Source organism: Sphingomonas sp. Leaf230 (assembly GCF_001421745.1).
GTDB lineage: Bacteria > Pseudomonadota > Alphaproteobacteria > Sphingomonadales > Sphingomonadaceae > Sphingomonas.
On sequence record NZ_LMKW01000009.1, the window covers coordinates 1 to 57,047 of the forward strand.

56 protein-coding genes and 1 pseudogene (1 of these 57 running past the window's edge) are annotated in these 57,047 nt (G+C 61.8%); 26 read left to right on the forward strand and 31 right to left on the reverse strand.

Features of this window, described 5'->3' with window-relative positions:
• Positions 1-87: 87 nt before the first annotated feature.
• The 8 genes and pseudogenes from ASE82_RS09065 to ASE82_RS09095 form a co-directional block, all read right to left on the reverse strand.
• The gene (locus ASE82_RS09065; protein WP_199860757.1) at positions 88-609 is read right to left on the reverse strand and encodes an aminotransferase class I/II-fold pyridoxal phosphate-dependent enzyme; all 522 of its coding nucleotides are present in this window, start codon (positions 607-609) and stop codon (positions 88-90) included.
• 30 nt (positions 610-639) lie between these two features.
• Positions 640-762, reverse strand: a complete 123-nt coding sequence (locus ASE82_RS18870; RefSeq protein ID WP_081874069.1) for a DUF2474 domain-containing protein — start codon at positions 760-762, stop codon at positions 640-642.
• The gene (gene cydB, locus ASE82_RS09070) at positions 762-1,769 is read right to left on the reverse strand and encodes a cytochrome d ubiquinol oxidase subunit II (RefSeq protein ID WP_031439186.1); all 1,008 of its coding nucleotides are present in this window, start codon (positions 1,767-1,769) and stop codon (positions 762-764) included. The genes ASE82_RS18870 and cydB overlap by 1 nt, the downstream gene beginning before the upstream one ends.
• 6 nt (positions 1,770-1,775) lie before the next feature.
• A complete protein-coding gene (locus ASE82_RS09075; RefSeq protein ID WP_031439185.1) occupies positions 1,776-3,167 on the reverse strand; it encodes a cytochrome ubiquinol oxidase subunit I in 1,392 nt (463 codons plus the stop codon).
• Between the two features lie 107 nt (positions 3,168-3,274).
• Positions 3,275-4,669: an aminotransferase-like domain-containing protein gene (locus ASE82_RS09080; RefSeq protein ID WP_235524638.1), complete on the reverse strand. Its 1,395-nt coding sequence runs from the start codon at positions 4,667-4,669 to the stop codon at positions 3,275-3,277.
• Positions 4,670-4,726: 57 nt separating this feature from the next.
• A complete protein-coding gene (locus tag ASE82_RS09085) occupies positions 4,727-5,035 on the reverse strand; it encodes a hypothetical protein (RefSeq protein WP_042466347.1) in 309 nt (102 codons plus the stop codon).
• A gap of 42 nt (positions 5,036-5,077) precedes the next feature.
• Positions 5,078-5,476 (reverse strand): DUF983 domain-containing protein, encoded by a 399-nt coding sequence (locus ASE82_RS09090; protein WP_042466346.1) that lies wholly within the window; start codon positions 5,474-5,476, stop codon positions 5,078-5,080.
• Positions 5,477-5,926: 450 nt separating this feature from the next.
• Positions 5,927-6,804, reverse strand: a pseudogene (locus ASE82_RS09095) (LysR substrate-binding domain-containing protein).
• A 110-nt stretch (positions 6,805-6,914) separates the two neighbouring features.
• On the opposite strand from ASE82_RS09095, the gene ASE82_RS09100 reads away from it, so the two are divergent.
• From ASE82_RS09100 to ASE82_RS09115, 4 genes are all read left to right on the forward strand, one after another.
• Positions 6,915-8,006: a YeiH family protein gene (locus ASE82_RS09100; protein ID WP_235524639.1), complete on the forward strand. Its 1,092-nt coding sequence runs from the start codon at positions 6,915-6,917 to the stop codon at positions 8,004-8,006.
• 59 nt (positions 8,007-8,065) lie between these two features.
• A complete protein-coding gene (locus ASE82_RS09105) occupies positions 8,066-9,136 on the forward strand; it encodes a sulfite oxidase (protein ID WP_037535043.1) in 1,071 nt (356 codons plus the stop codon).
• Positions 9,133-9,645: an MgtC/SapB family protein gene (locus tag ASE82_RS09110; protein ID WP_152555463.1), complete on the forward strand. Its 513-nt coding sequence runs from the start codon at positions 9,133-9,135 to the stop codon at positions 9,643-9,645. The genes ASE82_RS09105 and ASE82_RS09110 overlap by 4 nt, the downstream gene beginning before the upstream one ends.
• A gap of 114 nt (positions 9,646-9,759) precedes the next feature.
• The gene (locus tag ASE82_RS09115; protein ID WP_056061908.1) at positions 9,760-10,719 is read left to right on the forward strand and encodes an IS481 family transposase; all 960 of its coding nucleotides are present in this window, start codon (positions 9,760-9,762) and stop codon (positions 10,717-10,719) included.
• Here the strand turns inward: ASE82_RS09115 and ASE82_RS09120 are convergent.
• From ASE82_RS09120 to ASE82_RS09145, 6 genes are all read right to left on the reverse strand, one after another.
• A complete protein-coding gene (locus ASE82_RS09120) occupies positions 10,716-11,192 on the reverse strand; it encodes a hypothetical protein (protein WP_037535047.1) in 477 nt (158 codons plus the stop codon). The two genes, ASE82_RS09115 and ASE82_RS09120, sit on opposite strands and share 4 nt — an antisense overlap.
• 13 nt (positions 11,193-11,205) lie before the next feature.
• Positions 11,206-12,450, reverse strand: coding sequence for a molybdopterin-dependent oxidoreductase (locus ASE82_RS09125; RefSeq protein ID WP_200910705.1), 1,245 nt, complete (start codon positions 12,448-12,450; stop codon positions 11,206-11,208).
• A gap of 107 nt (positions 12,451-12,557) precedes the next feature.
• On the reverse strand, positions 12,558-13,709 hold the full coding sequence (locus ASE82_RS09130; RefSeq protein WP_056061918.1) for a TDT family transporter: 1,152 nt from the start codon (positions 13,707-13,709) through the stop codon (positions 12,558-12,560).
• Positions 13,706-14,578 carry a LysR family transcriptional regulator gene (locus tag ASE82_RS09135; protein WP_056061921.1) on the reverse strand — a complete coding sequence of 291 codons (873 nt, stop codon included), beginning with the start codon at positions 14,576-14,578 and terminating at the stop codon, positions 13,706-13,708. Before ASE82_RS09135 ends, ASE82_RS09130 begins: the two co-directional genes overlap by 4 nt.
• 88 nt (positions 14,579-14,666) lie before the next feature.
• Positions 14,667-15,716 (reverse strand): malate dehydrogenase, encoded by a 1,050-nt coding sequence (locus ASE82_RS09140; RefSeq protein ID WP_235524640.1) that lies wholly within the window; start codon positions 15,714-15,716, stop codon positions 14,667-14,669.
• Positions 15,697-16,866 (reverse strand): YncE family protein, encoded by a 1,170-nt coding sequence (locus tag ASE82_RS09145; protein WP_051583499.1) that lies wholly within the window; start codon positions 16,864-16,866, stop codon positions 15,697-15,699. The genes ASE82_RS09140 and ASE82_RS09145 overlap by 20 nt, the downstream gene beginning before the upstream one ends.
• 244 nt (positions 16,867-17,110) lie before the next feature.
• On the opposite strand from ASE82_RS09145, the gene ASE82_RS09150 reads away from it, so the two are divergent.
• From ASE82_RS09150 to ASE82_RS09160, 3 genes are read left to right on the forward strand one after another with little or no spacing between them, the layout of a single operon-like run.
• The gene (locus tag ASE82_RS09150) at positions 17,111-17,590 is read left to right on the forward strand and encodes a hypothetical protein (protein WP_056061927.1); all 480 of its coding nucleotides are present in this window, start codon (positions 17,111-17,113) and stop codon (positions 17,588-17,590) included.
• A 23-nt stretch (positions 17,591-17,613) separates the two neighbouring features.
• The gene (copM, locus tag ASE82_RS09155; protein ID WP_235524641.1) at positions 17,614-17,994 is read left to right on the forward strand and encodes a CopM family metallochaperone; all 381 of its coding nucleotides are present in this window, start codon (positions 17,614-17,616) and stop codon (positions 17,992-17,994) included.
• Positions 17,991-19,409: a YncE family protein gene (locus ASE82_RS09160; protein ID WP_056061932.1), complete on the forward strand. Its 1,419-nt coding sequence runs from the start codon at positions 17,991-17,993 to the stop codon at positions 19,407-19,409. Before copM ends, ASE82_RS09160 begins: the two co-directional genes overlap by 4 nt.
• Positions 19,410-19,977: 568 nt before the next feature.
• On the opposite strand, the gene ASE82_RS19700 is transcribed toward ASE82_RS09160, so the two are convergent.
• From ASE82_RS19700 to ASE82_RS09195, 7 genes are all read right to left on the reverse strand, one after another.
• Positions 19,978-20,799 carry a transposase gene (locus ASE82_RS19700; protein ID WP_056061936.1) on the reverse strand — a complete coding sequence of 274 codons (822 nt, stop codon included), beginning with the start codon at positions 20,797-20,799 and terminating at the stop codon, positions 19,978-19,980.
• A complete protein-coding gene (locus tag ASE82_RS09170) occupies positions 20,799-22,547 on the reverse strand; it encodes an SIR2 family protein (protein WP_156348833.1) in 1,749 nt (582 codons plus the stop codon). Before ASE82_RS09170 ends, ASE82_RS19700 begins: the two co-directional genes overlap by 1 nt.
• 340 nt (positions 22,548-22,887) lie before the next feature.
• Complete coding sequence (locus tag ASE82_RS09175; RefSeq protein ID WP_056061941.1) at positions 22,888-23,778, reverse strand: DUF4238 domain-containing protein; 891 nt, start codon at positions 23,776-23,778, stop codon at positions 22,888-22,890.
• A gap of 265 nt (positions 23,779-24,043) precedes the next feature.
• A complete protein-coding gene (locus ASE82_RS09180) occupies positions 24,044-25,402 on the reverse strand; it encodes a PIN domain-containing protein (protein ID WP_056061944.1) in 1,359 nt (452 codons plus the stop codon).
• Between the two features lie 48 nt (positions 25,403-25,450).
• On the reverse strand, positions 25,451-27,634 hold the full coding sequence (locus ASE82_RS09185) for a TonB-dependent receptor (RefSeq protein ID WP_235524642.1): 2,184 nt from the start codon (positions 27,632-27,634) through the stop codon (positions 25,451-25,453).
• Positions 27,635-27,677: 43 nt separating this feature from the next.
• Positions 27,678-27,833: a hypothetical protein gene (locus ASE82_RS09190; RefSeq protein WP_235524643.1), complete on the reverse strand. Its 156-nt coding sequence runs from the start codon at positions 27,831-27,833 to the stop codon at positions 27,678-27,680.
• A gap of 32 nt (positions 27,834-27,865) precedes the next feature.
• A complete protein-coding gene (locus ASE82_RS09195; RefSeq protein ID WP_056061954.1) occupies positions 27,866-29,032 on the reverse strand; it encodes a PepSY-associated TM helix domain-containing protein in 1,167 nt (388 codons plus the stop codon).
• Positions 29,033-29,366: 334 nt separating this feature from the next.
• On the opposite strand from ASE82_RS09195, the gene ASE82_RS09200 reads away from it, so the two are divergent.
• The 4 genes from ASE82_RS09200 to ASE82_RS09215 all read left to right on the forward strand — a co-directional run bounded on the left by ASE82_RS09200 (position 29,367) and on the right by ASE82_RS09215 (position 36,027).
• Positions 29,367-29,561 carry a hypothetical protein gene (locus ASE82_RS09200; protein ID WP_056061957.1) on the forward strand — a complete coding sequence of 65 codons (195 nt, stop codon included), beginning with the start codon at positions 29,367-29,369 and terminating at the stop codon, positions 29,559-29,561.
• Positions 29,562-29,981: 420 nt separating this feature from the next.
• Positions 29,982-32,516 (forward strand): tellurite resistance TerB family protein, encoded by a 2,535-nt coding sequence (locus ASE82_RS09205; RefSeq protein ID WP_162236725.1) that lies wholly within the window; start codon positions 29,982-29,984, stop codon positions 32,514-32,516.
• Complete coding sequence (locus tag ASE82_RS09210; protein WP_056061962.1) at positions 32,513-33,811, forward strand: ATP-binding protein; 1,299 nt, start codon at positions 32,513-32,515, stop codon at positions 33,809-33,811. Before ASE82_RS09205 ends, ASE82_RS09210 begins: the two co-directional genes overlap by 4 nt.
• A gap of 77 nt (positions 33,812-33,888) precedes the next feature.
• Entirely contained in the window at positions 33,889-36,027 is a 2,139-nt protein-coding gene (locus ASE82_RS09215; protein ID WP_235524644.1) for a DEAD/DEAH box helicase, read from the forward strand.
• A gap of 83 nt (positions 36,028-36,110) precedes the next feature.
• Here ASE82_RS09215 and ASE82_RS09220 read toward each other — a convergent pair whose 3' ends face one another.
• Entirely contained in the window at positions 36,111-36,428 is a 318-nt protein-coding gene (locus ASE82_RS09220) for a hypothetical protein (RefSeq protein WP_156348834.1), read from the reverse strand.
• Positions 36,429-36,481: 53 nt separating this feature from the next.
• On the opposite strand from ASE82_RS09220, the gene ASE82_RS09225 reads away from it, so the two are divergent.
• The 5 genes from ASE82_RS09225 (at position 36,482) to ASE82_RS09240 (ending at position 38,252) form a co-directional block, all read left to right on the forward strand.
• The gene (locus ASE82_RS09225) at positions 36,482-36,814 is read left to right on the forward strand and encodes a hypothetical protein (RefSeq protein ID WP_056061971.1); all 333 of its coding nucleotides are present in this window, start codon (positions 36,482-36,484) and stop codon (positions 36,812-36,814) included.
• 112 nt (positions 36,815-36,926) lie between these two features.
• Positions 36,927-37,583 carry an SOS response-associated peptidase family protein gene (locus tag ASE82_RS09230; RefSeq protein WP_056061974.1) on the forward strand — a complete coding sequence of 219 codons (657 nt, stop codon included), beginning with the start codon at positions 36,927-36,929 and terminating at the stop codon, positions 37,581-37,583.
• Between the two features lie 10 nt (positions 37,584-37,593).
• A complete protein-coding gene (locus ASE82_RS19400) occupies positions 37,594-37,770 on the forward strand; it encodes a hypothetical protein (RefSeq protein WP_156348835.1) in 177 nt (58 codons plus the stop codon).
• A gap of 69 nt (positions 37,771-37,839) precedes the next feature.
• The gene (locus ASE82_RS09235) at positions 37,840-38,031 is read left to right on the forward strand and encodes a hypothetical protein (protein WP_056061977.1); all 192 of its coding nucleotides are present in this window, start codon (positions 37,840-37,842) and stop codon (positions 38,029-38,031) included.
• Positions 38,031-38,252, forward strand: coding sequence for a hypothetical protein (locus ASE82_RS09240; protein ID WP_056061980.1), 222 nt, complete (start codon positions 38,031-38,033; stop codon positions 38,250-38,252). Before ASE82_RS09235 ends, ASE82_RS09240 begins: the two co-directional genes overlap by 1 nt.
• A gap of 1 nt (position 38,253) precedes the next feature.
• Here the strand turns inward: ASE82_RS09240 and ASE82_RS09245 are convergent, their stop codons facing one another.
• The 3 genes from ASE82_RS09245 to ASE82_RS09255 are packed head-to-tail and all read right to left on the reverse strand — an operon-like array spanning position 38,254 to position 40,202.
• Positions 38,254-39,522: a Y-family DNA polymerase gene (locus ASE82_RS09245; protein ID WP_056061983.1), complete on the reverse strand. Its 1,269-nt coding sequence runs from the start codon at positions 39,520-39,522 to the stop codon at positions 38,254-38,256.
• Positions 39,519-39,995: a translesion error-prone DNA polymerase V autoproteolytic subunit gene (locus tag ASE82_RS20375; protein ID WP_082441410.1), complete on the reverse strand. Its 477-nt coding sequence runs from the start codon at positions 39,993-39,995 to the stop codon at positions 39,519-39,521. The genes ASE82_RS09245 and ASE82_RS20375 overlap by 4 nt, the downstream gene beginning before the upstream one ends.
• A gap of 3 nt (positions 39,996-39,998) precedes the next feature.
• The gene (locus ASE82_RS09255) at positions 39,999-40,202 is read right to left on the reverse strand and encodes a hypothetical protein (protein ID WP_056061985.1); all 204 of its coding nucleotides are present in this window, start codon (positions 40,200-40,202) and stop codon (positions 39,999-40,001) included.
• Between the two features lie 135 nt (positions 40,203-40,337).
• Between ASE82_RS09255 and ASE82_RS09260 the strand changes: the two genes are divergently transcribed.
• The 9 genes from ASE82_RS09260 (at position 40,338) to ASE82_RS09300 (ending at position 49,641) form a co-directional block, all read left to right on the forward strand.
• Positions 40,338-40,574 carry a hypothetical protein gene (locus ASE82_RS09260; protein WP_056061988.1) on the forward strand — a complete coding sequence of 79 codons (237 nt, stop codon included), beginning with the start codon at positions 40,338-40,340 and terminating at the stop codon, positions 40,572-40,574.
• Positions 40,574-40,756 (forward strand): hypothetical protein, encoded by a 183-nt coding sequence (locus ASE82_RS09265; protein WP_056061991.1) that lies wholly within the window; start codon positions 40,574-40,576, stop codon positions 40,754-40,756. Before ASE82_RS09260 ends, ASE82_RS09265 begins: the two co-directional genes overlap by 1 nt.
• 1,003 nt (positions 40,757-41,759) lie before the next feature.
• Entirely contained in the window at positions 41,760-43,202 is a 1,443-nt protein-coding gene (locus ASE82_RS09270; RefSeq protein ID WP_056061994.1) for an SIR2 family protein, read from the forward strand.
• A gap of 179 nt (positions 43,203-43,381) precedes the next feature.
• Positions 43,382-43,858: a TIR domain-containing protein gene (locus ASE82_RS09275; RefSeq protein WP_056061997.1), complete on the forward strand. Its 477-nt coding sequence runs from the start codon at positions 43,382-43,384 to the stop codon at positions 43,856-43,858.
• A 224-nt stretch (positions 43,859-44,082) separates the two neighbouring features.
• Positions 44,083-45,516 carry a hypothetical protein gene (locus tag ASE82_RS09280; protein WP_056062000.1) on the forward strand — a complete coding sequence of 478 codons (1,434 nt, stop codon included), beginning with the start codon at positions 44,083-44,085 and terminating at the stop codon, positions 45,514-45,516.
• Entirely contained in the window at positions 45,506-46,342 is an 837-nt protein-coding gene (locus tag ASE82_RS09285; RefSeq protein WP_056062003.1) for a hypothetical protein, read from the forward strand. The genes ASE82_RS09280 and ASE82_RS09285 overlap by 11 nt, the downstream gene beginning before the upstream one ends.
• Positions 46,343-46,346: 4 nt before the next feature.
• A complete protein-coding gene (locus ASE82_RS09290) occupies positions 46,347-47,624 on the forward strand; it encodes a hypothetical protein (RefSeq protein WP_056062006.1) in 1,278 nt (425 codons plus the stop codon).
• Entirely contained in the window at positions 47,624-48,562 is a 939-nt protein-coding gene (locus ASE82_RS09295; RefSeq protein WP_056062009.1) for a hypothetical protein, read from the forward strand. Before ASE82_RS09290 ends, ASE82_RS09295 begins: the two co-directional genes overlap by 1 nt.
• Before the next feature lie 635 nt (positions 48,563-49,197).
• Positions 49,198-49,641 carry a thermonuclease family protein gene (locus ASE82_RS09300; protein WP_335337808.1) on the forward strand — a complete coding sequence of 148 codons (444 nt, stop codon included), beginning with the start codon at positions 49,198-49,200 and terminating at the stop codon, positions 49,639-49,641.
• 200 nt (positions 49,642-49,841) lie between these two features.
• Here ASE82_RS09300 and ASE82_RS09305 read toward each other — a convergent pair whose 3' ends face one another.
• Complete coding sequence (locus ASE82_RS09305) at positions 49,842-51,122, reverse strand: PDDEXK-like family protein (RefSeq protein ID WP_162236729.1); 1,281 nt, start codon at positions 51,120-51,122, stop codon at positions 49,842-49,844.
• 89 nt (positions 51,123-51,211) lie between these two features.
• Between ASE82_RS09305 and ASE82_RS19705 the strand changes: the two genes are divergently transcribed.
• Complete coding sequence (locus ASE82_RS19705; protein WP_056062019.1) at positions 51,212-51,505, forward strand: cupin domain-containing protein; 294 nt, start codon at positions 51,212-51,214, stop codon at positions 51,503-51,505.
• 235 nt (positions 51,506-51,740) lie between these two features.
• Here ASE82_RS19705 and ASE82_RS09315 read toward each other — a convergent pair whose 3' ends face one another.
• The 5 genes from ASE82_RS09315 to ASE82_RS09335 all read right to left on the reverse strand — a co-directional run.
• Positions 51,741-52,307 carry an SLOG domain-containing protein gene (locus ASE82_RS09315; RefSeq protein WP_056062023.1) on the reverse strand — a complete coding sequence of 189 codons (567 nt, stop codon included), beginning with the start codon at positions 52,305-52,307 and terminating at the stop codon, positions 51,741-51,743.
• On the reverse strand, positions 52,304-53,485 hold the full coding sequence (locus ASE82_RS09320) for a toll/interleukin-1 receptor domain-containing protein (RefSeq protein WP_056062025.1): 1,182 nt from the start codon (positions 53,483-53,485) through the stop codon (positions 52,304-52,306). Before ASE82_RS09320 ends, ASE82_RS09315 begins: the two co-directional genes overlap by 4 nt.
• Entirely contained in the window at positions 53,482-55,509 is a 2,028-nt protein-coding gene (locus ASE82_RS09325; protein WP_056062028.1) for a TIR domain-containing protein, read from the reverse strand. Before ASE82_RS09325 ends, ASE82_RS09320 begins: the two co-directional genes overlap by 4 nt.
• Entirely contained in the window at positions 55,509-56,297 is a 789-nt protein-coding gene (locus ASE82_RS09330; protein WP_056062031.1) for a hypothetical protein, read from the reverse strand. The genes ASE82_RS09325 and ASE82_RS09330 overlap by 1 nt, the downstream gene beginning before the upstream one ends.
• A 410-nt stretch (positions 56,298-56,707) precedes the next feature.
• Positions 56,708-57,047 carry the end of an SDR family NAD(P)-dependent oxidoreductase gene (locus ASE82_RS09335; RefSeq protein ID WP_056062034.1) on the reverse strand. 494 nt of this gene lie beyond the right edge of the window, so the window shows 340 of its 834 coding nt (coding positions 495-834); its start codon lies beyond the right edge, outside the window; the stop codon is at positions 56,708-56,710.

Sequence of the window (57,047 nt, forward strand, 5' to 3'; positions counted from 1 at the left end):
TGCGTGGTCGTGGCGCTCCCGTGACGTACCTGTCCCATATGGCTTCCTTCCATTCCAACGAAAGGATCGCACCATCAAACCGTGGGATCAAACACCTAGCAGCTCTTCCAGATGCGCTACGTCGTTGTGGCGGAAGATGAACCGTTCTGCGCCAGAGCGCTTGATGCCCTCGATCATGGAATTGTGGTTGAGTGCGTCCGAGAATATCGCGCAATTCGGCAGCAACCGCCCGAGTGTGCCAAGGGCTGCCAGATTGCTGATCCAGCCAGACGTGAACAGGAGCGCGGCTTCCTTGCCATGCAGTCCGGCAAGCTCCTGTTCCAAGGCGACGTGCTCACTAACCGTGCCTGAGATATTCCGTGTTCCGCCGGTGCCGGCACCTGAGCGTGTGATGGTCTCATGCATCGCTGCAAGGACGTCGGGATGCTGCCCCATGCCGAGATAGTCGTTGCTGCACCATACCGTCACCTCGCGCATGGTGCCGTCTGGACGGTGCCAGCGCGCCTTCGGGAAGGCGCCCGCGATCCGCTCCAACTGTGCGAAGGTTCGGTAGCGCCCTTCAAGCCGGGTTTTGGCGAGAAGATCTTCAAAATGAGCATCGAGGTTCATGGTTCGCTCCTAGGGAACGTCAGAGAAAGTCTAGGGGTGTAGCCACCAGCGAATGATGCTGGCGACGATCCCGAGGGCCAGCACGCTGAGCGTCCAGATCAGCACCAGCCAGCCGATCCGTCGCCAAAGCGATGCCGGTGGGGTGTCAGCCATCAGTGATAGCCTTCGGTGACGGTTTTGCCGCGGAAGACCCAATAGGCCCAGGCGGTGTAGGTGATGATCAGCGGCATGATAAAGACGGTCCCCACCAGCATGAAAATCTGGCTCTTCTCGGGCGCTGCCGCATCCCAGATCGTCAGCGCACGCGGCACCACATACGGGAACATACTGATCCCGAGGCCCAGGAATCCGAGCGCGAAGAGGGCCAGCGTGACAAGGAACGGCAGGCGTTCCCGACCACGCTTCAGACTCCAGAAGAAGATGCCTCCGACCGCGATCGTCGCGAGAGGGACCTGAGACGTGAACAACACGCGGGGCATTTCGAACCAGCGGTGCCAATAGTCGATCGCCAGGAACGGCGTCGCTGCGCTAACCGCGGCCATCACAATCAAAGTCGCTATGCCCAGCCGAAACGCCATCTTTCGCGAGTGCTCCTGAAGCGAACCGTGCGACTTGCCGATCAACCAGCTCGACCCCAGCAGGGCATAACCGGACAGAAGCGCAACGCCGGTCAGCAGGCTAAAGGGCGACAGCCAGTCCAACGAACCACCGGCATAGGCGCGACCTTCGACCTTGATCCCTTGCAGCACCGCTCCGAGCAGTATGCCTTGCGAAAACGTTGCCACGACAGAACCAACGAAGAAGGCGGTGTCCCAATACGGGCGATGACGCGGGTCACGCCAACGAAACTCGAATGCCACGCCGCGGAAGATCAAACCGAGCAGCATGCCGATTACCAGCGGGTAAGTAGCCGGCAGGATGACGGAGTATGCGAGCGGGAAGGCCGCCATCAGGCCGCCCCCCCCAAGCACCAGCCAGGTCTCGTTGCCGTCCCACACCGGAGCGATCGAGTTCATCGCCTGATCGCGTTCCTCCCCAACCTTCAGCGTCGGAAAGAGAATGCCGATGCCAAGATCGAAGCCGTCCATCACGACATAGGCGAAGATCGCGAAGGCAAGGATGAAGGCCCAGACGGTAGCCAGATCATAATTGTAGAGCATGGCAGCTTACTCCTTGCTCAGAGCAGGGGCGGGCGTGAAACCCGTCGCCCGCTGCGGGGTGGAGGCCGGTTCGCTCTCATGTGGAGCAGGTGCCTTGGCCATGAGGCGGAGCAGGTAATAAGTGCCCGCGCCGAACACGATGAAGTAGACGATCACGAACGTCAGCAGCGATGTCGCAACGGCTGCGGCACGAAGCGGCGAGTGCGACTGGGCAGTCAGAAGATACCCGTAGACCGTATAAGGCTGCCGTCCGACTTCCGTCGTAATCCACCCGGCAATCACCGCGACGAAGCCTGCCGGACCCATGATCATGGCAGCTCGGTGTAGCCATCGCCAATCATAGAGCTGCCGGCGGAACCGCGCGACAAGGCTGAACAGTCCAAGTCCCAGCATTGCCATGCCCAGTCCGACCATGACCCGGAAAGACCAGAAGACCACGGTGACGGGCGGCTCACGATCGTCAGGGATCGTGTCGAGCCCGGCGAGCGGCGCGTTAGGGTCGTGCTTCAGGATCAGGGACGATGCCTTGGGTATCTCGATCGCATAGTCGATGCGTTTCTCGGCCGCATTGGGGATACCGAACAGGATCAGCGGAGCCCCATTGGGATGGCTGTCGTAATGCCCCTCCATGGCCATTACCTTGGCTGGCTGATGCTCCAGCGTGTTGAGGCCATGAGCATCACCGGCGAGGATTTGCGCCGGTGCCGCAATCGCCACCATCCACATCGCCATCGAGAACATCTTGCGCGCGCCGGGATTGGTGCGGTCACGCAGCAGATGCCAGGCACCGACTGCTCCGACAACAAGCGAGGTCGTCAGATAGGCGGCGATCACGACGTGCGTCAGTCGGTACGGGAAGCTTGGATTAAAGATGATCGGCAGCCACGATCCGGCTGGTACGAACTGCCCCTGGCCGTTGATGGCAAACCCTTGCGGCGTATGCATCCAGCTGTTGGTACTGATGATCCAGGTCGCCGAAATGAAGGTGCCGAGTGCCACCATGCAGGTCGCGAAAAAGTGCAGCTTGGGTCCAACCTTGTTGATGCCGAACAACATGACGCCAAGGAAACCGGCTTCCAGGAAGAAGGCGGTTAGCACTTCATAGGCCATGAGCGGCCCAACGACGGGGCCGGCTTTATCAGAGAATACCGACCAGTTCGTGCCGAACTGGTAGGACATGACGATCCCCGAGACGACGCCCATGCCGAATGCCACCGCGAAGATCTTCAGCCAGTAGCGATAGAGATTGGCGTAGACGCCCCGGCCGGTTCGCAACCACGCGCCTTCCAGCACCATCAGGAAGCTTGCAAGCCCAATGGAAAATGCTGGAAATATGAAGTGGAATGATACCGTGAATGCAAACTGCACCCGGGCAAGGAAAAGGGCTTCGTCACCCATGAGGGGGTCCTCTTGTGGTTCGCCATACCGAGATTAACTCGGCCATCACGTCGCGCCTGATCGCCTATATTTCTGTGATGTGATCGATCAGGTGCAACAGCCCAGGTTCAGACCAGCGAGATCTTTCTGGTTGCGTTCGGGGCGGTCATCGCGCCAAGTAAGCGCAAGCCACGTTCAAGACGTTCGCGGGAAAGAGTGCCTCCGATTGACACGCGCAACGCGGGTGAACCGCTTGACCGGTCAACTGCGAACACATCTGCACCCACCACGGATAAGCCGTGGGGGCGCAATGTGTTTACGATCTCACTGGAATTGGCGTCCGAGGGCAGCGGCATCCACAGATGATACCCTTCCGGCTGTGACTGGAACCCTTGCGGATCGAGAAACTTTGCCACGATTGCCTGACGAGCCTGTGCCTCGACCCGAACAGCGGTGGTGAGCTGCTGGAACACTCCACTGCCAATCCAGTCCGCCACGACCGCTGCATTGAGCGGTGGTGCCATGATTGCGGTTTCGTGCACGTCGGCCGCCAGTCGCCATGCTTGTGCGACTGTGGGTGCACGCAGCCACGCAATACGCAGACCCGGCGATAAAATCTTCGATACGCTGGCGATGTGCCAGGTCCGATCCTCCGCGAACGATGCGATCGGGGGCAAGGGCCGTTCCGGCAGGAGGCCATAGGCGTCATCCTCGATGACGATCAGACCGTGCTGCTCGGCAACGGTGGCAATCGCCTTGCGCCGGTCCACGCCCATTGTCGCGGTCGTCGGATTATCGTTGGTAGGTACGACATACACAGCACGCACACTGCCTTGGGCACAGGCGGCGTCGAGCGCTTCCGCGATCAGGCCTTCCGCATCCGACGCTACGACGAACAGGCGCAAACCGTACCGGCGGGCGACCGATTGGAACCCCGGATAGATGTGTGCGGCGACTGCTACGGTGTCGCCGGGTTGCAGCTCTGCGCTAACGATCGCGTGAAGGGCGTGTTGCCCGCCCGCCGTCACCAGAACGGTGTCGTCGTGACACGGAACGCCGCGAGCGCTCAACAGATCAGCACCAGCTTCGCGGGCCACGATCATGCCGCCACTCGGCTGATACTGGAACGGCGCAGCGACATCAGAACGGGTTAGTAAAGCGTCGGCAGATTGTCGGAACGCTGCAGCAAGAAGTGCGCCTGGAATTTCAGGTGGCGCGTTCATACCGGTATCGACCGGCTCGCTGTAGGTGGCTTTAGGAGTGTCGACCTTCTTCTGGCGAACAAAGCTACCACGCCGGCCGTCACCCTCGATCAATCCGAGCCGCTGCGCCTCGCCGTAAGCACGCGTGACCGTCGTCAGATCGACGCTTAACGCTTCGGCAAGGGCCCGCTGGGGCGGCAGCCGCGTACCGGCAGCAAGGCGTCCAGCCTCGATATCCTTCGAGAGCGCCTCAGCAATCGCAAGGTACTTTGGCCCCGCAATGGACTCGATATCGGGTTTCCAGGTTTGCATGGTTCTCATATATATGGCTCACGTACAAAGTCCATGCATTGCGAAGACAAAATATTGCGTTCGAATTCAGTCGCGATGGAGGGCGTAAAGCTCCTTGCCCGCAAGCGCCGATCGCGCGATTTCGCCATGATCGTGGAAGGCGAGCGAGGCCTCCGCGCAGTCAGCCTCCCAGAAGCTTTCATCGGCGTAACAGGCTAGCGCCCGCTCAGCACGACCGACACGCGCTGCAATTTCACTGAGCGCCTGTAGGGCGACGCGGACTTCGACATAATCGTCCCCACTGCCGGCAAGCACCGTGCGAGCGTCGTTCGAGCGCCCCGTAGAGGTTAGGTATGAAGCGGCGATGCGCCGGGCATCAGGCATCAACGAGCGCATAGACCGCTCCAAAAAATGGATCTGACAAGACCTGCGACCGGATTAATCGTCGAAGTTACTACTGTCCTTCGTATTCTCCCGGCCGTGAAGCTGATCCCAGATCTTGCCCGTACCGGCCTCCTGAGCACGATTCACGTACTGAGAGGCGACCAGCCAGCCTTTGATGGGGTGCAGCGGCAGCAGACATCCCAAAAGCATGACTGGGAGTGACGTGAACAGATGCACCCACCACACGGGATCAAATTTTACCTGGATCCACACGACAAAGAAAGCGAGCGGGAAGGCAACGATGCACAAGGAAAAGAAGGCAGGACCATCGTCAGGCGCTGCAAACCGATAGTCGAGACCGCAGGCCTCGCATCGGTCCGCGACCTTGAGCCACGACTTAAACATGTGCCCCTTGCCGCATCGCGGGCACAGGCCCTTCCAACCGGTCTTCATAATCCAGCGGAATTTGTCACCGTCGGTATCTTGGGTCACATGCGCACCGTTTGTTTTTAGCGATCGCACATACATAGTACGTATTGCATGGAATTTCTAGTTACTTTGCGCGCATCATTTATCGGCTGTTATCTAATTGGGGTCGGTACATGGAACGGACCCAGACGCTAAGCGCCGTCAGCCCTGCGCGAGCGTCCGAAAACACCCGTTTGTCGTGCATCCAGGATGGCGACAGGGTTTTCCGCCGTAATCTACGCCTTCTGGGACAAGGGCGTCGTCCCGGCACGGTCTGCCGAACGACAGCTACTGCCAGATCCGGCCGCTCGTGGGCGATGTCCCGTCCTACTATGGCGCAAATCTGGTAGAGTGCGGTCAGACAGGTTTCAGGAAGGAGATGGCGATCGCGGGCGGTCCCAAAAAGGATGGCATTTTGGGAATGCCGATGCGTACCTACCGCCGCTGCAACCCGATCACGTCCAACAGCGCATCCGCGGCTTTCGTGCGATAGCGTTCCTTATGCCGCAGCCCGAAGAAGGGGCGAGGAGCGAATGTGATCGGTGCGACGTGCAACAGACCTGCCTTGATGGCCGGGTCGACCACTAGCGCCGACAGGACAGCAACGTCCGCCCCAGCCTCCACGGCCGTTCGGTCGCTTTCATTAGACGGCATCGTCAGCGCCACGTCGAGGGCAGCCGGATCGACTCCCAAGCTGCGCAACTCGCTATTCAACGTCGATCGCGTGCCTGATCCAGGCTCCCGTTGCCCCCAGCGTGCTCGTCGCAGCCATGTCACGTCGATGTCGGCGTCGCCGAAAGGCTGTGCTCCGACGAGCAACAGCCGGTCTTCGCCGATCGGCCAATGCGCCAACGCCGGGTTGTCGATCTCGCCCTCGACAATACCCAGATCGGCCTTGCCGTCATAGACGCGTGCCGCGGCCTGCCCGGTGTTGCCGATCGACAGTTCGATACTAATCGCCGGATAGCGCTCATGGAAAGCCGCAAGGATGGGCGGCAACCAGTAGGCGGCGATGGTCTGGCTGGCGACGAGGCGCAGCGTGCCCCGCTTCAGCCCGCCAAGCTCCTCCAGCACCGTCTCGGCCGCGTCGGCCCGCGCAAGAACTCCGCGAGCCTCGGTCAGGAACAGCCGTCCGGCCTCTGTCAGAGCGATGCCGCGCCCGACGCGGTGGAAGAGCTTGGTTGCGTGTCGCTCCTCAAGCGAGGCGATGGCTGCGGAAGCCTCTGACTGCGTGACGTTTAAGGCCGCGCCGCGACGGTCATATGCTTGCGCTCGGCCACGCCGACGAAGATGCGCAGTTGCTCCAGTGTCACACCGCACCTGATATAGAAACCGATCACGATTGACGATCGGAATGACAACAAGGCTAAGTTGGAGCGATCGGTAGGCAGGGTTTAGATCGTGCGACGGAAGGAACACCGCCGTGGCCAGTTTTGCCTATCCCGATCGTATATTCCCTACCGTCCAGACTAGCAGATTGCCCGCGCTGCTGCCCGGCGTCGGCCTCTGCCTCGCCGTCACCGGCTCGGCCTACGCGCTGGAGGCGGGCGAGCGCGCACTGGCCGGCAAGGCGTGGCTGGAGGCGCTGGTGCTCGCCATCCTGATCGGCACCGCCGTGCGCAGCCTGTGGACCCCGGATGAAAGGTGGCACGAAGGCATCGCATTCAGCGCCAAATACTTACTGGAGGTGGCGGTCGTCCTGCTCGGTGCTTCGGTCAGTGCCGCGACGATCTTGGCGGCCGGGCTGCCGCTCCTCGCCGGTATCGCCGGCGTGGTCGTGAGCGCAATCCTGCTCAGCTTTGGGATCGGCCGATTGCTCGGCTTGCCGACGCGGATGGCGCTGCTGGTGGCTTGCGGCAATTCAATCTGCGGCAACTCCGCCATCGCGGCCGTGGCACCGGTAATCGGCGCCGACAGCGACGACGTAGCTGCCTCGATCGCGTTCACGGCGGTACTGGGTGTGGTGGTAGTGCTTGGCCTGCCACTGCTCGGGATTGCGCTCGGCATGGGCGGGCTCGCCTTCGGGGCGCTCGCCGGGCTCACTGTCTATGCCGTGCCGCAGGTGATCGCAGCCGCCTCGCCGTTGGGCGCCACCGCCGTGCAGATGGGTACGCTCGTCAAGCTGGTGCGCGTGCTGATGCTCGGGCCGGTGTGCCTTGTTCTGTCGCTGGTGGCGCCTCGTCTCGCGCCGCAGTCGGTTCCCGAAGGCGAGTTCGTCGCCGGTGCGCCTACGGCCAAGCGGATGGACCTCGCCCACCTCGTGCCCTGGTTCATCATCGGCTTCCTCGCACTGGTCGCCTGCCGCTCGCTGGGTCTGGTGCCGACCGTCGCCATCGCGCCGATCGGCCGGAGCGCCACGCTGCTGACCGTCGTTTCCATGGCGGCGCTCGGGCTCGGCGTGGACGTCCGCACCGTCGCCAAGGCCGGGGGCCGCGTGACCATGGCCGTCGTGTTGTCGTTGCTCGGCTTGGCCGCGATCAGCCTGACGCTGCTGGCCGCGCTGCACATCGAATGATCGGGCAAGATAGTGAGGATGAGGCCGAGGCCAAACCGATTGTCAGGCGTTACAATAGCATGAGCGAGCTGATGATAGAGCGGAACCCCGAGCCCTACAACGCCGAGCCGGTGCCCGGCGCCTTGATCGAGCGGTTCTTGACGCCACAGAACCTGTTCTATGTGCGCAGCCATGGGCCCGTGCCGGACCTGCCGGCCGATCACCGGATTGAGGTGGGCGGGATCAGTGTGGGCGAGTGCTCCATCTCGATTGCGGAGTTGAAGGCGCGCTTTCCGGTCCGGACTGTCACGGCTGTGCTTCAGTGCGCCGGCAACCGCCGGACCGATCTCCAACAGGTGGGCAAGACTTCAGGCGATCCGTGGGACATAGGCGCGATCGGCAATGCCGAGTGGACGGGCGTGCGGCTCGCAGACCTGTTGGATGCAGTTGGAGCATCGGACGCGTCCAACCTGTTCGTCTGCTTCACCGGCGCTGACGAGGTGGATGTGGAAGGCGAGGTGGCACCGTTCGGCGTCTCGATCGCTATGACCAAGGCGCGGGCGCCCGACGTGCTGCTCGCCTGGGCGATGAACGGCGAACCGCTGGCATCCGAGCACGGTGCGCCGTTGCGTCTGGTCGTGCCAGGCTATGCTGGCGTGCGTAGCGCCAAGTGGCTGACCCGGATCGAGGTCAAGGACACGCCCTCCGAGGCGCCGATCCAGGCGCACGATTACAAGCTTTTTCCGGCCGACGTGACCAGCGAGACGGCGGACTGGACGCAAGGGCTGACGATCAACGCCATGCCGCTCAACGCCGCGATCTGCTCGCCTGGTTCGGGCGAGAGTCTGCCCGCGGGCAAGGTCCGGATCGAGGGCTATGCCGTCGCCTATGAGCGCGACGTGTCGCGGGTAGAGGTGTCGCTGAACGGCGGTCGAGACTGGCGGCAGGCCGATTTCTCCGACGATCCGGACGGGCAGTGGAGCTGGCAGCGCTGGTCGCTCGATGCGGAACTGCCCAAGGGGCGCCAGCACCTTGTGGTGCGCGCGTTCGACGATGCGGGCCAGGGTCAGCCCGAACTACCCGATACGATGTGGAACTTCGCCGGATACCTCTGCACGGCCTGGCACCACGTCCACGTGCTGGTCGAGTGAATCCGCCGCCTTTGTCGGTCGATCTCGCCTTCTGGGTCGACGCGATCGGCAGGATGATCGTGGCGACGGCGGCCGGCATGACGCTCGGCTGGGAACGGTCACGCGAGAACCGACAGATCATGGGTCTGCGGACGCTGGGGCTGGTCGGGCTCGCGAGTTGCATCGCCGTCCAGGCGATCGTCCACAGCGGCTTGCCGAACGTGAACGCCGATGCAGCAGGTCGAGTGATGCAGGGCATCCTATCCGGCGTCGGCTTCATCGGCGCGGGCGCGGTCCTGCGCGTTGGCAGCGGGCAGGAGGTGCACGGGCTAGCAACGGCGGCGTGCATCTGGGTGTCAGCGACGCTCGGAGCGGCAGCGGGATTGGCGGTGTGGCCACTACTTGTGGGCGGTCTGCTGCTGGCGATGCTAGTGTTGTTCGTCGGCGCACCGCTCGAATGCCGTATCCGCGAACGCGCTCGGCAGACCCCGGCCGAAGCGGACCGGCGGGACGCCGAGCAGAAACCCTGAATAATCCTTGGCGCGAAACGGTGCACCAGTAGTTTTGCAGACGGAGGACTTCATGAGGTGTTTGATCCCACGGTTTGATGGTGCGATCCTTTCGTTGGAATGGAAGGAAGCGGTATGGGACAGGTACGTCACGGGAGCGCCACGACCACGCACGCCGTCAGAGCAGCAATACAGCGATCGCAAGCTTCGCTCTCGACGCTGAGCCGGGAGCTTGGGATCAACCCGAAGACGGTGGCGAAGTGGCGTAAGCGGGCGACGGTCGAGGATTTAAAGACCGGGCCGAAGGCCCCTCATTCCACAACCCTTACCGAAGCCGAAGAGGCGGCGGTCGTTGCATTCCGGCGTCACACATTACTGCCGCTCGACGATTGCCTCTACGCGTTGCAGCCGTCGATCCCGCATCTGACACGGTCGGCGCTGCACCGCTGCCTGCAGCGGCACGGCATATCCCGTCTGCCGGACATCGAGGGGGACAAGCCGAAGCGACAGCGCTTCCAGCGCTACCCGATCGGCTTCTTCCACGTGGATATTGCCGAGGTTCAGACTGCCGAAGGCAAGCTTTACCTGTTCGTCGGCATCGACCGAACCAGCAAGTTTGCGGTCACCCAGCTCGTCGACAAGGCTGACAGGCGGACGGCTTGGGAGTTCCTCGAACTTCTGCTGAAAGCGGTGCCCTACCGCATTCACACGATCCTGACCGACAACGGCATCCAGTTCGCCGAGCAACCGCGCAACCGTAACACCGCCTGGTCGCGTCAGATGCGCTTCGACATGATCTGTGAAGCGAACGATATCGAGCACCGGCTCACCAAGCCGAACCACCCTTGGACCAACGGTCAGGTCGAGCGGATGAACCGCACCATCAAGGAGGCGACCGTCAAGCGCTTCCATTACGAGAGCCATGACCAGCTACGGACGCACCTCGCCGACTTCATGGCTGCCTATAACTTTGCCCGCCGGCTCAAGACGCTCAGCGGACTCACACCCTACGAATACATCGCCAAGATCTGGACGTCAGAGCCGGACAGGTTCATTGTCGATCCGATCCACCAGATGCCGGGACTAAACACCTAGCCTGATCCCCCCGATACGTCGGGCGCAGCCTTCGGATCGGGGTCTTGCGCCTTGCCCTTCGCGGCGCCCGGCTGCTTTGCGCTCATGGCGGTCAGATAAGCGACGATCGCCGGCACGTCGGCTGCGGCGACGGGGGCTTTGTAGACCTCGCGCATCTTGGTGACCTCCGCGGTCCACTGGTCGGCGGAGAGTGGCGGCTGGTTCAGCGCCATGCTCGCCGAATGACACGAGGTGCAGTTCGCATTGATGACGTCGGCATGCGGGCCGGCGGGATATTGCCCTTCGTCGGTTGGGAGATCGACCGAAGTGGACGCCAGCGAGAAGCCGCGCGCCGAGACGCTTGGCGGCGGTGGTGCGGTCGGGGCGGCAGGCGGCGGGGCGACGCGGCTGTTCGGGGCACCAATCGCGAGCAGAAGAACGACGGTCGCGCCGACGAACCCGAACGACAGCGTGCCGATGGAAGGCGTTTTCATGGGGGAGCGCTCCTCAGCCGACGACGATGTTGGTGGTTTCGATGTTGCCGCGCATGAACCCGCCCGGGTTCCAGATCGGCGTCATCGGCTGCGCGATGCCGGCGGTGTTCCAGCAGCGCGACATCAGCCTGGTCGGGCCCGCATGCGTGAGCGGCACCTGCGCATCCCAGCGGCGGAAACTGTATTTGCCGTGATCGGGGCCGAGCACTGTCTTGTACCAGGTCTTGCCGTTGTCGGTCGACACATCGACCTTGGCGACGCCGCAATCGCCCCCCATCGCAATGCCGCCCAGCGGGATTGACCGGTCGAACGCGATTGCCTGCCCTTCGTCGAGGCTCGTGACCCAGCTGCGCGGGATCATCTTGTTGATCGGGACGGTCGGGAAATCCTTCTGGCCAGGCCGCACGTTCGCGCCTGGAGTGTCAGGGATCTTGTACGCCTTGGCCATCCAGTAACCGTCGTCGGGTGCGGCGAGCACCTCGATGTCGTTCAGCATCTTGACCCAATAGGTCGAATACCAGCCGGGTACGATCAGCCGGACCGGGAAGCCGTTGAGGAGCGGCATCTGTTCGCCGTTCATCCCGAAGGCGAGCATCACTTCGCCGTCGCGTGCGTGGTCGATCGACAGCGACTTGGCGAAATCCGGTCCACCCGCGACCACCGGTTGGTCGAGCGCACCGAACCGCACCGCAACCGCGCCCGGCTTCACGCCGGCGATGTCGAGCACGTCGCGCAGGCGCACGCCGAGCCATTTGGCGTTGCCCATCGCCCCGTGACGCCACTGCGCACCGGCAACAGGGGGCTGGAACAGCGCACGCGAATTGCCCGAGCATTGGTTGATCGCCGCCAGCTCGACGCGTGGCAACTTCAGCAGTTGCGCGAGCGAGATCGACAGCGGCCGCGTGACCGCGCCGTGCACCTTGATCCGGAACGCCTCGACATCGATCGCGGTCGGAATGTCAGCCCAGTGCCAGCGGACGAAGAACTGGTCGTTTGGCGTGAAGACGTCGCCATTGAACACGCTCATCGGCGTTTCCAGCAAAGGCGGGTGGATACGCTGGAGGATCATGTTGCCCTTGCCGGGGAACGCACTGGTCATCGGCCGTTCCGACGGACCGCCCGGCAGGTGCAGATCGACCATGCTCTGCGCCAGCGCGGGTGCGGCGATCAGCGCGCCGCTGCCGATCGCGGCCTCTGCGAGAAAGCGACGGCGGTTCGTCGCCTGCGCCAGTTTCATATCCAGGCTGTCCACCAACATTCTCCCGTTTCTGTCATGTTCTGTATGCGCGACCCGTCCGCCGGTCTGCCCGGTACGGGTCGATCAGATTCGCCGGTTCGATCCGGCAGGACGATCGGTTTGGCCCATCAATTGGCTTGGGCAATGCAGGGCGACACGAACAGGTTGCCGCGCCAGCCGCCCGCGACCGTCTTAGCGCCGACCAGCAGCCACATTGCTGCGAGCGCCACTGTGAGGACAGTGCCGACGATCCCGAAAAAGCCGAGCTGAAGCGTCGTGCCGAGCTTGAAGGTGGCGACCGTGGAGACGCCAAGCGGGAAGGTATAGCCCCACCAGCCGAGGTTGAACGGAATGCCCGCGCGCCAGTAGCGGATCGTGATCAGCGTCGCGAGCGCCAGCCACCACAGACCGAAACCCCAGAGCAGCAGCCCGGCAATCGTGCCAATCCCCTGCGCTACCGCGCCGATCTGCCCCAGGCCGTTGGCGGCGAGGATCGCGGGCGCGTTGCTGCCGAGCACCGGCATCCCAAGCGCGCCGGTGCCAATCGGACCGAGCGCGAGCCAGCTCGAGGCGGCCATGCTCTCGTGCGGCAGCTTGTGCAGTGCCATCCGCAGGATCAGGATCGCGAGGATGCCGAACGCGACCGGCACTGAATAAGCCCAGAGCACATACGACGTTGCGAGCACGACGAACTGGTGATGCGCGTCCGCCAGATGCGGGGCGAGCAGGCCGCCGCTCGCACCTGCGACCTCCGCCGCGACCACCGGCAGCAGCCACACCGCGGTCATGCCGTCGAGCGAATGTTCGTGCCGAGTAAACATGAGGTAGGGGATCGCTACACCGCAGGCGAGCGACATCGCGACGTCGATCCACCACAATGTCTCGGCGATCGGGATCACGCCCGCGCCGAACTGCGGCAGGCCGAATGCAAGACATCCGTTGATGATCGTCGCCAGCCCCATCGGGATCGTGCCGATGAACATCGACACGGTGTTGTGCCCGAAGATCCGCCGCGCCTCGTGTCCGAACATCGTCCAGCGCGCGGTGTAGAGCCCGGCGAACAGCGTGAAGAGCGCGATGTTGAAGTACCACAGCGCCTCGCCGACCGGGTGCAGCGATGCGCCGACGCCCGGCACCTGCGGCAAGGCGAGCGCGAGAATGCCGGTGCCCATCGTAGCGGCGAACCAGTTGGGGGTGAACTGCCGGATCATCTCGCGCGGGGAGTCGAGCCGGCTGAGGGGCTTCAGGCCATCGAGAACGGGTTTCAGATCGGCGGTCACTTGCCAGTCTCCTTGATGAGATCGGTCAGCGCATCGGCCGCCCGCGTTCGATACCGCTCTTTATGGCGCAGCGCGTAGAACGAACGCCGCGGCAGACCGAGCGGTAGATCGTGCAACGTGCCGGCCGCGATTGCAGGTGCGACGACATGCTGCGACAGCACCGCGACGCCCGCCCCGGCCTCGACCGCGCTACGTACCGCCTCGTTCGATGGTAGCATCAGCGCCACGGTGAGGTCCGACGGATCGACGCCGCGCTGGCGCAGCACCTCCTCGAACGACGAGCGCGTGCCCGATCCCTGCTCGCGGACGATCCAGCGTGCGGCGCGGATCCAGTCCTCGTCGATCGTGTCGGCTGCGCGGTCGCTTACCAGCACCATGCGGTCGTTCGCGACCGTCCAATGCGCGAGCGCGGGCTCGTCGATCACACCCTCGACGAAGCCGAGCTCGACCGCACCGTCGAGCACGCGCGCCGCGGCCCCCTCGGTGTTGTCGATCGCCAGTTCGATTGAGATCGCGGGGTAGCGCGCATGGAACGCGGCCAGCTGGCGGGGCAGCCAATAGCCCGCGATCGTCTGGCTTGCGACTAGCCGCAGGGTGCCGCGCTCCAGTCCTGCATATTCGGCCAGTGCAAGTTCCGCGCTGGCGGCACGGCCAAGCACTGCGCGTGCGTCGACCAGAAACATGCGGCCCGCTTCGGACAGTTCGATCCCACGGCCGACCCGGTGGAACAGCGGCACGCCGTGCCGGGCTTCCAGCGCGGCGATGGCAGCGCTTGCGGCTGACTGCGTCACATTGAGCGCTTCGGCCGCGCGCGTCATGTGCTCGCGCTCAGCGACACCGACGAAAATCCTGAGTTGTTCCAGGGTCATGCCCGATCTCCTTGCCCCAATGATAGGGAAAGGAGATCAATCGCACCAACCAAAGATTACGGTCATTCCAATCAGATATACCGATCGGTCATTTCAGAATGTCGATAACCGCCTCACGTTCATCGACCAGTTCGGCAATCGTGCGATCGAGCATCGATCGCTGGAATGGATCGAGGATCAGTCCTTCGATACGCGCATACCCACCGCTTTTGCAGTGCACCGGCACGCCGCACACCAGCCCTTGCGGGATACCGTAGGAGCCATCTGACACCACGCCCATCGACACCCAATTGTCGCCTGCGCCGTGCACCCAATCGCGCAGATGGTCGATCGCCGCATTTGCTGCCGACGCGGCCGAGGACGCACCCCGTGCTTCGATGATCGCGGTTCCGCGCTGCGCAACGGTGGGGATCAGGGTCTCGCGGTACCAGGCCTCGTTTCCGATACGGTCGGCAAGCTTTTGGCCATCGAGTTCGGCATTCCCCCAGTCGGCAAACATCGTCGGCGAATGGTTTCCCCAGACGACGAGCTTTGTAATCGCATCGACACCGACACCCGCCTTGGCCGCAAGCTGTCCCTGCGCGCGGTTGTGATCGAGGCGGATCATCGACGTGATGTTTTCGGCAGGGAAACCCGGTGCGCTTTGCGCAATGATCCAGGCATTTGTGTTGGCGGGATTACCGACGACCAGGATCTTGGCGTCGCGTTTGGCCACTGCGTCCAGCGCTGCGCCCTGCGTCTTGAAGATCGCTGCGTTGGCAGCGAGCAAATCACGGCGCTCCATGCCCTTCGAGCGGGGACGAGACCCGACCAGCATGGCCGCATCGATGTCCTTGAAAGCCACCATCGGATCATCAGTAATGATCACATCTGCCAGCAGCGGGAACGCGCAATCCTCCAGTTCCATGACCACGCCGCGTACTGCGTCCAGCGCCTGCGGCACGTCGAGCAGTTGAAGGATAACGGGCTGGTCCGGTCCGAACACGTCACCCTGCGCGACCCGGAAGAGCAGCGAATAGCAAATTTGTCCTGCGGCACCGCTGATCGCGATCCTGACGGGGGGCTTGGTCATTTTGGAAAGGGCTTTCGTTGGGAGATTACAGACGGTGTGAGACCGATCAACGCGCCGCCAGGGCAAGCGCCGCATCGCGCCCGGATGGCACCAGATTGGCGAGACCTTTTCCTGATCTTACGGCACCAGGAACGTAGATCAGGCTCTGCGCATCCGTACTGATCGGGATCGTCGACACGGTGGTGTACGTCAGCGTGTCGATCCCAGCGACCTTGTTGGTTCCGGCCAGGCTGGCATAGATCCTCGTACCATCGCCCGACGGCCAAACCGCACTCGGAGCCGCTTGTAGCGGGACGGTTGCCACAGCCTCCAGGCTGTCGGTTCTATAGACCTTGATTGCAGGTTGATCGCCGCCAACGCTGACATAGGCAAAGGAATCGTCTGCGCGCTGGGCGAAGTTGACCGCGCCCGTTGCTGGACCAGTGTTTATCACTTCGCGTACCGCAAACGGCGGTTTGGCAGCAAAGACCGTGGTCGTGCCGCTCTCGCGGCGTGTTGCCCAGATCTGTTTGCCATCTGGCGAGACCGCGATTGCTCCCGCACCTGCACCGTTGCTGGCAACGTGTCCGACGACGCGCCGATGCTCGACGTCGACAACCAGGATGGACGGCCTTTCAGTAAGCGATACAAAGGCATAGCGTCCGTTTGGCGACAGGATGGTTGCGCCCGCTCCGCCACTTGCTGGTACGCGGGTGATCTCCCGCGCTGTCTTAGGATCCACGACCGCGATGGCATGTTCATCGCCGAGCGAAACCCAGAGTTCGTGCCCATTGGGCGTAAACGCGACGGCGGTAGGCGACGTCTGGAACACGGTCCGGCCTCGTTCCGTGTTCGTGGCCAGATCTACGAGCGTCACACTGTGCTGCGCTAATGCCGATACCGCCAGGGTCCGCCCGTCACGCGTTGCAGCCAGGTGCTGGACTTTGGGGCTGGAAAAGCTGGGCTCAGCTATCGCGCTTTTGGCGAGGTCGATCCGTCCCAGTTCGTTGCCCGCTGCAGGATCGATGACAACGATCTTCGTCGATGTAGGGTCAGACACATAGATCCGGTCATGATGGCTGAGGTCGATATCAGCCTTCGACCACGGTGCCTGAACCGCCTTGATATCGTAGGGAAAGTCGTCCGCCGCAGGTGCAGCCCAATAGGCCTGAGCGATCGCCGGGACTGGCGCTACGGAGGCCAACATCGCGGCAACCAGAACGATCGCAGCTTTCATCGTTTGATCCTTATCACGGACCCGGCGGGTGATCGTGCCGGTCCGATGCCGCTAGATCGACCGATATGTCCCTCGCGTCCAACGCATGGTCGCGATGATTTCAATACGAAAACGCGATTATAGATCGCCGACCGTTCCTGTTAAATGATTGGAATGACCGTGGTTATGCGTTGGACCGACCGCCCCGCCGCAATCATCTATCCTGTCACGCTCGGCATTCATCGAGACGCGCGGAGACTTCCTCATGGCAACACAGCCGATCTACGATCTCGCTACCGAGACACTCGTTGCTCCTAAGCCTGTGCGTCGACATCTCGCAATCGTGCCGGATGCAGGCAATTATGACGAGTTGGAAAGGACGGCTCCAGGCATCGCATCGCGCGGCGTCCATCCTGTCACGTTGGGCCTGCTGGTCGGCGTGTATGCAGCCATGCTGCTGACTTTCTGGACCTTCTTCGCACGTGATGCAGCTACGGCGCTCGTCCTTACGGTCGTGTCAGTCTTCATGATCCTGTATTTCGCTCTGATCGCAGGCGGCATCGTACTCGCCGATACTCCCGCCCCCGGCGAACATCTCCGCTCGTTCCCAGAGTTCATCAAGGGCCCGGTCGATATCCTGACGGGCACGATCACAGGGCGCGAAGCGGCTATACAGATGCTCTTTCTCCCGGGCTGCATGGCCGTGCTAGCAACGACTATCGGCATCATCGCTCGCGTGTCGTAAATGGGATGACTAGGGGCATGACGATGAAATCACGCACGACCTTGCTGATCGCGATAGCCTTGTCCGGATCGACGGCCGCTATAGCGCAAACGGACAGCTTCGCGTCCGCTATGGATGCGGCGATGACGCGGATGCACGGCGCGATGATGACCGGTTATTCGAGCGATCCCGATCGCGACTTCGCAAGGATGATGATTCCCCATCATCAGGGCGCGATCGACATGGCCGAAGTCGAACTGCGCTATGGCAAAGACGAACGCCTGCGCCGGCTTGCGCAGGGAATCATCGTCGAACAACGACAGGAAATCGCGGTGATGCAGAGCATCCTATCCGAAGGCGGCGCGTTGCAGCCCCACACCGAACCGACCGCGACCGGTCACCCCCATCAAGGAGACCGTCCATGAAGCGTTTCACCTTAACCGCCTGTGCCGCCCTGTCTTTCTCGGCCCCGGCATTTGCGCAGCAGGTTCCGAACGCGAGCCCCGACATACCCGTCAGCGCGCAGGACCGGTTCTACACCTCGGACCAGTTCTCCAACACCGTGTCGGTGATCGATCCGTCGACCAACACGCTGCTCGGCGTCATCAAGCTCGGTGACCAGACCCCCGCCAATCTCAGCCCACTCTACAAGGGGCAGCTGCTCGTCCACGGCATGGGCTTCTCGCCCGACCGTAAGACGCTGGCGGTGATCTCCATCGGGTCGAACTCGGTGACGTTCATCGACACCGCGACCAACGCCGTGAAGCACACGACCTATGTCGGGCGCTCGCCGCACGAGGCGTTCTTCCGTCCCGATGGTCGCGAAGTGTGGGTCGCGGTGCGCGGCGAGGATTACATTCAGGTACTCGACGGCAAGACGTTCGCGCCAACGACGCGCATTCCCGTACCTAACGGCCCCGGCATGACGATCTTCTCGCCGAACGGGAAATACGGCTATGTCTGTTCGAGCTTCTCACCCGAGACCGTGGTGATCGACACCGCCTCGAAGAAGATCGTCGGTCGCGTCAAGCAGGCAAGCCCGTTCTGCCCCGACATCGCCGCGACGCCCGACGGCAAGCAGGTCTGGCTGACGCTGAAGGACGTCGGCAAGGTCATGGTGTTCGACGCCAAGCCACCCTTCGCAGTGCTGAAGACGTTCGACACCGGCGCGATCACCAACCACGTCAACATCGCCCGCACCAAGGCTGGCCAGTTCGCCTATGTGACGGTCGGCACCGAGAACGTCGTCAAGGTGTTCCGCACCACCGACTTCGCGCAGGTCGCGAACATCCCGGTCGGCGCGCTCCCGCACGGCCTTTGGCCGTCGGGCGACGGTACGCGGATGTATGTCGGGCTGGAGAACGCCGACGCAGTCGCGGCGATCGATACCGCCAGCAACACCGTTATCGCGACGATTCCGATCGGTCAGGGGCCCCAAGGCGTGGCCTACGTTCCCGGCGCGGTGCCGGTAGGCGATGGCCGTGCAAACCTGATGCCGCTCGCCCAGGCCGGCATGAAGATCCAGCTGACTCTTTCCGGGACTGGGCGCAGCCAGGTCACGCTGTTCGATCAGGGCCAAGTCCAGATTTTGCAGGCGGCGGTTGCGGGCCTCAGTCCAAAGATGCCCTATGTCCTTGGGCTATCCTCCCGCGCTGATGGCAGCGGCGTGATCCAGCCTCTGGCGAAGTTCATGACCAATCCGGCGGGCGGCGCGATAGTCAACACGCTCGGACCGCTCCGCCAGATCGTCAGCGACGCAAAAGGCGACATGCGCCGTTACCTCGTCATTGCTCCGGGCGACCCGATGATGCCGGGCGCCGTCGTTCAGGTGCAAAAATGAGGATTCCGGTGAAACCTGCGATCTCCTGTCCGTATCCAGTATCTTGGTCATGACGCCGGTATAGGTTGCCGCAGCGTCTTGAGACTGTCGGAAAACACATGTTTGGCGACACAGCACCGTCCGCAAATTCACGACAATTAACGTGAACGTTGCATCGCACTATCTCCATATTGGCGCGACTGTCCGACAAACCCTGTCGGATTGAGAATGTATGCGACAACCTCGAAGGCATGGTTTTCCGTCTGCTGGGCCGATCCCCGAAGTGCCCCGAATGGCCGGTCCGTCCGAAACCCGCCATTCAAGGCACTTCTCTGGAACGGCGGCTAAGTCCCAATAGGCGTCGTTTGGCAGTCGCCGTGGCGGGAAACACGGTCGCATTCTCCGATATGCAACAAACAGGTCAGGCCGTCCGAAAACGGCTCGCCGCGGGTGCGACGGCAGTTGAACGGCTTGATCGACATGAGATCGGCGGTCTTTCGATCCGGCAGGCGCCACCAGACCTCAAAATCGGCATATCGGCTGCTACAAACCGCGATGTGAGTTTACGCGGGCGGTCGGATCCGCGTTTTCAGGTCTGCATGGCCCGGAGTATGGCGGGGATGCCGAGGATGTTGATGGCTCGCCTGAGATTATAGGCGAGCGCGGTCAGGCTGAACTCGGCATTCACGCTGTCGAGCCCCCGCATCAGGAACGCGCCTTGGTTCATCCACTGTTTGATCGAGCCGAAGCGGTGCTCGACCGTTTCGCGGCGCCGGTCGAGAATGTCGGGGCGGGTGGCAAGCCGCTCGGCCATGCGGTCGAGCACCGCCTCGCCTTCCCAACGGTTGATGGTCCGCGCCGTACCGGACGTGCATTGTGGCTTGAGTGTACAGTCCCGGCAGGCTTGCCGGTTGCCGTAGCGGATGGTGCAATGACCGTCCTTCTCCGAGCGGCCGAACGGATCGAGGCGCTGCCTGGCAGGGCAGGTGTAGCAGTCCTGCGCCGCATCGTAGGCGAAAGCGTCCTTGCCGAAATAGCCTTGGTCAATGGCAGGACCACGCTCCGGGCGGGCGACGTAGGGGATCACACCGACCGTCTCGCAGGCAGCGATGTCCTCCCCCTTGTAGTAGCCCTTGTCGGCTACCGCGGCGATCCGCTCGACGCCCAGTAACTCGCGTGCGGCGCCAGCAGTCTGCGCGAGCAGGCCAAGGTCGCTACCGGCGTTGGTGACCTGCTGTTCCACGATCAGCTTGTGCCGGGCGTCGACGGCGACCTGCGCGTTGTAGCCGACGCCGACCTTGGGGTGCATCGCCATGCCGCGAGCATCAGGATCGGTCAGCGACTTCTGGCTCTCACCGCTGGCGACCAACTCGGCCAGCATCGCCGAATGCCGCAGCCGGCGCTCGCGCATCACCAGCTCACCTTGGCGGCAAGGACTTCCAGGGCCTTGATGGAGGCATCCCAGTGCATGGCCGACCCGCGGCAGAATCCGGCGGCGAGTAACGCCTCCTTGTTTCGGATCAGCCCGACGGTCTCGAACAGGTTCTCGCGGCTCTCGCGCAACCACATCGTCTGACCATGCGGAACCCACATGGCCTGCGTGCGCGATGAGAGTTCGTCGGTGTCGTGATCGGCGAGAGCCACCAGCCCGCCAAGCAATTCGACGAGGTGGTAGTTGGTGACCGCAGTACCGGCCGCCATCCCTAGATCCCTTGTCCATGGAACCACGGCGGCGACAAGGTGATCGGCCCAAGGAGTGAGCCGTTCCTCGAGATCCGGCCACAGCTTCCACATCTCGCCGCGCATGTCGGTCCACGCCTGCATGAACATCCGGTTCACAAGTTTCTGCGGTTTCCGGAACTCGGAGGTGATCTCGGTCTCGAGCCAAGTTCGCAGGTGCGACCAGCGTTCCGCCTTCGCGAGTCCAAGCGAGTAGGTCAGGGTGCAGAGATAGGCCGGATAGGAGGCGAGCGCGATGAGCGCTGTCGAACCGCTGTCGGCACGCGCAGCGGCGATGGTCTGGACTGCGTCCTGAGCGATCTTCAAGTCCGACCCGTCGCCCCATCTGCCCGCCAACGCCAGCATTCGTGCAAGCGGCTCCGCCAGTCCCTCCATCGCCCGCCATCGATCGAGAACGGCTTCGTTGGTCGGGGGCGGCACCTGGACCGGGAACTCGGGACCGGTGATCCGTTCTAGAAGCCTATCGACCTCCGCGGCGAACCCATCAGCCAGCTCGATGCGCCTTTCGGACGACGCGAGGTTGCGCTTGGTGGTGGCGACCAGCAGTTCCATCGTATCGGGATCGGGAAGGCGCGCGCTTTCCAGCGTCGTGACCGCGTCGGCGAGATTGTGGAAGAAGCTGTCAGCGTCTTCCACGGTCACCAGCGCTCCAGAGCGCGCAGCGATGAGTTCCTTTGCCGCCGTAGATGGCTCGCCGCGCGTCGCCCACCACATCGGATAGCGCCGACTGGGCGCACGTTTGATGGCAGCGCGCAGCGCAGGGTCCCAGTCACCCGACCAACCCGAGACGATGAGCCCGTACTCGTCGACGATCCGGTCCAAGAGGCGATCGAACTCGGCCGGGTAACCTGCCAGCTCCTCCTCCGTGTTGAGGATCCGGTTGTCGAGGTAGTCGCCATGGACTTTGAGAATGAAGCAGCGGCTGTGCGCGAGTGGACTCGCGCCCCGGAGATCGTCCGCCGATCGGACGACGACCGGCTCGACGCCCATGGCGCTTAGCGCCTGTTCGAGCAGCCGATCGAAGTTGGTCGTGACGACCACCCGGACGAAGCCGGCCTTGACCAGCCGCGCTATCGCCTGATGCGCCTTGGTAGGTGTGCGCCGTCCATGATCGAGATCCTCCGTGGTGGGCTCGATGTAGTGATGCAGGATGGATCGGCGCTCCGCCGGGGTTACGGAGAGCGTATCGAGGAGAACGGAGTAGGAAGGCTCGGTCCCGAAGCGGTCGATGTGCCACTCCCGCCAGTCACGCCGCCCTTCGGCGCCCTCTGCCGCCGCAAGTCGGCGAACCAGGTCGAGCGTGATGTCCCAGCCGGTCGGTATCGAGGCGGCCCGAGACAGTCCCGATCCGAGAAGAAGCGCGTAGACCCCCGGGTTTTCGACCATGGAGAAGGCGATACGGGTTGTTGGGGCGAGCAACTTGGTGTCCTTCGTTCTTGCAACGTTCCAGGATAGCCGGTTCGCTTAGGTACGCAAGAAGCACCCGCTGTTTCGATCCTCCGAACGCAGCGGTCAGCGGCATCGTAATTGAACCCGTAAAGGTGGCGAATGCAGTATAGTGCTTGTCATGGCCCGCGTTCTCGGCGGAGACTGCAGGCCGCGGTCCAAAGCGGGGTAGGGCACTCGGAGTGACCGGCTATGTCATCTCGGACATACAGCCGCACTTGGCTCGCCGACGTGATCAAAGATTCGCTGGTCGAACCTTGCATTCGACAAAGGCGCACTTGCGCGAACCAGCCCGCGCTCGTCGATCTGCGCGTTAGAAGCCGCGCGACCTTTCCAGGAAACGCTTCGCGATCATTTCAAACGGTTCCACGTTCACTCCGAGGACGTCCATGTTCGCTTCGATGAAGGCGCGTCCCTCGTTTCGGTCCGCGCCCCAAACGCGTTTCGAGGACGACGCTAAGGATGTCCGGTTCACCCGGCGGACGAGCTCGGCTCGCGGAAGGTTGTTGAGATACCGCTCTGCTCCCTCCGTCCCGGTCCCGATGAACAGCCGGTTCGGCGCGATCGGCATGTGAATGAGAAAGTCGTCGTTCGCGATGCCGCCCTCCCAATGAATGGGCAGATCGGAGAGTAGCAATTTCGGGACAGCCGCGGTGAACTCGATGACCCACCAGTGCAGATCTGCGAACCGGTTGGTCATGGCATCGTGCATAACCATTCTCGGAAGCCACGACGTGAGGCTGTGGACCTCGAGCGCTCCGGGAAGATGCTCATTCAGCCATTTCTCAGTAGCCGGCGCGCCAGCCGGCAGCGCCGCGTCGCCTTCTCCGAGGAAGCGGCTGAGGATCTTCATACCCTCGGTTCGCATGTGGGCCAGAACGTCAGGCTGCCGAACGCGGAGCGAATTAAGGAAGAGCGCCCAGGCGGCCTTTTCGTCCAAGCCGATCGGCTCCCTCCTTTCGATCATCCCAAGCGCAACGGCGGCGCTGTTATCGAGAGGGGAGAAGAACCTCTTCTCGATGTGGTCGTCGTCGATTCCGAGCGCGTTGGCGACGACTGCATAAAGAGCGCTTTCATAGCCGGTGTACTCGGGCGCCCGCGCGCTGGACAGCACTCGTCCGTCCCGAACCGAGAAGCTTTGCAGCCTGCCGGTTTCGTCGCACCAGCGGCGCAGGAGGAACTGAGGGACGTAGTGATGCTTCATGCCGCTCCAGGTGAACGCCCGGCTGTAGGCTTTTCAAATGGGGTGTAGATGGCCGTCTTCGCATCGGCCGCTTTTCTGAGGTACGTACTGAAGAGACTGCGTCTCGCCGCGGCACGAGGCGCCATAAATCGAATTCTCCATAGCTCCCGGGTTCAGGGACCTCCGCCATGACTTGGACAACAACTCTTTCGATCATGATGTTCTTTGACTTGGACGATATGAAAGGTGCCATCGTCGGAACAAGGCCGCCGCCCGCTCATCGGACTCAACCTTTCGCCCCCAGTCCGGCGCGGACCTCATCCGGCAGCAAGTGCAAGACGGAAGCTTCCGTCCATTCCGCCGGCCTGCGGTCTATGCGGATCGTCACCTGTGCTGCCATCTGCCCCATGTCGTTGCCACTCGCCGTGACTTTGAAGATTCCGTCACGCTGGTCCTTGCCCGGCCATAATCCGATGTCATCGGCATAAACGCGCCGGGGCCGGAAGTCCGCGCAGCCGTAGGTCCCCGCATCGCCGCCGAAGGGCGGTCGGTCGTGCCACCGCATCTCGACGGGACTGAACTCACGCGGTGGGGCCGACAGCATCGAGTGCGCAGAGAAGGATTGCATCAGCCGGTCCTGCTCGTCCAGTGGCCTCTCGGGTGGCGTGGGCAACGAAGCCGACCCGGCCGCGCTTTCGATGTCACTGTCTCCTGCCAGAAGTCCGAAGTCGCGGGACGCAATGCCGACGACCAGCTGCATGATCGAAACCTGGCCGACGTTTTCGACCTCAAAGGTAATTCTCGGCAACGCCGCGATGCGGGCGATGCGTTCATGCAGTGTTTCGAAGTAGGCCTCGACTGCCTCCCGGTAGGCCGCGTAGCCCTCGTTATAGGCCTCGATCTGGTATTCGCTGATCCCTCTGAAGCCGTTGCCGAAGGTGAGGGCCCGAAGGGTATCCACTCGCAGGCGGTGGGGCGGATTGGCGTCCAGCACGCGCTCGACCAGCCTGGACCGAACCGCGGAGTCCAGCGGAGGAAGGGTCGGGGAGACGTGCAGGACCACGCCGTCAACCGCTTCGGGAAACGAGATCCGGGCATTCGGCCGCCGGTCGAGCGCCACCTTCAGATCACGCTCCGCCTGGGTAAGCTTGCGCTTCTCGTCGGTCTGCTGCTCAGGCAGGAGCCAGGACGCTGGCGGGGCATACGCGTTCAGGCCCGCATCCTTCGCGCTGAGCCGTGGGCCGCTGTCGTGCGACAGGAGCTCGGCGCCGGCACCGAACTCCGCTGCGGCGACGACGATGCGATCGTCGTTCGAACCTTCGTCCAGATCGGGGTACCTGCTCCAGTCGGGGCGCCGGCGTGGCGCGATCGTGAGCGTGACCCGGATCGGCTTCTCCTTGAGGACCGCCGTTTGCCCCTCTGCCTCCGCCGCCTCGTCGATCATCGCAAGCGCTCGCCGGGATCGGTCTCGCAAGCGGGTCTTGGTGCTCGACTTGAACCGGTCCAGCTCCTCGATCACCGGTCTCGCCACCATGATCGCGACGTGGCTGGCGTCGGGCAGCAGCTCGCGCCAGGGAAGATCGGCCAGGTCGCGAAGCTGGATAAAGGCGTTGGTGTCGACGAATATCGTCCGCGTGACCGTCATCGCCCGAAGATGTCCGGCGGAAGACGATTCCGCAAGGCCGCCCGAAACTTAGAGATCGATAGATGCAGACAGCTTGATTGTCCGGGGTGCGCCTTGCAGAAGGTCGGGGCGCGAACTGTCGAACGCGGTCGCCCAATACCGTCTGTTCGCCAGATTATCGACGCCGAAGCGCAGCGTCAGCGGCTGGTCACTTATCACGGCGACATAGCGCGCGCCGAGATCGAAACGCGTCCAGCTGGGCAGCGATAACGTGTTGGCGGCATTTGCCGGCTGCGTGCCGGTATGCACGATGCGACCCGTTACGGTGAGTGCGGGGACGAACGGCAGATCCCATTCGGCGTTGCCGTTGATCAGATAGTCCGGCACGCCGGCGACCTTGCGGCCTTCGTTCAGGCCGTTGGTCTGCCGCCGCAGCCTCGCGTCGATCACCGAACCGCCGGCGATGATCCGCAGGCCGACGACCGGTTCTGCCTGGATGCTGAGTTCGATACCCTTGTTGCGCTGCAGTCCGGAAGCCTCGAAGCGGGCGGCGTTCGCTGGCGGACCCGGCAGGGCGGTCGCAATTGCGGTCGCCCGCTCGGTGGTGAAGAGCGAGACGCTGGCTGTTACCGTGCTGAAGTTCATCTTGGCGCCGACCTCGTACTGCGTCGACCGGAACGGCGGCAGTACCTCGCCGACGTTGACGATGTTGAGCCCGCCGCTGATCACAGGCGCGGTCGCGCCTTGGACGAGTGCCTCGATCCGGTTGGCGTAGAGTGAAACATGGTCGATCGGCTTCACGACCAGGCCGGCCACCGGCGTGATCGCGTCCTTGCGATACTCGCCCGTCCGTTGCGCGGTTACGTTGGAATACGCCTTCACGACGATCTGCTGCAGGCGCAGGCCGCCTGTCAGCAGGATGCGGTCGTTCCAAAAGCCAACAGTGTCCGACGCGAACGCACTGGTCAGGCGGGTGCGCGAGATCGGGAATGGGTCGTCCAGATTTCCGCCGCGCGAGGTAACGCGGCTTGGTTGGGGTACGACGACGGGCGCATAGATGCTCGTGGTGCCCGCCGAGATGGCATAGAATTCGAAGGCGTTGCGGTTGGTGAGCCAGTTCATGGAACCGCCGACGTTGAACTCGTTCGTTACGCCGCCCGCGGCGAGCTTCACGCGTACGCCGGCCTGCGCCGCCTCGTTGTTGTCGGTTCGTGGAATCCGCGAGCCGGACACGGACGCCGCGCCCGTCGTCTCGTTGAGCAGCGACAGCGTACTGTAGAAGCCGTCCTCGGCTCCGTCGCGCGCGCCAACCGCGGCATAGGCGAGAGCGTTGTCCGTCAGGTCATATTCGGCACGGAACTGACCGTAGATGTCGCGCAAATTGGTGAAGTAATAAGGCTGGCCGTAATTGGCGTCGGCCTTAGGCACCCTGGGAATGGCGGTGATCGCGGCGGGAAGCGTCAGCTTGGGGCGGATCTGGTCCACGCGTACCTTTTGGTAGGCGACATCAAGCGACAGCCGGAGTGGTCCATTGTCGTAGTCGATCGCGCCGCCCAACAGGTATGCGCTTCGGAACTCGTCTTTGATCGCGACATCGCCTCGCCGCGCTGCACCGTTGATGCGGACGCCCCACTCTGCATCGGCGCCGAAGCGCCGGCTGACGTCGAAGCTGCCGCCGACGTGCCCGCTGGACGTGTAGTTCGTGGTCAGCCGGGTCAGGGGCGTCTTACCTGCACGCTTGGGGACCAGGTTGACGCTGCCGCCGATCGCGGTACCGCCGGGTGCGGCACCGTTGAGGAACGCACTCGACCCGTTCAGGACCTGGACCGCGTCATAGAGTTCGGGTGCGATCAGTTGGCGCGGCGTGATGCCGTAGAGCCCGTCGAACCCTATGTCGTCGCCCGCGAGTGCGAAGCCCCGGATGACGAACTGTTCGGCCGCGTTGCCGAAGCCGTAGCTCGTTCGCACCGACGGGTCGTTGTCTAGCACTTGGCCAAGGGTCTGAGGCTGCTGGTTGAGGATCAGCGCGGAATTATAGCTCTTGATCGCGAAGGGTACGTCTTCCGCCGCCTTGTCACCAAGGACGCCGACCCGCCCGCCGTGCGTCACGCCGGTCTGGTTCGCCTTCTGTGCGGTTACGACGATCTCCTCGGTGCGTTCCCCGGGCGCTGCATCCTGCGCGGCTGCTGGCGATGCGACGGCCAGAGCCGACGTGCCGACCGTCAGACGTAGAAGAGTGCTGGTCTTGATCACGGATGTTTCCTTGATGGCACCGGTTTCCCTGGCGCTGTGTCATTCAGGTAAGGCGCGTGCGCATTGCCCAGGCGATGGTGAGGATCGGCACCGCGAGTCCGAACCACGACAAAGCGTCACGCCATCCATCGCCGGTCAGCGCCGCGATCAATGCAACACCGGTGAGAACCGCGATCGCCAGCGGAGCAGCGAAAATCATGAGAAGGCTCTGCCGGGTGCGTCGGCGCTGCGTCATGCCGTCGGCTCCACAAGACCGCCGGTCTCGACCTCGCGGACGTGAGCCGTGCTCGAAGTTCGCCGCTTGCCGATCCAGAGGTACACCCCGGTTGTCAGCACCGTCATCGTGAAGAGGTCGAGCACCGCCCACAGAATTTTCAGCGGCAGGCCGCCATAGTCGCCGAAGTGCAGCGGCCGCGAGAGGGATAGCGCTTTGTTGTACCAGGGCATCGATCGCGCCGTGGTGAAGGCGCTGGTCTCGGCATCGATCAGCGCGGGCGTCAGAAGGCGCTGCGTCAGTGGCGTGTCACCTTGGAAGAACACCGCATAATGATGCTTTGAACTGAAGCTCCCGCCGGGGAAGCCGATGAACTGCGGGTTGTTGCCCGGCAGCGCTTTGCGCGCCTCGGCCATCGCCGTGTCAAGGGAGCCGTAGCGTGACGGCGGCAACGCCGCCTTGCCGGCGTAGTCACGTGTCATCGCGGCAAGCTCGTTTCGTTGCCACAGTTTGTTGATCGGCTTTTCGAGAGTGTTGATTGCGCCGGTAACGCCCACGACAGCCATCCAGGCGAGTGCGACAATGCCGAATAGATTATGATGATCGAGCCATTTGAGTCGGGTGCTGCGGGAAGTACGTAGCGTTCCGAACGCGAGCTTGCGCATGAACGGCGCGTATAGGACCGTCCCGGAAACGAGCGCTGCGGTGAAGAGCAGGCCCATGGCGCCGAGGAACAGCATGCCTGCCAACCCCAGGAACATGTCCGTATGAAGCTTGAGCAGGAAGTGCATGACGCCCCCCGCGCGCTCCTTGCCCAACACCCGGCCTGTCGATCGGTCGAAGACCTGAGTCGTCATCTCGGAGCCGGGCGAGTCCGGCCTCAGCCCGGTCGTAACGGTCATCGAGGGCTGATCGTTGTCGAACGCCATGAACAACGGCACCTCGCCGGGACGAGTGGCGAGTGCCTTGGCCATCATGGTGTCGAGGGGCAGCAGTCCTCGGGCATTGCCGGACGATCCAACTCCCGGCATCCCGAACTGCAGGTTGCCGCCGCTCATGCGATCGATCTCGTCACTGAAGATGAGGGGCAACCCCGTCACGCACAGCATGAGCAAGAACAGGGTGCAGACCAAGCTGGTCCATTTGTGCACGAGATACCACGCGCGGATCGAGGAACTCGACATCAACAGTTACCGAACAAATGATATTAACTCGCAATAGCGCCGTAGATGCCATGCGACGCGCTGTCAATTTGATCCGATGCGTTCCATCGCCAGCAGAAATCGCATTTCAGCTTGATCACGCCTTCGGTTGAAACGTCGAGTCGCGAGGAACTCGGAAAATGCCGCGGTTATTCAGTGGCATGCAGATCTGGCTTGCAAGACGGGCTAGTGCCTCTCGCCGACGCATTCAGAATTTACTGGCTGTTTTCTCGTAAGAGCGTGATGCCGTTGCGAGCATTGCCAGTACGTCGAACTAATGAGTCGAACGACTCCGAATCGCTTCAAGGGGCAAAGAATGACGCGTGTGGAAATTCGGGAAGAACCGGGTTCGTTGATATGGGAGGTGACTGGCGCTGACGGAAAGGTGTTCTACGAGGTGAAGTGTGGCGTACATCGCCTTCTGCGCTTCGAAACGGAGATCGAGGCAAACGCTCATTTCGACCGGTGGGCCCCGGAAGCGGAAAACGACCTAGAAGCATTCGGTCGCTGACCAATGTCTCACGATCTTCGGTCATGAGGTGTCGTTCCTAACTGAGTACTACTCGCGTGGCGAACTAATCGATTCGGCTTGGCCAATCGGTAGGAGCGTCGTTAGCGTGGGGAGGGGGGTAATCGGGCGATGTCGTTTTTTTCGAAGCTGATGCGGTCGCTGGGTCTGCTCGACGCCTCAGATGGTGCAAATGCCGCTGAGCAGTCGTCGGACAATCGGTCCCCCACCTCTAGTGGCTCTCAACAGCGGCCGTCTCCACAACTCCAGGCGCCACCCCTCTCACTATCGTCTGCGAAGCCGCCAACCGTCGCACCCGTGCCGGAACTGGCATCACCGACACCGTCGCCGACGTCATCGTCCCACGTCGTCACGCATGGTCACGGTGAACCGACAGCGACCAACGTCGGGTCGAGAGATGATGTGATCGCCGGTACCGACGGTCGTTTTCGTGCCGCCGGCTATTCGTTCGGGACCTGGGCGCAGGCGGCGGATTTCGCAGATCGCCAGTCGCGCCGGTCGACGATTTCGCGTGAGGATGTCGACAACCGGCAGCCGCGGCAGCTTGCCGAAGGTCCGGTTCGGAAAACGCCATCACTCACGGTTCCCGCCACGGAGCTCGACCATGGTGTGACGAAGTCGGCAGATGGTCGCTACCGCGCGGGCGGCTACGTATTCGAAACCGAACCGCAGGCTCGGAGCTACGCCTTGCGGCGGACTAGTGGCGTTCCCGGACTGCAATCGGCACGTCGTGTGGAGGAGGCCCGGCCAACGTATCAGTCGCCACCACCGCCACCAGCACCGCCGTCGACACCGCCACCACCGCCGCAAAGAACTAAGCCTTCCCCGACACTATGGGCCCCTCCGCATCAGCCCTCTGTTCGTCGTGTCCGACCTGCCGTGAAACCGCAACGCGAGCCGCGGTGGATCGTCGGGCCTGAGCTGCTGGAGATCGGCCCGATTTCTTTCGACGCCAAGCTCGTTTACGTAGGTCATCAGGCCGATCCATACGGATATCCTCGACATCCGGCGTTGATCGACCCCGCGTTGACCGTGGCGGAGCGCTACGTTTCGTCCGATACGGTGAACAGTTGGAATGCCGACTACCACGCATTCGATCCGGCTGCGCGAAGAGGGTATCTCGAATGGCTTGCTGCGGGTCGTCCCGGCGGCGCGGCACCCGCGTTCGCCAAGCTGTATTTCTATGGCCTGGAGCGAAGGTTGCTCCTCGACGATGCGAAGGCTGAGGCGCACCTGATCCTGGCCGAACTGCGGCGGCTGATGGTGTCGTACGGGGAAGACTACAACTTCGGACCAGCCGCCGCCAAGTTGATCGATCTGGCTTCGCTGATCGCGAAGGAGGACGGACCGAGAACGCGGCCGAACCTGCTTCTCGGCAACGGGTACGAATTACCGCTCAAACTGCGCATCGAACTCGGCGAGCAGGTCGCCGCAGGCGAGCCGCTCGGTTCGGACGCAGCGCTTTGCTGGCTGTTGGCTACGCCCCAGACATACCCACGAACCGCGATCACGCGATGCTTCGACGAGTTCCTGGACCTTTGGGGCCGTCGGTTTGCTGAAATCTATCCTGCGGGCTTGAAGGTTCGTGTCCCCAAGGCCCGGATAAATTACCGTTACCAATCCTCAAACGGGTTCCACGCGGATATGATTCTGCCCAACGTGCCGGATCTGTCCGGGACATCGGCTCCGCTGGGGCGCCTGCGGAATCTCATGGACGAGTGTTCCGACGCCCTCGGATCGTACAGTCGCCTCGTCGGTGGCAACGCATCGGTTCGAGGAACCCTACCTGCAGCAGCGCTGCTCCCGCCGGTCATGTCCAAGGGACCTTTCGGCGAACCCCTCAGAGCAGCGCGGCGCGGGTTGGCGCTTACGCCGGACAAGCCGACGATAACGACAACGGCGGCGATCCTGGATGCCACCATGCTTCCCGATCCAGGGGACGGGGGTACCGTGAATACCGCCTGCCAGAAGCAGCTGGCGCAACGGCTGGATGCAATCGGCGTCGGTTTCGAACCGGATCGGCGGTACGGTGCTACAGGGCCGATGAGTGTCGGTTCTATCATCGGCCTGTTCGAATTGGGGGATACGTCTCCTCTCGCCACTGACGATCCGACATATGCGACGGCGCGTTCGGTGGTCGACATCGCGATTCTGGCCGCGTCGTCGGACGGGGCGATCGTGCCAGCGGAAATTCTTGCCATAGGCGATCACATCGCGGGCTTCTCGGAACTTCACGAGGGGGCGCATCGTCGGTTGGCTGCGCATATTGCGGTCGCCACGGAGCAGCCTCCAAGGTTGGCAGCGGCCCTCAAACGTCTTGCGGATCTCCCAAACGACGCACGGCGTAACGTCGCGACTGCCGCGGCGGCCACGATCCTGGCTGACGGTCAGATACTTCCGGCGGAGGTCCGATTCCTCGAGAACCTGTATAAGGTGCTCGGCCTACCCCAGGATGACGTCTATGGTCTGCTTCACCGTGGGGGCGGCGGCGATGCCCCGGTCACGGTCATGGCCGCAAGACCCGAAGCCGGTATTCCGCTGCCTCGCGAAATGCCGAAGAGCGAGTTGTTGATCGACAGCGTACGTCTCGCCAGGATCCGGAGCGAGACGACGGACGTCTCGAAACTCCTGGCTTCGATTTTCGTGGAGGACGCGGCACCACCAGTCGAAAAGGTCGTCGGAGCCGAAATCGGCAGATATGGGGGCCTCGACAAGGCACATGAGGCCCTCTTGGCATTGATCGTGGAGAATCCGGAAACGACGCGTTCCGATTTCGATGCGGCAGCCCGAGCGGTGCGCCTGATGCCCGATGGCGCCATCGAGACGATCAACGAGTGGGCGTTCGACAAGTTTGACGAACCGATCTTCGAAGACGACGAAACGTTGATCATTCCCGCTCACATTCTCAAACTTCTTGAACAGATGGATGCATCGTGACCCAGCCAACCCTCCGCCCTCGAGACCGCGACACCATACTTCAGGCGCTGGCGGCAGGCGTCGTGCCCCGTTTGGGGCTGCGCCACATCCAGGTCGGACGGGCTGGGGAAATTGCGGCACTCGTTCGCGACATTGACCGTGTAGCGGACGGTGGGGCGGGGATGCGCCTCGTCGTTGGCGAGTACGGCGCTGGAAAGACCTTCTTCCTCAATCTCGTGCGACTGATTGCCCTGGAAAGAAAGTGCGTGACGATACACGCCGATCTCGCTCCCGATCGTCGACTTCACGCCACGGGCGGACAGGCTCGCGGTCTCTTCTCCGAAGCGATCAGGAACATGGCGACGCGGACGAAGCCGGAGGGCGGGGCCCTAGCCAGCATCCTCGAGCGGTTCATCGGAACCTGCGTTCAGGTAGCCGAAACAGAAGCTCGACCGATGGAACGCGTGATAGACTCCGCTTTGGCGCCTTTGCACGAACACCTCGGCGGGCATGATTTCGTGACGGTCGTGAAGGCGTACTGGCAGGCCGGGGACGATGGTGACGACGGCCGAAAGGCGGCGGCGTTGCGCTGGCTTCGCGCCGAATATCCAACGAAGACGGAAGCGAGAAACGCGATCGGCGTTCGTTCGATAATCGACGACGCGGACGTTTACGACAGCTTCAAGCTGATGGCCGCCTTCGTTCGGATCGCCGGGTACGCGGGAATGGTCGTCGTCCTTGACGAGATGGTGAACCTCTACAAGCTCCAGAGTGCGCAAGCGAGGAATCAGAATTACGAGCAGCTGCTGCGCATGCTGAACGACGTGCTTCAGGGCGACGTCGCGGGTTTGGGGTTCGTGCTTGGCGGGACCCCGGAGTTCCTGATGGACAGCCGACGTGGCCTCTACAGCTACCAGGCTCTCCAGTCCCGCCTTGCCGAGAACGGCTTCGCCACCGGCGGGCTCGTCGACCTGTCCGGACCCGTGGTGCGGTTGCAGGGCCTGACGCCCGAGGATCTGCTCGTGCTGCTTGGCAACATCCGTTCGGTGTTCGCATCGAACGTCGACGTTGGCGAACTCGTGCCTGACAGTGCTCTCACCGCCTTCATGTCTCATTGCAACACTCGTATAGGCGAAGCGTATTTTCGGACGCCACGTAACACCATCAAGGCTTTCGTTCAGTTCCTGGCGGTGCTCGAGCAGAATCCCGGAACGGATTGGCGGCTGCTGATCGGAGCGGTGGAGGTGGCCAATGACGAGGACTCGGCCATCGGCGACGAGGACGGCGATGACGAACTCGCCACCCTGCGACTTTAGTGGTTTCATCATACGATAGGCTGCACCGCGATGTTCAGCGCTGGATCCGGGACGAGGGGTGGACCGAGCTCCGACAGGTGCAGGACCAATCCATCTCCGCCATTCTCACCGGAGATGAGGATGTCTTGATTTGCGCGGCCACTGCTGCGGGCAAGACGGAGGCAGCCTTCCTGCCGCTTCTCACGCAGGCCGCGTCTCGGGAGGCCCCGGGACTCGCGATCTTGTACGTCAGTCCGCTGAAGGCCCTTATCAACGATCAGGCGCGACGGCTGGATGGCCTCTGCGAGAGTTTGGGTCTGCCGCTTGTCCGATGGCACGGAGACGCGCCGCAAGGGCCCAAGACACGGACGTTCAAGCATCCACGTGGCGTGGCGCTGATCACGCCGGAGTCGATCGAAGCAATGCTGGTCAGGCGTCCGGCGGATGCTCGACGGTTGTTCGGTGCGTTGGACGCGATCGTGATCGATGAGTTGCATGCATTCCTTAGAGGGCCGCGTGGCCTCCATCTCGCATCACTGCTTCGACGGATCGACGCCTTGGCTGATCGGCGGCCGCGACGAATTGGTTTGTCCGCGACCATCGGGGACCCGGCGATCGCCGCGTCCTGGCTACACCCGAGTGCACCGTCTTCGGTTGTTCGTATCGAGGTCGAGGGCGGTCAGCCCGAGCTACGTCTCCAGGTTCGAGCGTATTTACAAAGGGATTCGGTGATCGGCACCGATGCGATCGGTTCAGATGGCACACGGATCGAGGGCGACGTGGACGCCTTGAGCGATATCGCCGATCACGGCTTCAAGCATCTTCGCGATGAGAACAATCTGTTATTCGCCGGTTCCCGGCGCAACGTGGAGGAGCTGGCCGACCGTCTCCGCGCGCGGTCAGAGGCTGCAGGAGTTCCCAACCCCTTTCTGCCGCATCATGGCAATCTTGCCCGCGAGTTGCGCGAGGAGGTCGAAGGCCGTCTTAAGGCCGGCGACCTGCCGACCACGGCGATCGCCACCACGACCTTGGAACTGGGTATCGACATCGGTTCGGTCGCCTCGATCGCACAGCTGGGCCCCCCTCGATCGATCGCGGGACTCCGCCAACGGCTTGGCCGGAGTGGTCGCCGCGCCGGTGCCGCCTCGGTGCTTCGCATCTACATTCGGGAGCCGGCGGCTCCCGATGGACCGCTAGGTCGACTACGCCTGCCCACGATATGCGCGATAGCGGCCGTACGCCTGCTGCTGGACCGCTTCGTCGAACCGCCCGAGCGCTTCGACCCGAGCACGTTCAGTGTCGCCGTGCAGCAGACCCTATCCCTCATCGTCGAACGCGGTGGGGTGACGCCGGCGGGATTGCATAGAGAGCTGTTCGCAGGTGGCGCCTTGGCGATGTCTGCTGGTGATCTGGCAAACCTTCTTCGAGGAATGGCGGATCCGGAGGTCGGTTTGCTCGAACAGTCGCCTGACGGGCTACTGATGTTGGGGCGGACTGGCGAGCGTATCACCGTCTCGCGCGACTTCTACGCCAACTTTGACACCGAAGAGGAATGGAGGCTCATTGCCGGCGGTCGCTCCTTGGGGACGATACCGTTGTCAAATGCCGTGGCGGTCGGCGTCCTCGTTGGTTTCGCTGGGCGTCGTTGGCGCATCCTGGCGGTCGACGATCCGGCCAAAGTGGTGGAGGTCGTCTCGCATCCGTCAGGCCGACTTCCTCAGTTCGATAGCGGATCCGGCGAACCGATGCACGATCGCCTGGCAGCGGAAATGCTCGCGGTTCTCCGTGATGCCGATCTGCCCCCATGGCTGGACAAGACGTCAAATCGAATGCTCCAGGAGGCTCGAACGGCGTGGTCGGGAATGACGTTCATTGACGGACCTCTGATTGCAGCCGGCAGAGCGACCATATTGTTCACATGGCGCGGCACGACATTCAACGCTCTCGCTGCGGTAGTGTTCGTTGCGGCGGGCTACAACGCGGAGGCAATTGACGTCGGCGTCGAGATTGACGGGCTCAGTCCATCGGAATTGGTCGCTCAGGTTCCGCGACTCATGACTTTGCTCGACCTCGAGCTGCTTTCGAAAACCATGGAGGGATTGCGTCATGCGAAGTATGACGAGTTCGTCGTGGAAAGCCTGCTCAGAAAGGACTGGGCACGGCGAAACTCGGTTCTGATCCCCGAGATTTCGTCGTTCTTAAACGATATAGCGGAACCCAAAGGCGCTGTCGTCTAACGGAAGGTGCAGATCCAGCACGGGCTGATGACATTCATGTTGAGCTTTTTTTGTCATTCTGATCACGCGAGCAAGCTCATTGCCTACTGCTCCGTCTCGTCGGTCGCGACTGCCCCGATCGTCATGGCCAGTAGCGAGGCACCACGAGCCTCGTGGTCGAGTTTCAGCAATCGGACCCAGTGCGAGATGTGCTTCGCCGCCGCTTCGACCCCTTTGCGCTGCTGCTGCGGGGTCGTCAGATCCGTGTCGTTCTCGATGACCGATGCAATCGACAGCGCATAGAAGTCGATGATGTCGTCGGCTATGAGCTCACGGTCCGGCGAATTTGCCGCGAGATACTGCATGACGATGGGCATGATCTCCTGGAACAGGTCGATTTTGGCCTGGTCGTCTACCTTCATGATGTTCATCCCAGCGATTTGCCCGAATCGCTCGACGGCGCAGAGGCTGCATCATGGAAAATACCGCATCGCAGTTCGATCTCCTTGGCCAACTCCGCGCCCTGATCGCGCAACGAGACGACGCAGCGGAGGCGTTCGACGTCTTCAAGCAGGACGCGGTGATGGCGACGGCAGGTGATCCGCAAGTTGTTGACGCATCGTCTGAAGACGCTGCACAGGCTGCGGTAGAGCAGGTCGACACGTTTGCCTCGGAAACGGAAGGCTTGATGGTAAGCGCGACCGACGACGAACTGCGGTCAGCATACCGACAGACCGACGGTGAGATGGGCGATTTGGCGGCCGAGACGCTTCTTGACGAACTTCGACGTCGAAATTTGGTGGACTGAGGTTCTGATGCGAAGAACCGTTGGCGGTGGAACTTGAATTTGAGGTTGCGTTCACTGGCGTTTCACGTTCGGGGCCGGGCTTCGGTGTTCGTGGATGTCATAGGAATTTTCGATGTGTAACCGGGCGAGGTTCAGCGGCGAACCTGAGACGATCTTCGAGCGGTTCGGTGCCGAATGGCTGACCGAGAAGTCGTTGGACAATCGTTTCGATCCGAAGGAACTGCGGCCGTTCGGGCGGGCATATGTCGTACGGAGGGAAGGCGACCGTCGCGGGCTCGACGTGATGGAATGGGACGTCCTGGCGGGGCAGGCGAAGCAAGCCGGCCGTAAGGTTGCACAAACCAACGTTCGCACCCTCCATCTTCCCCAGTGGCGAGCACTGGTCAGTGATCCGGCCAACCGGTGTCTGATCCCGCTTACGGAATTCTGCGAATGGGCACGCGAGCCAACCGATCTTGGTGACGGCAAGAAGCCGATCAAGGGTGAGATGTGGTTCGCAGTTACCGACCAGCCGGCGTTCGCGGTTGCCGGCTTCTGGCGACAGGTAGGTGACCGGCGATACTTCGCGATGGTGACTTGCGATGCGAACGAGTTGGTTTCGCCAATTCACCCCAAGGCGATGATCACGATCCTGCGGCCGGACGATCACGATCGGTGGCTGAGCGGAAACTATGACGATGTCCTTGCGATGCAGCGGCCCTTCCCAGCCGCACGGATGACCGTACGGGGTCCGGTCTTCCCGACGCGGATGGGTCCCGGGTTTGTCTGAGCAGCCGGCCATGTCCCAGCGCGAAGTATGGCAAAGGGCGTCGCTGATCGTAGCGGAGTTCGGCGACGACGATACCGTTGATTTCGTTGCGCGGTTTACGGATATCCTCAAGGATACTGCCAACCCGGACGACTGGCGCCGTATCGCTGCCGCCGTGGACGTCATTGCCGCCGCTTCGAAGCAGTAGCGTTATTTCTCTGTCATAATGGGGCTCTCCGCCATCCCTTGAGCGTTTGAAGGCGGCAAGGAGACGACCATGGCAGACAGAGAGAAGATTACGGACGGTCCGAATGAACGGGCTATCGACGAACCGATCGCAGGCACCGGGCCTGGTATTCCCGATGATGCGCTTCTCCCGGGCGAGGATCTTCTGGAAGCTCCGAGCGACGCCGAGGTTGACCGGATCGCCGAGCATCTCGGTGCGCACAAACCGACGAAGACACAGTGATGGACGATACCGCAACGCAGACGAGGCAGCGTGAGATGGCCACCGAGCATCTGCTGTTCAAGCTGATGGAATACGTGGAGGCGCGACATGCCGGTCTGCTCGACTTCATGGAGCAGAGCCTGGATCATCTTGGAGATCCGGCAACCGATTCGACGAAGGATGATGGGGCCGTACGGGAGATTGCACTAGCCATGATCGTCGGTGCCCGCAAACAGAAGTGAACTAGGCTCGCACGGTCGGAACTTGGGAGATGTCGGTCGTCCATGCAGGCGATCGCATTTCCGAGCGCATTTTCCATTCGCGCTTGAAACCTTGGGAAGCCGTTACTGCGGTCAATGTGCCGAATTTCCCGTTGATCGCGTCGAGTGCGCTCATGAGCCGGTCTCGTTTCGTCGTATCCCCTTCGAACAGCGTGCGTGGCCGCTCGTCTTCGGGCAGCAGGTCGTCCAGGATTATTCCGGCTTTGGTGAAGGCGTAGCCGTCCCGCCATGCCTTCCGAGCACCACGTCTGGCCGCCGCGATGAGTTCGAAGCTGTCGTTCGTCATCGGATGCAGCGTCACCATCCGCGACGCTCCGTACTGTGGTCGATCGGGCTTGTGCTTGTTCGTATGGAAGAACGCGGTCAGCCGGGCGGCGACTAATCCGTGCGATCGCAGCTTTTCGCCTGCCCGCAGCGCATATTGCGAAAGCGCGCCCATCATTCGTTCAAAGTCGCAGATCGGCGTGCCGAAGGACCGGGTGACCGCCATGCCCTTTCGCCGCGGTTCGATCGCCTCCACGGCATTTGACGGAACGCCCCGCAGTTCGGCCACCAGCCGCTCGAGGACCACCGTCCCGACGGCGCGCGCCTGCTTCATCGGCATGTCCCGGAGCGCGTCTGCGGTGTGGATACCCAAGTCGATCAGCTTGCGGGCGGTCGCACTACCAACCCCCCAGACGTCACCGACCGCGAAGGTGTGCATGACGGCACGACGCGTGCTTTCGTCACGCAGATCGGCGACGCCGGCGAAGTCCGGATTCTTCTTGGCCGCGGCGTTCGCGAGCTTCGCCAGTGTCTTCGTCTCCGCAATGCCGACGCAGGTGGGGATCGTAGTCCACAGCTGGACCTGCGCGCGCATCGCCTGAGCATGGTTGATGAGATCACGTCCCTCGAAACCTGCAAGATCGAGGAACGTCTCGTCGATCGAGTAGATCTCGAAGTCGCGGGCAAACGGTTCGCATGCGGCGATCACCCGACGCTGCATGTCGCCGTAGAGAGCATAGTTCGATGACCGGACCTGGATGCCGTGCTCCTTCACCTTGTCACGCAGGTGGTGGATCGGATCGCCCATCTTGATGCCAAGCGCCTTCGCCTCGGCAGACCGGGCGATCGCACATCCGTCGTTGTTCGACAGGACGATGACCGGGACGCCGGCCAGACTTGCGTCGAAGGCGCGCTCGCACGAGACGTAGTAGTTGTTGCAGTCGATCAGGGCGATCGGCGTGCTCATGCGAGCTTGCGCGCGACGCCGACCACCGTGCCCCATATCTCGACGTGCTCGTCGACGAGAATGTCTGCGAACCCCTCGGCCTCGGGGATGAGCCAGTGACGCCCTTCGACGAAGCGCAGTCGTTTCAGCGTTCGCTCGCCGTGAACGAGGGCTATGACTATGGCTCCCGACCTCGGAGCCTTGGCTCGGTTCACGACGAGCAGATCCCCGTCATTGATCCCGGCACCGGCCATCGATCGTCCTTCGACACGCATGACGTAGCTCGCAGCCGGGTGTTCGACGAGCCAAGCACCCAGGTCGATCGGCTCCTGCATGTCGTCCTGAGCCGGGGACGGGAAACCGGCCGGCGTATGAACGAGAAAGAACGGTACCTCGCACGGGACGAGTTCGAATGGGACGTCGTGAAGCCGCACAGTATCAACGGCGCGATTCAGCGACACGACGACGGGGCGATCCCCGTTTCTCGATAACATGACCTAGTGGATCGTGGCTAAGAGGAGCTGGTCGTCTCGGGCGGCAAGAACCGAGCGGGCATCCTGGGCGACACCGACGGCTTGCCGGTACTCCATGGTCCCGAACCGCTCGGCCTCTTCGAAGCCGAAGGGCCCCGGTTCCACAGGCGGATAGAAGTTGTCGTATATGGCGCGGGCAGCCGCTCTCAGCCGCAGATCATGCTGCATTTCGTTGCTCCATCAGTGGCGAGTCGCCGCAATCGGCGAGCACGTAGCTAAGCGCCAAGCCGGTTGATTAGCAAGAACATTGCAAGAACATCGACATGATGCGATTGTCGGATCAACGATTCGAGGACCGCAAGAATGACCAATCACGACGATGACCAACCGGAGCACAAATCCGCGTTTGGTGAGTGGCTGGTGACGCAGAAGGACCGAAGCGATCTCGTCGGCCAGCTTGCGATCGGAGCCGTCGCTGATCGCCGTTTTCCCCGCAACGGGGATCCGGAAGCCGTGCGTAAGCATCTCAGCGCAATGCAGGCGGAAGGCGACATGTTCGCTGCGGTCGATGACGCCGAGTCCGATTGGCTATCCGCGTGATGCAGGACGCATGGGAACAGGCCTTCGCCTTGATGGCTGATCACGGTCAGATGGGGGCTTGCCGCGTCGTTGCGTCCGGTATGCAGAAGGCGTCCTCCGAACAACCCGAGCAGTTCCGGCGGTGGGAGGTCTTGGCGGACTGCCTGAATGCGGTGGCGGACGCCAGTCGGCAGAAGCACTGATGTGGCAGGTAACTCGGTGTTAGACGTTACCCCAGTCCCGACGTTCTCATGCACTGTGACGCGCGTTCACGACGGCGACGGGCCTCTATGGTGCTCGAATGGCGTAAAGGTGCGCATCGCGGGAGTGCAGGCGCCCGACTTCGAAAGCGCGTCGCCTTGCCGCGCGGCGGATCCACGGCGGGTGAACTATCGCTGCGACGATACTGCTGCCAGACGCAGTCAGCAGATCGTCGAGCGCTTGGTGTTGCGCAAGACTCTCCGGTGTGAGGCAACCGGCAGAAGCTATGCCCGTGTCGTAGCGCGATGTAACTTACCTGACGGAAGGTCGCTGTCCTGTGCCGCGATCGCATTTGGCGCGGCGATCAGATGGGATCGGTATTGGCGGCAGTACCGAATGGGGAGGTGCGAGTAGCCGGTAGAGTACTTCTTAAAACATCGGGTTGGGACTCCCGGTCTCGGAGCGAGGTGTTTCCTCCCGCGTGGCATCATAGTGCCCAACTACTTTACCGCTCAGCACGCGTAAAAACTTCACGGCTACCATCTGCTTAGCTGCCCATCTGACATAGCGACCGTGGATCATGATAAAGTCGCCTTCTGCTACCACGATTCTGGGCTCGCAGGTTATGGCTAGCCTAAATGCCAAGCCAATTTACTTGTGAGACTACGGGGATAGGAGCCGCTAATCAGCTCGTAAGCGTACCTGTTCTACTGGGTAGTGTGAAGAAACCGGTCGGTTTACCTCTGTAGGGGAAAAGGCGATCAAATCGTTAGCGCTGCCTGTCATTTCGCCACTTCGTTTCTGACGCTTGGCGGCTAGCAAATAAGTTCGCCGCCACCATCTGATGCTGGGTGTTTGTGGGTAGCTTCCTGGAACCCTCGGACGAAATCAATTTTTCGGGAAATATTATTCGCAACGAACTGGATACGGAACGGTCGTAGAACATCTTGGGAACGCTCGACCACGAACTGCGGCTGGTATATCGAATGGGAAGGGAGATCGAGTGTGCGCAAAGACATCACGGGGTTCATCGACGATTACATCAAGGAGATGGAGGCCGGGCAGGCTGCCGTTTTCGCTGGCGCCGGGCTGTCCGTTCCCGCCGGGTTCGTTGACTGGCGTCATCTTCTCGCGCCCCTGGCGGTCGAGCTGGATCTAGACATCGCGCAGGAGACGGATTTCATCGCGCTGGCCCAGTTTCACGTCAACGCGAACTCGAACAACCGGTCTCAACTCAACAAGGCGATCATTGAGGCATTCTCCACCGGCGCAAAGCCGACTGAAAGTCATCGATTGCTCGCCGGCCTGCCGATCGCGACTTGGTGGACGACCAACTACGACAATCTGATCGAGCGCGCGCTCTCGGGCGCGGGTAAGATCCCGGACGTCAAGCACACCGTTGCGCAACTTGCGAATACAAAGCCACGCCGTGATGCGATCGTTTTCAAGATGCATGGGGATGTTGATCATCCTGATCAAGCCGTCGCGACGCGGGATGACTACGAAAGATATGCCGGCAGCCGTGGTGCGTACATAAACGCGTTGTCCGGTGACTTCGTCAACAAGACCTTCCTGTTTCTCGGTTTCAGTTTCACCGATCCCAATCTCGAGGCGGTGCTTTCAAGGATACGCCAAACCTTCGAAGGCAACCAGCGTCGCCATTACGCGATCTTCAAGAACCGGACGCAGAATGCAGACGAGGACGATGCCGTCTTCATCAACGCGAAGACGCGGCAGAGCTTGGTGCTACGCGACCTCGAACGTTTCAACATCAAGCCGCTGATGATAGATGACTACCCCGAGGTGCCGGTCATCCTTGGAGAGTTGGTGAAGCGCTATCGCCGACGAACCATCTTCGTTTCGGCCAGCGCGTCGGACTTCGGGGTTTGGGGAGAGGCCCAGGTCACGGGTTTCATGCGCCGGCTTGGCGCGACCGTCATGGACAGCGAAGTTCGACTGGTGACCGGTTTGGGTCTTGGCGTCGGCAACGCGTTGTTCACCGGCGCCGTGGAGCAGGTCGTCCGCAAGGGCCAGGGGCACATGGAAGACCGGATAATAGTAAGGCCGTTTCCGCAGGCACTGCCAGATCCTGATCGGGAAGACCTTTGGGAGACGTATCGCCAGACGATCGTCGCGGAGGCAGGCGTCGCCCTCTTCATGTTCGGCAACAAGGAGGTCGGCGGGGCAATCCAGAATGCGCGAGGCGTCGAGCGGGAGTTCGAGATTGCGCGCGAGCATGGCCTTGTGGTGCTGCCGATCGGCGCGACGGGTTCGATGGCTTCCGTACTCGCGTCGCGAGCGCTCGCCGACCCGGACGTGTACCTTTCGGAACTGGATGGCACTCAACGTGCGCAACTAGCCGAGTTGGCAAAGCCGGTGGCTGATCTCGCGACGTTGATCGAGCCGATCATGGCCCTCGTGCGAGGACTGAAGGGTGTTCGCAAATGACTTTTGCCAGGTCTGAAGCGGACGAGGGCGATTTGAGGCCCCGATTGGCCTTCCGGATTGCACATGGCAATCATGGAGGGGCGCTCGGCGATAGCAGCCTGGACTGCGACCGTGATCAGCAACGATCTCAGTGATCACTACGACAAGTGTCATCAACACAACCAACCCGGAGATCCCAAATGGCCAAGCAGTGTTTTCTCAGCTTTCATTACAAGCCCGATGTGTGGCGCGTCTCGCAGGTGCGGGAGATTGGCACGATCGAAGAGCAGCCCCTGTTGGCATCCAACAAGTGGGAGGAGATCAAGGAGAAGGGCAGCGACGCCATCAAGGCGTGGATCGACACGAACATGAAGGGCAAAAAATGTCTGGTTGTCCTTGTCGGTACGAAGACGGCTGGTCGGGCGTGGGTGAACTACGAAATCAAGAAGGCTTGGAAGGACGGTCTCGGCGTGCTGGCCATTCACATCCACAACCTGAAGGATTCTTCGGGCAATCAGTCGACCAAGGGGTCTAACCCGTTCTCCGGCCTCTTCGTCGATGGCGAGTCCGTAACCGGGAAGGTCTACGATCCGCCGTTCGTGACGAGCACGAACGTCTACAAGCACATCCAGGACAACATTGCATCGTGGGTGGATACGGCCGTCGCGGCACGCTGACATAAGACATCGGGGTGCTCCTTGGCGCGCTCCGATGTCCAAGCCGGACCAGCGTCCGCTTCTTTCAAGAATACGCGGGCATGAGAACGTGGCTTGATTGAACGAACAATCATGTCAGCGGGGTTTGCTTCCTGGGAAGAGATGACAGTTGTCGCTCCGTCCGCTCGTGCTAACAAGAATATGACGACGACGGGGGTCGGGATTCGGTCGCGTGGGGGAATAAGGTGTTCGGCGGGAAGATTGGTGCGTTCCTGGGTCGTGTCGGCGACGCCAGTCATTCGTATGACGTATCGACGGAGACCTTCGTTCAGCCTCGTCTTGAGCGGCTTGCGGACGAGTTGCGTCTTCAGCAGGACGGGATCGAACGCGGTGGGGACAACGTGCCGGCGTCCGAGGACACCGGCTTCGATCTGGCTGAGACCCGTGTCGTGGACCGTATCGATCGGGAGCGGTCGCACGCGGAAAACCAGTTCCGCGACATGATGAACACATATCGCGATCGTCTGTTCGATCTCGAGTTCGACACCAAGGCAAGCCAAATCCGTTCGGCGGCCGAGGTGGGCGTCGCGGTCATCGGCGGAGAGACGGCCAAGGGTGTCGATCGGCTGAATCCGTTGCGTCGCGAGATGCTGAACGCCGAAAGGTATCTCATCGCCTTTCGCGAAAGGCACGGGTTGGACCGACCCGCCGATTATCCGCAGACGAAGGGCGAGCGCTGGTTTCTCTACGGCCTGTTGTTCGTCGTCCTGGTAATCGAGATGCTGTTGAACGGGGTGTTTTTCGCACAGGGCAATCCGCTCGGTCTCGTTGGCGGTTGGTTCCAGGCTGCGATATTCGCCACACTCAACATATTCATCGGGTGGAGTGCCGGTCGGCTCGGGACGACTTTGATAATCCACCGTTTCAAGCCCCAACGGGTGGCCGGTTGGACGATCATCGCGCTGTACGTCATCGGTGCGGTATTCCTGAACCTGACCGTAGCGCATTACCGTTCGGCATTTTCGATCGACCCCGTCAATCCGGGTGCCGTCGCGTGGCGGACGATGCGCGAGGGGGCGTTCGCAGGGTTGGACGCGGCGTCGATCACGATGTTTGCACTAGGCATAGTCTTTTCGATCATCGCGCTCGTCGACGGCCGCAAAATGGGGGACGCCTATTTCGGGTACGACCGTCCTTCCGGCAATTTCGACAGACGTCGACAGGACTATCTGGACGATCGGCAGGATCTGATCGACGCCGTGCAACGCGCCTACGAGGAGGCGCACGCGAGAATGAACGAGGAACACGATGATCTCACGCGGAAGCGGTCGGAAAGTCGCTCCATCCACGAGGCCATCGCACGCATCACGCGTGGTTACGACGCCCACCTCGGGTTTCTCGAACGATTGGGCGGCGACCTCCTTGGAATCTACCGTGAGGCGAACCGGAAGGCGCGTAGCACGCCGGTGCCTGGACATTTCAACCGCCGCTGGGAAATGCCTCGCGGCGCGCCACCGTCATACGGCGAAATCCGTTACTCCGACGAGGAAGTGTCGCGCATCACTGTCGCAGCGAAGAACGAACTCGACGCGCAGGCAGGTCTGCTGAATGAAGCGCGCGAGGGCGCCATGGCGCGTTTGCGGTCGCTGGATGATCTGGAGACTGTCCATGGCGCGTAACAGCCGTATTCCCGCCCGCTCGCGTCGCAAGGAACGTGAGGCCAAGCAGATGCGCGCTGGCGTCATCCTGTTTGTGATCGGAGCGGCTATCCTTGCGGCGATCGGGGGCCTGTACATCTACGCCGGTCGGGCGAACCCCAACCTTGCCGCTGGTAACCTTTGTCCAGACAGCGGCCCCGTCGCCATTACCGCCGTGGTGGTTGACGTGACCGATCCAGCTTCGCGCGTGACGCAAGCCGCCATCCGGTCCCGCATATTGGCTGCAGCCGAAGAACTTCCGCGGTTCGGCATGCTGAAGATCTTCGCGGCCGGCGCGGACGAAAGCGCATTGCTCCAACCGCTGTTCGCGAAATGCAATCCGGGCACCAAGGCCGATGTGAACGAACTGACATCATCGCCCGAGCTGGTCCAGAAGCGTTACGACGAGGGGTTTGAAGCGCCGTTGTCCAAGGCGTTGGACGGCGTGCTCGACGTTCCCACGGCTGACGCCTCACCGATCCTCGAAGGGATCCAGGCGGTTACTGTCGCGGCTTTCCCTCCCGGGGTCGCGAAGCTGCCTCGTAGGTTGCTGGTAGCGTCAGACCTCATCCAGAACTCGCAGGCGTTCTCCATGTACGGCGGACCGTTGAACGAGGATGCGGCTGAGCGGGTTGGCGAAGCTATTCCTGCGCAGCTCGAAGGCGTGAACGTCGAATTGCTGATGATCAGGAGAGCCGCCCAGGACACCCTTCAGACGTCGCCCGAATTCGTGGACTTCTGGGAGGGATGGTTTGGCGCTGCGGGCGCCAGGGTGCGACGGGCCACTCCGTTGCCGGGAAGGAATTGACGAGATGAAACTCGAACAGGGTACCGCCAAGATCCAGGCAATCACTTTTCTGGCGGCGGCCGTGGCGGGGGCTGCGTGCATAGTCGTGCTGAAGACGCTCGGCGTTCGGCAGATGATAGTGACGGTCGCACCCTGTCTCGTGATGGCGGCGTACGCCTCGTTGATCCTGGGCCGCTACTATCGCGCCCGGGCGGATCAGATCGGCGACAATCTCTACTATCTCGGCTTTATCTTCACGCTCATCAGCCTGTCGGTGTCGCTGTCCCAGTTCTCGTCGGGCGGTTCTGCCGAGGACATCGTGGCGAACTTCGGAATCGCGTTGGCGACTACGCTGCTCGGCGTGACGCTTCGCGTCGTGTTCAGCCAGATGCGAAGCGATCCTGTCGAGACGGAGAAGGAGGCGCGTCTGCAACTGGCCGAGGCATCACGCCGGCTGAAGGTCGAGTTGATGAACGCGAGTGCCGAGTTCGGCATGGCCGCACGCGCCAGTCGACAGTCCGTGAACGACGTGATCGAAGAGATGCAGGAGAAGTTGGGCGCCACGCTCGATGCCGCAGGGGAAAGGCTTCGGGAGTCCGTTGCACAGAGCGCGAGCGGTTTGTCAGGTGCCTCGAAGGGGCTCGAGGCTCAGATCGGCGGTGCGGCGACGCGACTGGCGGATGCGAGCGAATCCCTCAGGGCCGCATTGGAGGCGTCAACGACGCGTTGGGACGATGGGGTACGCGACACGTCCGATCGTAATACCGAGTTCAATTCGGTCGCCCGAAAGCTGTCGGGAGCCGTCGACCGTCTGGCTACGCGGATGGACAAGGGCGTGGGCTCCGTCGATGGGATCGAACTGCGCTTCGCCGCCTTGGCCGTTGCGGCGGAAGGTCTCGAACAGCGCTTCGTCGGCGCAGGGTTGCAGATCGACGGGGGCGTCGAAGCCATCGCGGTTCTGCGACGGGACGCCGCCGACCTGCACCACTTTGCGTCCGCGGCGTCGGCAGCAGGGCAGGGGCAGGCAGCGAGCGTCGAACGGGCACTTGGTGCAGTCGCTCGCGCCGAAACGGCGGCGGATACGATCGAGGCACAGCCTGCTCGGATGGTCGACATTCTCGATGAAGCCGAAGGACGGATGCGTACCGTAGTCGATAGGGCGATCGCCGCAGTCGAACGCGTCGAGCGAGAAGCCGCGTCGGCTCGGCCCTCAGCTCCTGACGCGTCTTTGGACGACCGGCAACTGCAGTTCGAACCCTTCGTGCCGCCCGCCGTCGAGACTGAAGGGCGGCCGGCGGTCTGATGGCTTTCACGAATGACCGATCGGTCGAACGCGACAACGCCACCTATCGCAAGGGGTTGGTGTTGGGTTTGACCCTGGCCGAACTAGGCATTCTGATCATCTTCGTCCTGCTATTGGCGTTCGGCGCGGCGCTTCTGACCAAGGATCGGGAGATACTTCGACTCAAGCGTGCCGTGCCCGAGGAACGGGCTGCCTCACGTGTCGAACGATTGCTCCGTGAAAAGGCCGCGGACCCGGTAGCGGCCCGTACGCTGGCGCGCGAACTGGTCGATTCCGCCGTTCGGCAGGATGCGCTGACGGATTATCAGCGGCGGCTGCAACAGGCTTCTTCCGCCGTGAGGAAGGCGGAGCAGGCCGTGATGCGGCCGGAGGATCACGTCGAGGCTGCGGCAGAAGACATGGATCGGCGAGGCGAGGAGCTACGCAGACGCATCGCCGACGTCGCGTCCGAACGCGACGCCCTGAAGGGTACGCTTGCCGATCTGCCTGCGGGACAGCGCCAGATTGCCGACCGCATGCTGGCGACGAAACTCGAGAACGAGAGGCTGAAGGGCAGCATGGCCTACGCCGCACGCCGGCTCGAGGCGCTAGGCAAAGGATCCGAGAAGCCGGCTTGCTGGGCGACCCGGACAGGCTCGCCGGAATACGTGTTCGACGTCGCTTTGACGTCGGATGGGATCGTAACTCGGGATCGCGCGCTACCGAACCGTCGCGCCGATCAGGCCAGGCTACCACTCTCAGCAATGTCCTACGGTCGGACCTTACAGGGCCCGGCTTTCCAGGCGATGACGAAGCCGCTCTTCGATTGGGGCGAAGCTCACGGTTGCCGGTTCTTCGTGCTGGTCACCGATCGCACAGGGGCCGCGGAGAAGCGTCGGTACAAGACGTTGCTGCTTTGGGTTGAAGGTCACTTCTACAAATATGAAAACAGGGCGTGACGCCCGGCCGGGGGGAAGTGATATGCAGGGGTTGTTCAAGTTCGTCTACAGCGCAGCATGTCTGATTGTCGGGTTCTCGGCGCATGCGGAGACCGTGATCGCTGGAACGGTGAACTGCAGGGCGGCGGCGCGAACGACCTCGCCTGTCCTTGGCACGTTGAAGCACGGGATGGATGTACCCGTCCTGTCGACCGCCCAGGGCTGGAGCTACGTCGATCCTCCCGCCCTGCCGGCGTGTTGGGTTCGCCGCGACCTGCTGGGGCCGCGAACCGTTGCGTACGCCGGCTATGTCTCGGATCCCGCGGCGACGGTCGTCCGTTCGCGCCTGTCGTCTCATCGCCGAGGTTCTGGCTTCTCTAACCGTGCTCGATACTCCCGTTCCAGCGCGCGCCGGTCCTACGCGACAGGCATCGGCACTCGCGGGCGTGGGGGTGGATATTCGTATGGCGGCGGCAACTGCCCATGCAGCGGCTCGAACATCTGCGTCGGACCGAGGGGCGGAAGGTACTGCATCACCAGCGGCGGCAACAAGCGATACGGCCTTTGAGCATGAGCCGATCGCACACGGTTTACGCTACTCCCAAGCCGGGCCGAGCCGTAACGCGGGCTGGTAGCCGATCGTGAGCAATCGCATGATGGCGATAGCGATCGCAGGCATGCTGTCGTTGGGTACGCTGATCGGCTTATCGGTGCCAAGGGAAGCCGCCCGACCCGACCTGATCAAGGCGAAGGACGCGGTGAACTTCTCCATATGCCACATGGGTGGTGGGACGAACTGCGTCGTTGACGGCGACACGGCTTGGATCGAAGGGATCAAGGTTCGGATCGCAGACATCGATGCGCCGGAAACACATCCTCCCCGATGCGATTATGAAGCCGAGCTCGGAGAACGGGCGACGAAGCGCCTGGCGGAACTGATGAGCGCAGGTCCGTTCGAAATGAAGTCCGTCGATCGGGACGAGGACCGGTATGGGCGGCGACTTCGTGTTCTAATCCGCGATGGTCATTCCCTTGGAGATCAGCTCGTCTCGGAAGGAATGGCACGGACGTGGGAGGGCCGTCGTCGCCCATGGTGCTGATGGCGAATGCCTACTTGATACGATTGGTATGCCGAGCTCGCCCGTGACTTGGGAGGGGTAAACCCGCACGAACCAGAGCAGAAGCGGCCGCATCATTCGGACCACACCTTGTCGAACCGGTTCAAATTCCCATCAGCGACGGACATCTGCGTCCGCTCAGGACCGCAAGATAGGATGTTGGGCCAACAGGATCCCGCTCCTCAGTCCTTCGTCAGCTTTCGCGTGCGGACGGTTGTGAGGAGCTTGCGCTCCCCCAGAACGCGCTCGACCTCTTCCGCGTAGGCGATGAGTAATGAGGCAAGTTTACCGCTTTGAGTGGCGAGCCAGAAGTCCCGATCAACATCTCGAGCCATCGGAAAGAATCTGTCGTTCGGCCCGAAATACTTCCAGACAGGCCAGCCTGCTGTCCCTGCCTTCGCGCCCATCAGTTCCTTGAGCACAGGTTTGACGTTCCGCGGCAGGCTCCGATTATCCAAGCTACGGACCCCGTAGAAAAGGCCGCCGTGGTCATTCTTGTCGAACTGAATTCCGAAGCCAATGGACGCGTGCGGACTGAGTCCAATCACCAAGCTGGAGTATTTCGTTCTACCGAGGTCGTCCCGGAGGACTCGCCAGCCGCGTTTGGATCGAACTGCCGCGCCGACCTTCTCGGTCAGCAGCGCCATCAGTTGCTCATGTACCGTCGCTTCGGCTTCGAAAAGTGCGAGCGCTGCTTCGAGCTTGTTCTGGGAACCGCAGATATCCGACGCTAGCGCGATGGCCTCCTTGACGTCACTCACGCCGCCAAATTCCTTCCTAATATGTTTCAGGATAGCATCGAGCATGAAGCCGACAGACGGCGCTCGACAGAGTTCGAGGCAGCTCTCCAACCACGCGGTCAAAGCGTCGTATCCTCGAATTTTCAGAGAGCCGTCAGCCACCGCTACATCGAGCGCCGACGTCTTTATGCTTCTGGCCGACGGCCCTTCGCCCGTTCCGGAGAGGTAGAGCACACAGTACTCATCGAGCCGGCGGGTGGCGAGGTCGGACAGGTATCGTCGAACTTGGCCTTCTTGGTCGATCGCTTTGGGCTTGTTCTCGATCGCCAGGGTGCGGTTGCCTACCCTCACGAGGATGTCGACGTACCCGCTACGTCCACTTGCACTCGTCGGCGCTTCGATCATGACCTTTGCGGCATCTACGTCCGTACGCCATGCGTCGTCGAGATCGAGCCACCGCGTGAACGCGCTTAGAAAGCGCGAGCCCTGTGCGTGGGACCCATGAGGATCAAGGAGCCAAGCGATGATCCTCGAGAGACCACGCTCGCGCGTGTCCAGAAACTCTAGCGGGAAGAAATCCGGAGCGGTGGTTTCCGCACCGGCTAACTTGGTCTTCTGCCGGGCCATCACGATCTCTGCGATCTCTGCGAGAAGGACGGACGGCGGCATCGCGGAACATGTTACCGGACGTTTTTCGACATTCAAGAGCCGAAGGAGATCCATGCTCGCGGACTTCTGACCAGCGTTGGGATTGGCCATTCGCCGAGAATGGGGGAACGCATATCCAGTTCGTCACATTCCCGACGGATGGGATGCGCGCGACGGCCACCGGTGCGCCCGAGGATGCCGGGAAGGAATGGGCTACCCGTCTTCCCGGTCTTGCGGACACGTTCAAGGAGCAGTCGCATATGCACACGACTGCTACGCTCGATTACGGGATGATCGTCTCTGGAGAGCTATGGTTCGACCTCGACGACGGCAAATCAGTGCATCTGCATCCAGGAGACGTCGTCGTGCAGCAGGGAACGCGGCATGGCTGGAGCAATCATGGTACTGTTCCCGCCACGATCGTCTTCTTCATCGTAGGAGCGCCGCTTGCCCGGTGAAGGAGCAAGTCGGGATGCAAAGCGCTGGTCGGTTTATCGGAAGGCACCATGGAAAGTGTTTAGTCAGACTGAACGCTTGCGGGTGTTTAGTGGTCGGTGGCGGCCAAGGCCGGCTGGCGGCTGTTGAGAATATGTTGCGTTTTGTTCAGTTCGGAATGCAGGATGCTCGGACGTCCCCCGGGGCTTATGACAGACTATCCGCTTCAGAAAGATCCGCTCGCGGGCCCAAGCATCCTTAGGTTTCGATGAGGAAACGGCGAAACAACGTCGGATAAGTTCGCTCGGTCCTGATATGGTCGGGCGTACCGATCCTTTCGGCAAGCTCGGCAGCACCAGCACCAGTCGTCGCCACCGGCAGTAAGGCGGCATTCGGATGGGTTTGGGCAAACAGCGCCGCCTCGTCTTGGATACCCTCCATACCGCCAATGAACACGGCTGCCTTGAACGGACGGCTGGTGATCATCGCTTCGCGCATTGCCCGATGACTGGCTACGAGGTCAGTGCCAACGGCATCGATCATCCGGATATCGGAGAAATGAGCATTTTCCCGCGGCAGCACGGCGGCGTGTAGTTTGCTCTGGAAGATCGTCAGACGGTCGGGGTCGAGACCAGCCTCCCGAACATACATTGCCAGTAACGGTGTGATAGTCGGATGCCCGCCATGAGTGATGCGGCCCACCGGAAGCACGATCTCGACCAGCGCTTTGACCGACTCGCGAATTGCCAACAGGTCCGCGGTCTCGAAAAATCGTCGGTCGCGCCCTGGGAGGGGAATGCTGGATGAAAGCAGGACGTCGATCATCGGCTTAATATCCTGAGCTCGGCATCGATTGACGCAAGCTGTACGGTTCGCGCCGGGAGATAGTCACCCAACCACCCGAGATGCGTAAGCCAAGACGCCAGCAACCCGCGGCTGTCGTACAGAACCCAAATGCCACCGGTCCCGCTTCCGACAAGTGAAATCGCATGGAAAATCTTGTTGATACCAGGTGCGCCCGGTACCCCGACCATCGGTACCACTGCCAGAGTTTTGTTAGGCGCGAGTTCGATTTCGATCCAGCGTTCAGGTTGCAGTACCGGCGTGAATCCACGGTCGCGGGCGTTGTCGCAAAACGAATCAATAAGATAGTTGTGGCGGGCCGCCATAGCTCTAGCGCGCAAGGTCTCGGCCTTGTCACATATGGCTGCGAGCGCCGCATCGCCGAGAAGAGCGGCGGTATCGAATGGCGGTGGCGCAGCGAAATCCACGTCGTCTAGGCTGTGGAAATAACTGAAAGCCGAGGTAGGGTCTTCGGCCTGGCCCGGCCACAGCACGTGCAGGATCTGAATATTGGTAAGGTTGGCTCGAGCCATTTCGTCGACCGTCCAGCGGCTGTTCCGAAAATGCTCGGTGTCGATCAGGACCACGACATCGCTGTCGGATAACCGGTGCCAGAGCTCGGCTTGAAAATCGATAGCCGGCGGCACGGTGCGCGTATCGATGAACACGTCAAATCCACGAGCGTCGAATGCGTCGTACAGTTGATCGGCGACGGCCTTGGAATCGATGCGGCGATAACTGATGAATAAGCGGCGTTCTTGGCGCAGCAGTCGAAAATTTTCGAGTATCAGCGATACGACGCGGTCGATGTTCTGGTTTGGTGCCTGTACCTCGAGCGCGTTGACGTGGCGCAGCTTCGGCGGGATCTCATCCCAGACACGGTCGAGGTCGGAAACGCAGGTGATTATGACAATTGAATCGTCGAGCAGCGCTTGCAGGGACGGATGCCCGGCATCGTCGGCGCCCGCATAGCCTAGGAACAAAGCAGTCGCCGGCAATGCGGTATCCCGCACTGATGCATCACATTCCTTGATGACCCGTATCGTCTCCGCCGCGATGCCGAGCTCGCCCAAGCGCTTAAATAGTCGGTCGAGAATGACATCGACCCGGCTATCGATTTCAGCGAGCAGCTGCAGCTGGTAGACGGGCGCGGCGGTCATGCGTGCTCGGACAATGGTGTAGAGTCGCTTGTCAGTTTGCGGTCGGCCGCGGCTGATGCCGCCTTGTCTATCCAATTGGCGAGATTGGCGGCACCGTCATCCACGACCCAGTCATAGGATGAATAAAGCTTGCTGAGCGGCATGAGTTCATCGCCAGCCTCCACTTGCCAAGCCTCAAGCGGATTGGGCGCAGGCAATCCTAGCTGTCCGTTCAGATCCGGAAGCCGGTGCATATCGATTGCGATAATGCCTAGTCCTAATTCGTGACTGCGGAGAATTTCGAAATCAATTTCCGCGTGTAGGTCTGTTTCAGCGCCATAAAGAATCAAAATCGCCGACGCGCTGAGCAACTGATTGTCGATGAAAGTTTCTATCGCGCTTGGGCCTTCATGTCTTAGCGCGTCCCAGGATAATTTGTCGAGGTGCGGCACTTCAGCGAAAGTTTCGTGGTTGCCTAAGGCGGTACGGACCTGAGCTGCCCGCCAGCTATCGATATCGTGGCTAATGCTGATGTAAATCTTGCGGCGTAAGATTTCCCCGCTCTGACGCGTCAGGTCGCGGACGAAAGCTTCTATTCGCTCGCGATGCTCGTGTGGCTTGCCCAACTGGAGCCACTGTTCCGCCAGCTCGCGTAGGCGCTGTTTGAGGTCAAGGCGTCCATTGTCCAGAAAGTCAGCCAGCACATCGGGCCAGATGCGCATAGTGACGCGCCCTTGCAGCAGCCATTCGTAGGCGACGGCGTCCAACGAGTGCGGGACCGACTTGCGGCGTAGTATCGACCATACTTCATACCAACCGCTGAACCTCGCACCATCGCCATGAAGCCATTCGAGAGCGATCGTCGGGAAGAATTGATGGTCGGGGAAGCGATTCAAGACCTTCGAAAGGACCATCATCCAGTGTCGACTCCGGTGTGACGACGTCATTAACCACTCCTCGATCTGAACGAGCGCCCATGGCCGGTGATCCGGGTCTTCAGAGACCAAAAGCATCACGCCGCCAAGATCTGGAAGTCGCATCAGGTGTTCGCGTCGCTGTTCAAAAAGGGAGATTAGCGCATGGCGCTCACTTTGATGGCCTTCGATCCACATTGCGCGCCACATGCGCACCCAGCCGTCACGCGGACCGGTCCGACCATTACTCGCGAAGACATGATCCTCTGTGTGGAGATAGTGGTAGGCGACCGAGATCAAGTCGGCTTCGGGAAAATGCCTGCCATCCCAAAGCCGCTGCCAGACTATCGCCCAATGCATGCCTGGATGCTGCAATTCCTCAAGCCAGCGAAGGGCTAGCCGCGCGATCGACGGCTGCGATGGAAGGCAGATCTGTTCAAGGACATTCTGCCGGCGTTTTCGTAGCAACAGAAAACCAAACAGCTTGCCTGCTTCGTACCGCTGAGAGTTGCCGTCTTGGAGCCATTCGATGGCCGCTTCGAACAACGCACCTTGGGGCCCAAATTGACGCCAAGCTTTGGAAAATTCACCGATCCAGTCGCGGGACTGTGCCTGCCTTAGCTCGCGCAAGGCCGCAGCAAGGCGATCGACTTCCGGGTCCGGCACCTCGCTCGTACGTCGCCGAATTGAAATCTCGCGGGCTCTCCAGCGCATTCCGTGCGCCGGGTCGCCGAATCGGTGTGCGGCGACGTCGATTGCGCGCGCCAGCCCTGCACTGTCGCCGCGGAACTCCATGACCTCGGTCGCAAAGAAAGCGTCCGATCCGTCGTCTGCAAAAGAGTAATTTGCGAGCAGGCTGCGGATCTCGGCCGCAGTTCCACTGTGCAGCTTACCCTTGCCGTCGACGAAGCCGATGACGCCGTCACCGCCGACCCCCACTTCCATCACCGGAATCGTTCCGGCGTACGTCTCGAAGATGCTTGGATCGAAGCGCAGAAACGATCCGATACAGTGCTGCTCGTCAAGCTCCTGTACAAAGCGTGCCGTACTGTCCGGCGCGCCGAAAAAAGGAATGACGAAGGTCGGTCGTGACGGTCCCGGATAGAGGAACCCGCACATCGCAGCACTCATCACAGCCAGCCTCGAGACTGATAGAAATCGAGGACCTTCTGGTAGATCGTTCCGTAATAATGTTTGAGACTGAGCGAACTAATTGAATAGGTGATCGCCTCAGCCCCCCAGCGCGTCTCGATCGCTTCGCGCACCTCCACACTGTCGAGATAGACGGCCGGTAATATGACCGCGAGCGGCTTGGCAACAGTTAGATCGACATGCTGATCGCTTTGCACCTCTATGGTCAGGCGGCGGTCGTCGAACTGATCGGCATCGCGATTGTCGCCCGCGAGGCGATGCACTGCCATGATCTCGGCATCGAGCGGCCCCAAGCTGAATTCTTCCACAAAGGCGTCTTCCGCCTTCGGCTTTAAATTGAAATAAGCCTTCGCGCTGCCGAAATAGGCGCCGATGATCCGCGCTGGCGCATCGATCACATCGCCAGTGTCGAACTCGCTGAGATCCATCATGGAAATGTAGTTTGGGTAGCGTTTCCCATGGTGCGCGCCGCTGTCGAATGGAAAGACCCGTTTGATACCCTTAATAGACGCATATTCAAAAATGAAGCAGCAGGGGAGCTCCCAATCGGCGGCTTGGGCGTCGCTGCTTTCGCTCTTGTAAGCGGGGCGGCCAACGAAGAAATAATTCAACTTTTCGCCGGCAAAAACATCACAGTCGACTGCGTCGATGCTGTCGTTTGGACGGATCGATTTGATCAATCGATAAGCAGAAACCGACTGAACCAGCGGCAAGGTCGTCGATGCTTCGACTGAATTGCGTCTCAGAAAATCCGCTAGACTTGGCATTCTTTCCCCCTGGCGGAAATTGTGGCGAAACTTTTCGACCGACGCAAACCACCTTTGCGCAGTAGAATCGCGCTGGTGCCCGCTACGGCCTGACGTCGACAACGCCAAGAGGGTGGATACGAAAACCCGAAAGTCGAGCTATTGCTGGCCCCGAAACTTTCTGTAGAAAACCCGTCTCGTCGAACGTTTTTCGCGCAGGTGAAGCCCTTATGCTCAGCCGGCAGACATGCTCCCGAACGTCTTGCCTAAGCCCGACGAAATGATTCTTCGCTTGAAATGTGAGCGGCCGCTCGAGCCGAGCTCAGATCCGCGAGCGCGCTGCCGACTGACGTGAGAACGGCGCTAACGACCTTATTCAACCGATATTTCCGCTATGGTGTGGTGTCCCGAACAAGTCTCTAGGCAACGGATCAGTTTTGCATGAACTTGGCAAAGGCGTCGCGCCAATCGGCATGCCAGCGGGACAGGGCCGGACGGTTTTCGATCAGGTCTCCCGCCGCCCACGCTATACGCTTCGCGTCCTGTTCGGACGTCGTCTCGTTGTCCGGGCACAGGATGTAGAAGTCGCCCGCTGCCACGCGGTCCATCATCAGTGCCACGACCTGTTCGGGTGTCCAAGCACCAGCCGGTTTTTCCGCCAGCCGGCCAGCCGTCATCCCGGTCCAGGTGAACCCCGGCACAAGCAGATGGGCGCTGACCCGACTTCCGGTGCGTTCGCGCAAACTGTGCGCAAGGCCTTCGGTCAGCGCT

Coding starts and splice junctions, on each gene's coding strand:
- ASE82_RS18870 (WP_081874069.1), bottom strand. CDS start 762: ATGGCTGACACCCCACCGGCATCGCTTTGGCGACGGATCGGCTGGCTG.
- ASE82_RS09225 (WP_056061971.1), top strand. CDS start 36,482: ATGGAAAATACCGCATCGCAGTTCGATCTCCTTGGCCAACTCCGCGCC.
- copM (WP_235524641.1), top strand. CDS start 17,614: ATGAAATCACGCACGACCTTGCTGATCGCGATAGCCTTGTCCGGATCG.
- ASE82_RS19400 (WP_156348835.1), top strand. CDS start 37,594: ATGTCCCAGCGCGAAGTATGGCAAAGGGCGTCGCTGATCGTAGCGGAG.
- ASE82_RS19700 (WP_056061936.1), bottom strand. CDS start 20,799: ATGCGCGAGCGCCGGCTGCGGCATTCGGCGATGCTGGCCGAGTTGGTC.
- ASE82_RS09290 (WP_056062006.1), top strand. CDS start 46,347: ATGAAACTCGAACAGGGTACCGCCAAGATCCAGGCAATCACTTTTCTG.
- ASE82_RS09245 (WP_056061983.1), bottom strand. CDS start 39,522: ATGAGCACGCCGATCGCCCTGATCGACTGCAACAACTACTACGTCTCG.
- ASE82_RS09255 (WP_056061985.1), bottom strand. CDS start 40,202: ATGCAGCATGATCTGCGGCTGAGAGCGGCTGCCCGCGCCATATACGAC.
- ASE82_RS09195 (WP_056061954.1), bottom strand. CDS start 29,032: ATGTCGAGTTCCTCGATCCGCGCGTGGTATCTCGTGCACAAATGGACC.
- ASE82_RS09275 (WP_056061997.1), top strand. CDS start 43,382: ATGGCCAAGCAGTGTTTTCTCAGCTTTCATTACAAGCCCGATGTGTGG.
- ASE82_RS09085 (WP_042466347.1), bottom strand. CDS start 5,035: ATGCGCTCGTTGATGCCTGATGCCCGGCGCATCGCCGCTTCATACCTA.
- ASE82_RS09180 (WP_056061944.1), bottom strand. CDS start 25,402: ATGACGGTCACGCGGACGATATTCGTCGACACCAACGCCTTTATCCAG.
- ASE82_RS09295 (WP_056062009.1), top strand. CDS start 47,624: ATGGCTTTCACGAATGACCGATCGGTCGAACGCGACAACGCCACCTAT.
- ASE82_RS09235 (WP_056061977.1), top strand. CDS start 37,840: ATGGCAGACAGAGAGAAGATTACGGACGGTCCGAATGAACGGGCTATC.
- ASE82_RS09080 (WP_235524638.1), bottom strand. CDS start 4,669: ATGAGAACCATGCAAACCTGGAAACCCGATATCGAGTCCATTGCGGGG.
- ASE82_RS09315 (WP_056062023.1), bottom strand. CDS start 52,307: ATGATCGACGTCCTGCTTTCATCCAGCATTCCCCTCCCAGGGCGCGAC.
- ASE82_RS09160 (WP_056061932.1), top strand. CDS start 17,991: ATGAAGCGTTTCACCTTAACCGCCTGTGCCGCCCTGTCTTTCTCGGCC.
- ASE82_RS09300 (WP_335337808.1), top strand. CDS start 49,198: ATGGCGATAGCGATCGCAGGCATGCTGTCGTTGGGTACGCTGATCGGC.
- ASE82_RS09150 (WP_056061927.1), top strand. CDS start 17,111: ATGGCAACACAGCCGATCTACGATCTCGCTACCGAGACACTCGTTGCT.
- ASE82_RS09135 (WP_056061921.1), bottom strand. CDS start 14,578: ATGACCCTGGAACAACTCAGGATTTTCGTCGGTGTCGCTGAGCGCGAG.
- ASE82_RS09190 (WP_235524643.1), bottom strand. CDS start 27,833: ATGATTTTCGCTGCTCCGCTGGCGATCGCGGTTCTCACCGGTGTTGCA.
- ASE82_RS09075 (WP_031439185.1), bottom strand. CDS start 3,167: ATGGGTGACGAAGCCCTTTTCCTTGCCCGGGTGCAGTTTGCATTCACG.
- ASE82_RS09285 (WP_056062003.1), top strand. CDS start 45,506: ATGGCGCGTAACAGCCGTATTCCCGCCCGCTCGCGTCGCAAGGAACGT.
- ASE82_RS09320 (WP_056062025.1), bottom strand. CDS start 53,485: ATGACCGCCGCGCCCGTCTACCAGCTGCAGCTGCTCGCTGAAATCGAT.
- ASE82_RS19705 (WP_056062019.1), top strand. CDS start 51,212: ATGCGCGCGACGGCCACCGGTGCGCCCGAGGATGCCGGGAAGGAATGG.
- ASE82_RS09115 (WP_056061908.1), top strand. CDS start 9,760: ATGGGACAGGTACGTCACGGGAGCGCCACGACCACGCACGCCGTCAGA.
- ASE82_RS09090 (WP_042466346.1), bottom strand. CDS start 5,476: ATGAAGACCGGTTGGAAGGGCCTGTGCCCGCGATGCGGCAAGGGGCAC.
- ASE82_RS09145 (WP_051583499.1), bottom strand. CDS start 16,866: ATGAAAGCTGCGATCGTTCTGGTTGCCGCGATGTTGGCCTCCGTAGCG.
- ASE82_RS20375 (WP_082441410.1), bottom strand. CDS start 39,995: ATGTTATCGAGAAACGGGGATCGCCCCGTCGTCGTGTCGCTGAATCGC.
- ASE82_RS09260 (WP_056061988.1), top strand. CDS start 40,338: ATGACCAATCACGACGATGACCAACCGGAGCACAAATCCGCGTTTGGT.
- ASE82_RS09120 (WP_037535047.1), bottom strand. CDS start 11,192: ATGAAAACGCCTTCCATCGGCACGCTGTCGTTCGGGTTCGTCGGCGCG.
- ASE82_RS09240 (WP_056061980.1), top strand. CDS start 38,031: ATGGACGATACCGCAACGCAGACGAGGCAGCGTGAGATGGCCACCGAG.
- ASE82_RS09125 (WP_200910705.1), bottom strand. CDS start 12,450: ATGTTGGTGGACAGCCTGGATATGAAACTGGCGCAGGCGACGAACCGC.
- ASE82_RS09265 (WP_056061991.1), top strand. CDS start 40,574: ATGCAGGACGCATGGGAACAGGCCTTCGCCTTGATGGCTGATCACGGT.
- ASE82_RS09200 (WP_056061957.1), top strand. CDS start 29,367: ATGACGCGTGTGGAAATTCGGGAAGAACCGGGTTCGTTGATATGGGAG.
- ASE82_RS09325 (WP_056062028.1), bottom strand. CDS start 55,509: ATGAGTGCTGCGATGTGCGGGTTCCTCTATCCGGGACCGTCACGACCG.
- ASE82_RS09220 (WP_156348834.1), bottom strand. CDS start 36,428: ATGAAGGTAGACGACCAGGCCAAAATCGACCTGTTCCAGGAGATCATG.
- ASE82_RS09065 (WP_199860757.1), bottom strand. CDS start 609: ATGAACCTCGATGCTCATTTTGAAGATCTTCTCGCCAAAACCCGGCTT.
- ASE82_RS09175 (WP_056061941.1), bottom strand. CDS start 23,778: ATGAAGCATCACTACGTCCCTCAGTTCCTCCTGCGCCGCTGGTGCGAC.
- ASE82_RS09330 (WP_056062031.1), bottom strand. CDS start 56,297: ATGCCAAGTCTAGCGGATTTTCTGAGACGCAATTCAGTCGAAGCATCG.
- cydB (WP_031439186.1), bottom strand. CDS start 1,769: ATGCTCTACAATTATGATCTGGCTACCGTCTGGGCCTTCATCCTTGCC.
- ASE82_RS09105 (WP_037535043.1), top strand. CDS start 8,066: ATGAGCGAGCTGATGATAGAGCGGAACCCCGAGCCCTACAACGCCGAG.
- ASE82_RS09230 (WP_056061974.1), top strand. CDS start 36,927: ATGTGTAACCGGGCGAGGTTCAGCGGCGAACCTGAGACGATCTTCGAG.
- ASE82_RS09305 (WP_162236729.1), bottom strand. CDS start 51,122: ATGGATCTCCTTCGGCTCTTGAATGTCGAAAAACGTCCGGTAACATGT.